The sequence below is a fragment of the Dyadobacter jiangsuensis genome (assembly GCF_003014695.1).
GTDB lineage: Bacteria > Bacteroidota > Bacteroidia > Cytophagales > Spirosomataceae > Dyadobacter > Dyadobacter jiangsuensis.
This window is the reverse complement of the sequence record NZ_PYAS01000014.1, coordinates 57,672-115,342: the sequence shown is the minus strand read 5'-3', so window position 1 is coordinate 115,342 and position 57,671 is coordinate 57,672. Positions and strand designations below refer to the sequence as shown.

Genomic DNA, 57,671 nt, shown 5'->3' with positions numbered 1-57,671 from the left:
TGCTGCTGCGGGTACCATCGGTAGTGGTCCAGGCCGAGCCGAACTACCTCGTTAATCCGATGCATCCCGACGTTCTTTCGCTCCGGATTACCGACATAGCGCCGCTGAATTTCGATAAAAGGCTCTTCAAAAAGATTTAGAATCCACACAACGGCAGCCGCCGTAATTTTTCAGAGTATGAGTAATACCTTCGATTTAAACAAAATCCTTTGCCCGCACATTCTCACGCTGGCTCCGTATTCATCCGCAAGAGACGAGTATACCGGCCATGTGGGTATTTTCCTGGATGCGAACGAAAACCCTTACGGTTCGGTAACCGGCGAAAACTACAACCGCTACCCCGATCCGTACCAGGCCGAAATCAAGCAGAAACTGAGCCCGATCAAGCAGGTGAGCCCCGACCGTATTTTCCTCGGAAACGGCAGTGACGAGCCGATCGATTTGCTCACGCGGGCTACGTGTACGCCCGGGCATGACCACGTGATCATCCTGCCGCCTACGTATGGCATGTACGAGGTGAGCGCGTCGATCCACGATGTGAAAATAGACAAGGTATCGCTCACGAATGATTACCATATCGATACGGAAGCCGTTTTGAATGCGGTAACGCCACAGACGAAGATCATCTGGATCTGCTCGCCGAACAACCCGACGGGCAATGTCATGGAGGCGGACGCGATACAGACCATTCTGGAAAATTTCAGCGGTTTTGTGGTCGTGGATGAAGCATATATTGACTTTACCGACGAGCCTTCCTGGATCCAGCACCTGGACAAATATCCTAATCTGGTGGTATTGCAGACGTTCTCCAAAGCCTGGGGCCTCGCGGGTATCCGGGTAGGGATGTGTTTCGCTTCACCCGAACTGATCCGCATTCTGAACAAAATCAAGCCGCCTTACAATATCAGTCTGCCCGCTCAGCAGGCATTGCTGGAAGGCCTGAACGGCATTGAGAAAAAGGACAAAATGGTTGCCGATATTCTCGAACAGCGCGATGTGCTGACCAGGCGGCTGCAAAATCTGCCGATTGTCGTGAAAATACACCCTACGGACGCCAACTTCCTGCTTGTACAGTTCGAAGATGCGAAGGGGGTGATGGACTATCTGATCCGCGAGACGATCATCGTGCGTGACCGTTCGCGCGTGCATTTGTGCGAAGGATGCCTGCGGATTACGGTTGGTACAAAAGAAGAAAACGAAGTTTTGATAGAATCATTAAAGAAATTCCAGCCTCAGAACGTTATTGTATAGCTGTTGTTTCAGCGTTCCAGGAATATTTTCCCCGATTTAATTAACTATGAAGAAATTAGCCTTAACTTTTATTTGCGCACTTTGCTTCGGAATGGCACACGCCCAATACGACAACTGGGCGGTAGGTTTCAAGCTCGGTGAGCCCACCGGTGTCAACATCCGGAAGTACTTCAACAACATCCACGCGATCGACGTTACCATCGGTACTTTTGGTGGTGTCCTTGGTAACGACCGCAAGTATCGCGGTGACAACGGAATTTACAAAAACACCGGTATTTCGCTTCAAATGCATTATTTGTGGCACACACCATTGTTCAACTCGGAGGCTGTGCACGTGTATTACGGCATTGGCGGGCAACTCAACAACCGTCGCGCGTACCCGAAACGTCTGAATGGCGATTATGAAAAAAACCTTACCCTGGGAGGTTCTGCGCTGGGCGGTTTTGAATATTACATCCCCGACAACCGGATCTCGGTGTTCCTGGAAGGGGGTACCTACGTGGAGCTGCTGAGAAAGCCGTTCTTCCTGAGTCCCAATATCTCTGCCGGGCTTCGCTTCAATCTTTAAGCGATACTTCTTTCAAAAGCATACGAAAAGCAGGCGCAAGCCTGCTTTTTTGTTTAATTTGATCTGCGGTTCTCATTCGCTTCACTCATACATCAGCGCAAAGTGTTTAAAGTTTACAGTTCATCAGCAGGGTCGGGGAAAACTTATACCCTCACCAAAGAATACCTCAAACTGGCCTTGCATTCCAATTCGGAGTTGTATTTCAGGCATATTCTGGCGGTGACGTTTACCAATGCGGCTGCCAACGAAATGAAGGACCGCATTCTGCTGATGCTGCGCACATTTTCGGCCTACACCGAAAACGATGCGAAACCGCACCCTATGATGCGCGATGTGGTGATCGAAATGTATCCGGATACGGAACATGACGCGGCGCTTTTCGCAGGTGCGTGCCAGCTCATCGCCGCCCGTGCACAAATGGTTTTCGGGCAAATCCTGCACCGCTATTCCGATTTTTCGGTGATGACGATCGATAAGTTTACGCAGCGGCTGATCAGCAGTTTTACCGATGAACTGGGTATTCCCTTTGTATTTGAAACCCAACTCGACAGCGATTTGCTGGATGACGCGGTAGACCGTCTGCTGGCGCGCATCGGGCAGGAGGGCGAAGAAGTGCTCACCGACATTGTCGAAAAGTACTATCGCGAGAACGCCGAGGAGGGGAAAAACTGGGGTGCATTACCGATGCAGATCCGCGATACGGCGCGGACTTTGCTCAGCGAGCAAAGCTACATGCAGATGAAACGGGTAGAAGACCTCAAAATGGAGGACTGGATCGCGGTACGCAAGCAAATGCGCGACTTCGTACGCGGGCGCGAGGAAATGATGACCAAAGACGCGAAGAATGCATTTGAACTGATCCAGTCGACTTATTTGAGTGAAAAAGACTTCCATCAAAGCGGCAGGGGCATTTACGGCTATTTCCGTGACCGTGCCGAAGGCAAGAAGCTCTGGATGGAGCCCAATTCCTACGTTTACAAAACCATCGGCGAAGGGGTCTGGTATGGGGCCAAAACACCCGCGCCGATCCGCGACGAAATAGAACGCCTCCGCACCGATCTGGAAAACTATTATCACCAGATCGAAAACATACGCTCGGCGGAAACCGGGAAAATCACATTGTACAACCAGCTCGACAGGCATATTTACAACCTCTCGCTGTTGGGCGAGATCAGGAAGGAGTTCGATGCATTGCTGAAACAGAACAACCAGGTCCATATCTCGGATTTTAACCGGAAGATCGTCGATATCGTGGCCCGGGAGCCGGTACCGTTCATTTTTGAGCGGCTGGGGGAAAAATACAACCACATCCTGGTCGACGAGTTCCAGGATACTTCCAAACTGCAATTCGCGAACCTGCTGCCGCTGATCGAGAATGCATTGTCCAGTGGCTATTTCAACCTGATCGTGGGTGACGCGAAGCAATCGATTTACCGGTTCAGGGGCGGGGATATGGATTTGATACTGCATCTGGCGCAAAACCAGGTGATGCGGTTGGGCAGTATCCTGGGAAACAGCCCGTTCCATGACGAGCGGCTGTTTGCATTGGATAATTACCTGCATATCAACCATCTCAAAACCAACCGACGCAGCTTTCGGGAGGTTACCGAGTTCAACAATCAATTCTTTGGCTTCATCGCCGACTCGCTGGGCGACGAATACCCGCTCATCCGCGAGGTATACGACGAGCATTTCAGCCAGGAAATACCGGAAGGCGTGAGCGAGGGCGGTCATGTGGAAATCGAGTTTCTGGAAATGAGCGAAACTGCGGAGGAAGGCGGCGAAGAATCGTCCTCCGATCCGATTTCCCGCAGGGCGCTGGGACTCGTGCAAGCGCTCCGTGAGGAAGGCTACCACTGGCGTGATATCGCCATATTGTGCCGGAAGAAAAAAGAGGCCACAACGCTGGCCAACACCCTGAAAGAGGCCGGTTTTCCGCTCATTTCCGACGACGCATTGTCGCTGGCCTATTCGCGTTCGGTGCATTTCATTATTTCGTTTATGAAAGTGCTGCATAGTTCAGACCACCGGCTGGCTCGGTACGAGGCCGCTTACCTGTTCCACCAGGTGATCCGCCGGCAGAACCCGGCACCGCACGAGTACGAGGAGATCAGGGTGCTTTGCGAGGAACGCGGGCTCGATAGTTTTCTCGAATATTTCAGGAAATGGGACATTACCATTACCTCCTTCAAAATGCGGCAGGTTTCGGTATTTGAGCTTACAGAACTGCTGATGCAGCAATTCGGACTTTTCAAACAGCAGCTCGAAAGCGAATATCTGTTCCGCTTCCTGGATGTGGTGCTGGAATTCGGCAACCGGAAGAGTAATCACCTTGGCGATTTTCTGAACTATTGGGAAACAGCTAAATACAAGTTCTCGATTACGGTGCCGGACGGCACGGATGCCATCCGCATTACCACCATTCACAAGTCGAAAGGCCTGGAATATCCCGTTGTAATTATTCCGTATGCGCAATGGAAAGTAACACCGAATGCCCGCCTCGACCGGCTTTGGGTTGATATGGATGAGGTTGACTATGAAGAAATTAAGCTTCAAGACAAACCACATTATGCCGATGCCAAGCTAAGGAGCTCGATGGTATCGGTCGTGAAAGAGCTTGAAAACACGGTGGTAGGCGAGCAATACCGTGAAGAGCGGATGCGGACGCTGATCGAGAACCTGAACTTACTTTATGTGGCATTCACGCGCCCTGTGCAGCGCCTGTATGTGCTGGCGAAGCGGGAGCGCAGGTGGGAGTCGGGGCAGCAGATCAACCACTGGCTGCGTGACTATCTGAACCGGGAAGGTTTTAGACCCGCCTGGGATGAAGCCATTTCTCAATATGTAATTTCCGAGGCGTCGGGCGGCCTCAGGCACGCGCACGTAAGCGCAGGTACGAGCCCTTTTGTATTAAAAAACATACTAAGCAACGACCGCACCGAATCGCTGCGCCTCCGCCGCATGGCCGACCGCATTTTCGACGTGCAGACTTTCGAGCCGAGGCACGACCGTCTGCAAAAAATGCGGTATTTGCTCACCAGGCTGAAAACCATTTCGGATCTTCCGGAAGCGTTGGAGAAGCTCGTAGGCGAGGGGATATTTACCCGGAAAGAGACACACGAAATCGAAAAACTGACGATTTCTCTTTTGCAAGATCCTTCATTACAAGTGCTTTACCAGGACGAGAACCATATTCAAATCAACAAAGAGCTGCTGGTGCCCGGCGGGAAAATGCTGCACATAGACAGGGTCGTTCAACGGCCCGGCGGGGACTACATTTTCATGTCGTTTGTCGGCGGTAACAGCGCCGATGAACCGCGCAGGCATTTGAAGAAACTGATCAGGACTTTTTCGAAAAATGGTAAGAGTTCCCGCGGCGTGTTGATCACCCTCGAGGACGAACTGGCAGAATGGGTAGATCCGTAGAAATAGTTTATAGTTTTTTGAATGGCTGTCCAGTTTAAAAACTGTGAAGAAAGGCCGAAATGCGGCCAAAAAGCATTATTTTTCCGAAATATCCTTCAAATCGTTATTTAGTAGTACTTCTACTTGATATTCAGCGTTTATGCAACTTACATTTCAGCGCCAGGTTTTACTGGGAATCTCATTTTCAATTCTTTTAGTACTCGTAGTAGGATATGTGTCTTACAATGCTATTGTCCTGCAACAGGAAAATGCCGGCTGGGTGGATCATACGCGGGAGGTTATGCGTGTGTCAACTTCGGTTAAAAACCGGTTGCTGACCGCCGAAGCGAACGTCCGTGGATTTGCGTTAACGAGTAACCGTGCATTCGAAGCGAATTATCTGCAGGCCTCCAGTGACATCTGGAAGGATGTCGAAGCATTGCAAAAACTGGTGAGAGACAATAAGATACAAAGCGCCCGGGTGGATTCGCTGTCCGATCTTCTCGAAACGAGGGTGGAATTGATGAATCACCAGTACGAAATCCTTAAAACCGGCAAATACAGTATCGACACCATTCAGCGCATTGTTTTGCAGGGAAGAGAAGTTTCTTCCAGAATCGAATTCAGCTTCCGCAGGATAGAAAATGTGGAGGAAGCCTTGCTGTCAGAGCGGGAACAAGTAGCATCCACAAGCTCGACGCGTGCCAAGCAATACATCGTGATCGGTTCGTCGCTGTTTTTCATGGTGATCCTTTTACTCTATTATTTTATCCGTAAAACTTACCTTGCCCAACGTGCCAGTGAAGAAGCGATGCAATTGGCTAACAAGAAGTTGGAGCAGCTCGGATTGGAAGACCAGGAGAAAAACTGGATATTGAATGCGGCCATGGAGGTATCCAGCGCGGTAAGAGGCGAACCTACTTTAACCCAACTTTCGGAGCGGCTGCTGGGCAAATTGGCCCAGGTGACGGAATCGCAGGTTTCGGCCATGTACCTTGTTACGCGCTCGGGAGATGTGCTCGAACGGTCGGCCATTTATGGGATTTCGGCACCCGATGCGGCGCCTTCGTTCATACCATTCGGAGAGGGGATATTGGGGCAGTTCGCGGCGGACCATGGCAATATCAAACGCCTGGATGTGGCAGCGGGCTATTTGCAGGTCCGGACGGCTACCGGCAGCTCCGAGCCGGGATTGGTGTTGATGAAAAATATCAGTTTCGACGGCACTACCGCCGGGGTGATCGAAATAGGCTATCTGAGAGACCCCGGCACTAAGGTTATCAAGCTGCTTGATATGGTCTCGGACAACGTTGCGGTGGCGATTATGGCTGCCCGTGCCCGCGAAACGGCCAACGAATTGCTCGAAAAAACGCAGTTGCAGGCAGAAGAGCTCGAAAGTCAGCAGGAAGAGCTGCGGGTTACCAATGAAGAGCTCACACGGCAAACTTCTCTTTTGCAGGTTTCGGAAGAAGAATTGCGGGTCCAGCAGGAAGAATTGAAGCAAATCAACACCGAGCTGGAAGAAAAAGCATTCATGCTCGAAGAACAGAAAAGTACAATCGAAGAGGCACGCGATCAGATCCAGATCAAAGCCGACGAGCTGGAAAGGAGCGGGCGTTTCAAAAGCGAGTTCCTGGCCAATATGAGCCACGAATTGCGTACCCCGCTGAACAGCATCCTGATTTTGTCACGCATTCTAGGCGAAAATAAGGGATCGCGGTTGAACGAAGAGGAGGAGCGCTATGCCTCGGTGATTTATAATTCCGGGAACGATCTGCTGACGCTGATCAACGATATCCTCGATCTGGCCAAGGTGGAAGCCGGAAAAATAGAGCTCATACATGAAAATATCAGCACGGAATCTATCCTGACGGAGGTAAGAAGTACTTTCCAGAAAGTGGCTGAAAACAAAGGCCTGGCATTGCAGGTGGAAAAGACGGCTTCGTGCCCGGCGACCCTGTTTACCGATCACACCCGCCTGTTACAAATCCTCCGCAACCTGATTTCGAATGCGGTGAAATTTACGTCGGCACCAGGTAAGGTTTCTCTCCTGATTTCGCAGGAAGAAGGCCAGTTGTATTTCGAAGTGACCGATACCGGCATTGGAATACCATTGGACAAGCAGGCGTCGATTTTCGAAGCGTTCCAGCAAGCCGATGGCTCTACCAGCCGAAAATATGGAGGGACCGGTCTCGGATTATCGATTAGCCGCGAACTGGCGGGCCTGTTCAACGGGTCGATTTCGCTGAAAAGCGTTCCGGGCGAAGGGTCTGTATTTACATTAAAAATCCCTTATCTGACCAAAGCAGATGTGCAAACCGCCGAGATCGTGGAGCAGCCTGCGGTTGAACCCGCTAGGTCGCAACCAAAAGAATTTAAAACACAGGCGTTGGAAAATGGCCAGTCGCGCCGTTTGCTGCTGATCGAGGATGACGACATTTTCGCGGCCGATATGGCTGCAAAAGCGCAGGCAAGCGGATTTGCAGTACAGATCGCAACCAATGGCCGCGAAGCGCTGGATATGGTTGGCACATTCAATCCGACCGCCATTATTCTGGACATGCATTTACCGGATATGCCGGGTGAAGCGGTTTTGAAGGAATTGAAAAGTGATACCCGTACACGCCTGATTCCGGTCCATACGGTATCTTCGGGAGATTACTTCCAGGATGAAATGCTCAAAAACGGAGCGATCGGTTTCATGCAGAAGCCGGTGGACGAGCGATCGGCTCAACAGATATTCACTGCTTTGAAGCTGGAAGGAAAAGACCTCGACCAGCAGCGTATCCTGCTCATCGAGGACGACGCCTATCAGAGCCAATACCTCGGCGATTTCCTGGTGAGCAATAACATTTTTGTGCTCTATGCCTATTCGGCTGCCGAAGCGTTGTCGATACTCGAATCGGATCGGGTGGATGGCATTATCCTCGATGTGCGGCTTGCCGATATGAACGGGTTGGATCTTTTGGATAAAATCAAGGAAAACCGGCGATGGAATGAGCTGCCGGTGGTGGTGAATACAGCCGAAGATCTTACCCAGGCAGATTTGGGGCGTGTGATGAAATATGCACACCCGGTGGTGATCAAAACGAAGAAATCCAACGAGCGGCTCCTCGACGAGGTGAAGCTCTTCCTCAAAAAGATCCAGCCGAAAACGCAGGAGCCGGAAGTACCGAAGGAGTCGTTTAGTAATGCGGTTGTGAATGCAGGGCAGCTCTTCAACGGCAAGAAATTGCTGCTGGCCGACGACGATATGCGCAATATTTTCGCATTGAGTGCCGTGCTGGAAGACGCCGGTTTCAGTATTGAAATCGCCACCAATGGCAAGGAGGCGATTTACAAGCTGGAAGATAATCCGGATATAGAGCTGATATTGATGGACGTAATGATGCCCGAAATGGACGGTATCGAAGCCACGCGCCGGATCAGGCAGGTACCCAGGTGGGCTAATATCCCCATCATTGCCGTGACCGCCAAGGCCATGCAGGGCGACCGTGAGCAATGCCTCGAAGCCGGTGCCAACGATTATATTTCGAAACCCGTGGATGTTGACAAGCTGCTTTCGCTGATCAAGGTCTGGTTACAAGCTGCGTAATTATGGTGCTGATGGAATACTCCGAGCTGGAAATACTCATTGTGCGGATCAGGGAGATATCGGGGTTCGATTTTTCGGGTTACGCTAGACCGTCGCTGTTGCGCCGTGCAAGCAGGTATCTGACCACCCACAAGATGGATTTCCCACAACTGCTCGTGCACATCGAGCAGGGCGGCAACGTGGTATACGGCCTTATCCAGGAGCTGACGGTCAACTATTCGGAGATGTTCCGCGACGCGGACTTCTTCATGAAAGTGAAAACCGAGGTATTTACCTACCTTGAATCGTACCCGACGCTGCGTTTCTGGGTGGCCGGCTGCGCGACGGGCGAGGAGGCCTATTCGCTGGCCATTTTTCTCAAAGAAGCCGGTTTTTTGAACCGCTCGCTGATTTATGCCACCGACCTGAGCAACAAGGCGCTCACGGCTGCGCGCGAGGGTATATTCACGCTGGGGAATGTGCGGACGTTCTCGGAGAATTATCTGGCGGCGGGCGGCAAACATTCGCTGTCGGATTACTACCATGTGGCTTACAACAAGGCCGCTATGCTGCCCGAGCTGCGGCGTAACATTGTTTTTTCGATGCATGATCTCACGGGCGACGGCGTGTTCAACGAGTTTCAGTTTATCAGTTGCCGGAACGTGATGATCTACTTCACGCTGGAATTGAGGCAAAAAGTATTCAGGCTTTTGTATGACAGTCTCAGCATGTTGGGTTTTCTTTGCCTGGGAAAGCGGGAAACGCTGCGTTACTCAGGCCTGGAAGACAACTTCAAAGTGATTGACACTACGTTAAACATTTATCAGAAGATCAAATGAGTACGGCAAAGGACAATGATTCACTCAGGTTGGTGCTGGTCGGCGGGTCGTCGGGCAGCTTTGCGATCTTTGAGGAGATTATCCGGCTGGTGAGAAACCCATTGTCTGTCGCATTGATTTTCGTGCTGCACCGAGGTAAATCCAGTACTGCTGTTTTACCTGAAATATTCAAGAACAAGACCAACGTAGCTATGAGCGAGCCTTACCATTTGGATCCGATAGAGGCTAATTCCATTTATTTCGCCTATCCCGATTACCACTTGCTGATAGGGTCCGATCGGCGGTTCTACTACGATTGCACCGACAAGGATTTTTTTTCACGGCCCTCTATTGACGCTACTTTCATTTCCGCCGCGGTTTCGGGTATTCCCGTAAAAGCGGCCATGCTATTTTCCGGTTCCAGTGCCGATGGCGCATTGGGTATGAAAACATTGGCTGAGAAAGGTTTCCCGACGTACGTCCAGAATCCGGCCGAGGCAGAATCCCCGCGCATGCCGGAACAGGCTCTTTTGGCCTGTGAAAAACATCAGGTGCTGGCCGGCGGAAACCTTTTTTCGATAATCAACGATATCCTTCAATAGCTACTCGACGAATAACCCATGGAGAATACAAAGATTTTGCTGCTGGACGACAGGGAGGAAAACCTGATCTCACTCAAAGCAATCCTGAACCGGGACGACATTGAAATATATGCCACAACCTCGCCTAACGAGGCGCTGCGGATGGTCTGGGAAAACGAGATCGCCGTGGCTTTGGTGGATGTTCAAATGCCCGGAATGGATGGTTTCGAATTTGCCGAGACACTTTTTTCCAATCCCAAAACCCGCGAGATCCTGATCGTTTTCGTAACGGCTATTTCAAAGGAAACCACCTACGCTGTTAGGGGCCTTAAAACGGGTGCTATTGATTACCTCTACAAGCCGCTCGATCCTTACATTACCAATGCGAAGGTAGATTCACTCATCAAACTGGCGCGCAGCCAGCGTGAAATACGGGAGAAAAACAAGCTGCTCGAAAACTACGCGACGATCGTGCTGAACTCGCCGGATATCATTGCCACGGTAGAGCCCGATACGGGCTCGATATTGTCGATCAATCCATCGGTGGAGACGATCCTGGGCATTGCACCCGGTTCGCTGATCAGGACATCCATGCTCGATTTGCTGGTAGACCCGTTGAAATCGGGCTTGCGTGAGGTGCTCGTGAAGCGGAGTTTCGTGGGCGGGGAGACCATCGTCGTGGAGGATCAGTTTTATGGCCGGTTAAGGCAACCTGTTTGGCTGGAATTGAGGATTATGTATAAAAACAGGCTGCTGTTTGTAAACCTGCACGATGTGGAGAAGCGGAAAGCGCACGAACTGGCGCTGATCGACGCGCAAACTCAGGCGGAAAAGGCACGTAAAACGAAGGAGTCGTTTCTGGCCAATATGAGCCACGAGATCAGAACCCCACTGAATGGTATTATCGGCCTGGGGAACCTGCTGTCGGCGACCGAGCTCAGCGATGGCCAGGAAGAGCTCGTGAACATGCTCCGGCAGTCGTCCGGGTCGCTACTGAATATCCTGAACGACATTCTGGATATATCCAAAATCGACGAAGGTAAATTCTCGATCATCCCTACGTCTACTGACCTACGGATGCTTGGTAAACAAATCATCGATCTAATGCAGTTTAAAGCCGATGAAAAGAAGCTGGAACTGCGTCTGGAAATCGGGAAACAGATCCCCGAATGCGTTACGGTGGATGGCATGCGCCTGAACCAGATTTTGCTGAACCTGATCGGTAATGCGCTGAAATTCACCGAAAAAGGCAATGTGTCGGTAAAAATGGAGCACCTGGCCGAAACACCGGCGGGGCACAGGATACGGTTCGCGGTGGAAGATACGGGTATAGGGATGTCGGATGAGCATTTGTCCAACATTTTTTCGGAGTACGGCCAGGCCTCGGAAAATACTTCCCACCAATATGGCGGTACCGGCCTCGGACTGACCATTTCCCAGAAGCTGGTACGCCTCATGGGAAGCGAGCTGGAAGTGAACAGCCGTTTTCATCAGGGCAGCCAGTTTTTCTTCACATTGATCGTCCCGGACGCCAATGAGAAGTCGGGGGATAGCAAACCGGTTGTCTCATTCCAGAACCTGCCTTCATTTGATGGCAAGAAGGTACTTGTGGCGGAAGACAATCCGATCAACGCATTGCTTTTGAAGAAATACCTCAAAGCCTGGCAGCTCAATGCCGTGATCGTGGGCAATGGAAAAGAGGCTGTGGATCAGTTGCGCGAAGAGCTTTTCGACCTGATTATCATGGATACGCGCATGCCCGAAATGGACGGTTTTCAGGCCGCCCGCGTGGCGCGCGAGGAGCTGCATATCACCACGCCCATTCTCTCGCTTTCGGCTACGGTATTGCCCGAAGAGGTGTCGCAAGCATTGGAGGCGGGCATGAACGATACGCTTTCGAAGCCGTTCGAACCGGAGAAGCTGCACCAGAAAATAGACTTGCTGCTTTCAACCATCGTACCCGCAAACGTGTCCGAGGTTTAACGTGCAACGATTTGCGGCAACTTTTCGTAATGTTTGATTGCCGGATTACGTTGTAGAAAGAGTAATTCTAATTGATAAAATAACCAATGAAAACGATCAGAAACAGTTGGTCATTGCTGCTGTTAATAGCCCTGGGCGGTTGCAGCTCTTCCAAAACGATGCCTTATGCGTCCAAATGGAATGCGCCGTTCTCGTATGTGGACGAAATCAAACCCGACCAGCAAGACCAGCGGTCGCGCCTCAGATACGGAATCATCAACGACGACCAGTACGTGTACATTACGCTCAAAACAAAAGATCCCAACACGATCCAGAACATATTGAGCAGCGGCCTGAAAATCGCTTTCAGTCCCGAAGGCCAGAAGAAGGAAGCCTATGCACTGACCTTTCCCGTGGTAATGAAAGAAGACCGCAAAGCATTGCGACGTGTTGAAACCGATTTGCCCAACAGCCTGGGCCTCGGGTTGCTCCTCGATTCCTACAATAAGGAGGCTGTTTGGAAGGACCGTGACGGCCAGCATCTGATCGACCTCGTGCGGCCGGATGGCAGCATCAAATCGCATATTGCTATGGACCGCGACGGCGAGCTCACCGAGCAGATTGCGATTCCTTTCGCGCTCATGAATGTGAATGCGCGGGAGACGGGAATGATGGGAATGAGCATTAAAGTGGACGGACAATCGTCGTCCAATTCAGGATTCAGCCCGCGCATTGGTATCGGCGTTGGAGGCGGTATCGGAATGGGTGGCGGTATGGGAGTGGGCATCGGCACCGGCGGATATAACTCGCGCTACAATGGCAACGATCGCAATGTAGACATTCGCCTGGAAGTACAATTGGCAAGAGCTAATTAAACCAGTCTTTATCAGGATTTCAGCCCGCGGCATTTTGTGTCGCGGGCTTTTTTGTGGGGTTTTGCGCGATCGGTTTGAAATGCCCTTAGGCATGTAATATCGGTAGCACGTTAATATCTCCACAACTTCCGGGCGTGCCGTAGGTACGCGACAACAACGACCCAGTGAATGGTCAAGGCATCTCCTTATGTTTGATAGTCAATCAGATACGTGTCCGCCAATTTTTAAATCCAGTGAAACGTCAATCAATTGTTTTTCAAATACTTATTATTGATATATATTTGTATAATACTTGACTAATCAAGTATATATCAACTATAAATCAAATATATTTCAAGTTTATGTCAACTATTTCCCAGGAACTGAAACTGTTTTTAAACCTTGCCATTATTCAGACAATCGTCACGAAACGGTTCGATGCGAAGCTTCAAAATCATGGAATCAGCCTGAATGAATTCATGATTTTGCATCATCTGGCGAATGCCGACGACGAGAAATTGCGGCGTACCGACGTGGCTGAAAAGGTGGGATTGACGGCCTCGGGTATTACAAGAATGCTATCGCCTTTGGAGAAGCTGGGGTATGTGAAAAGGGAGGCGAACAGCCGCGATGCGCGGGTCTCGTATGTGAAGCTGGCCAATGCCGGAAAGAAGGTATACCTCGAAGCGATCGCCACTGCCGAAGCGACTACCGGACAGATTATGGCTTCGGTGAAGACCAAAAAGCTGGATGATTTGCAGAAAATGCTTTCGGAGCTCGGCGCGACAATTGAATAGGCGCGCTAGTTGTTCAGATAAGCCTCAAAAAAACGCCTCTGGCAGACGATCTGCCAGAGGCGTCGGTAACGGCCCAGGAAATGCTATTTCGCTTTCCTGACGTAAATATTTCCGTTCATGTTCTTCATCATGATCTCGCTGCCGCCACCGTTGACTTTGCCTTTTACCCAGTCTTCGATGCTGACCTTGTACATGCCGTCCTTGGCTGTTTTGGTGGCCTGCTGTACGGCCTTGTCGACGTCCACATCGAAGTCGCTGTAAATTTCGCCCCGATCGGATTTAGCCTTGATGTCGAACTTGGCTGTTGGCGGCAAGGTAATGTCGACATTGCCATTCAGCGTGGAGAATGCCATCGGTGATTTCGCGGACACGGTTTTGAAGTTTGCTTTCAGCAGGCCGTTGACCGTGTTGGCCACAGCCGAACCCGATATGTTGGTGAGACGGATGTCGCCATTGACGTTGGTGATCTCCATTTCGCCGTCCACGTTTTCGATCAGAATGTCACCATCGTTGATCGTGCCTACATTCAGCGAGAACTTCGCCGGTACCTTGATCACCAGTTCCATTTTGGTATTGAACAGCTTCGAGCTCACGTTCACGACATTGTTTTCCTCGGTAGCAGAAATGTCGAGGCCGCCGTTTTTGGAAATGCGTTTCATGCCGTCCACTTCCTTCGGCTTTTCCGCTTTGTCGGGTTGTTTCGTAGTTGCGTCGATCACCACCTGGTTGCCTGCGTAACCCGTTACACGGATCGAGCCGGTAATGAGGTGTACTTTCAGCGATCCGGGCTTGGCGGGGTCGCTCAGGGGGATCGTCAGTTGTTCTTTCAAATCACCCTGGGCAATCAGTGGTGCCGAAATGGCCGTAAATGCTGTGAATGCTGCGAGGGCAAGAATGCGCGGGGTCTTCATTTTGCTATGATTGTTTTTTAAGATAGATATTGCCATTGAATGTTTCGAATTTGTAGGTGGGACCGCCGCTGCCGATGCGGATAAACGTTTCGGTGCTTAGCTTGTAGACGGTCTTGTTTTCGCGGTTTTCCGCATTTTTCACCACCCTCACCGGAAGCCTTTCGACATTGGGGAAATCGGTGTAAAAATCGCCGTTGAAAGTCTTGAACTGGCAATCCACAGCCAATGCAGCCGGGTAACTGATTTTGACATCGCCATTGAGTGTTTTGAAATCGGATTCGCCCGGTGGTAATGCCAGGTAATTGACTTCCACATTGCCGTTGATCGTGTGCATATCGGCCTTTCCTTTGGCATTCACGACTTTAATTGCCCCGTTGACATTGCGGATGCCCAGCGAGCCGGTCACGTCGTTCACGTTGATATCACCGCCGTTCACCGTCGAAACGTGTAAATTGAGCGAGTAGGGGACTTTTACTGTGAAATCCAGCTCAAAATCGTACTTGATTTTCGGTCCGTCCCAGTTGCGGCGACTATGGTTGGGACGCGAGTCGAACGGATTGGCGATATAGGCGATAATGCTGTCGGCCTCCTGTTCGATTTCCAGTTTAAACTCGGCCTTCCCTTCGTCGAGTCCTTCCTGCGTTTTAGCCCGGATATTTTTATCGATTTCGAGCACCACTTTATCGCCGTTGTAGCCTTCCACCTTGATAAACCCGTTGATGTTATAGATCGCGAGCACATTTTTGGCGGCCTGTCCGGCGCTGACGGTAAATTCTTTGCTGACGTGTTCTTTGTGTTCCAGCTTCTGCGCCGGGGCCTGGGTACAGCAGAGCACTGCTCCCGCCAGCAGGGGGATTGCAAAATACTTCATGGCTAATAGTTGATTTTAGGTTTATGAAAGGTCTTTGATAGTCTGTTCGATCTTGACTTTGACGAGGTCGTTGAGGTCTTCTTTTTGCAGCAAGGTTTTCAATGCCTTCACCGAGCGTTTTTCCTGCAATTTGACCATCACATCTGCAAGTGCCACCTGCACCATCGGCGAATCCTGCAATGCGAGGGATTTTACCAGTCCCTCCCGCACCGACGCGTCGCCCGCATATTGTGTGAGCGCTTCGAGTGTGACGAGCCGCACATTGACGTTAGGATCGTTGTTTAAGGTGGCAAAAAGCGCTTCTAAGACGCGATCGTCGGCATGCGTGATCTCGCTAGTGTAACCCACTGCCCGGAGCCGCTCGGTGGCCGAAGGATTTTCAAGCAGCGAAAGCATCATCGTGCTTTTCATATCCTGCACCTGGCTCGCCAGAGTTTCGATGCGCTGCTGATACGCGACGGCGTCGACCTTAGTGCGGCTCGTCCGGTTGCCGATAACCCAGCCTAACCCAACCAATAGCAGGCTGAATCCGACTTGTACCGTCCATTGCGGCAATACAAACTCCCGGATACTTTCCATCATGCTCTGAAACGAGAACCTCGCCGCGGCTTTTTCTGCCTCCTTGAACTCGTCGAGCATCGTGTAAAAGTTGGCACGCATTGCTTCTTTGGGCTCAGGAATCCTGATTTTCGCCATGCTATCCCAGATCTGCTTGTCGGCTGCGAACTCTTCCTGGCAGCTCACGCACTCGGCGAGGTGGCGATTCACCTCCATTTGCTCGCTTTTTTCGAGGTTGTTATTGAGCCATTCGGTCAGCTTGCCTCTGGTATATTCGCAGTTCATTTCCTTACCGTCTTTCATTTGTAAAAAACCTTTTCTTCAATTCTCCTAATGCCCTGTGTACCCGAACCTTCACTGTTCCTTCGTTGATATTCAGCACTTTGGCAATTTCGTCGTATTTCATTTCCTGAAACCTGCTTAGTATCAGCACCTCGCGGTATTCCGGGCTTAACGCCCCCATGGCTTCGTGCAGGATGGCGTTTTCCTGCTGCCTTTCCAGGCTTTCGTCGGCGCGGATTCCGCCTTCGAGCCGGTCGGCGACCTCGTTCACATCGTAAAAATTAAACGACCGGTTCTGCTTCACCGAGTCGTTGAGGACGTTTCGAGCCAGGTGGTACATCCATGTCCTGAACTCGCCGTCGCCGGTAAATGTGTGCCGGTATTTGAGCATTCGGTAAAACACATTCTGGACAAGGTCCTCACTGAGGTCGGCCTTGTGCGTCATGTGGTAAAAGAATCCGAAAAGCGGCCGGTTGTACCGTTCGAAGAGCAAGCCCATCTTATCCAGGTCCCCGGTTTTGACCCGGAGCATCAGCGAGTTGTCGGTTAGGGTATTCAAGGCTCTGCGCTTTGTTTTCGTGATTTTGATGTGGTAACTCCGGGGAATGGAAAAGGTTACAGGAATTTAGGAAAAAAGTTGAAAAAAATTTTAAGTTGCTGATTATCTGTTAACTAAAAAGCCCCTTCCGGGGCTTCTTTAAGTTGTCAGCGGATATTTAGAGACGTCTCGCTGGCGGTCGCGTTCGGCTTTGATGCTGTCGTGGGCCGCGAGTATAGCGTTATATTGGTGTTGGATCAGCTGGTAGATTTCCTCGGAAAGCTCGTTGGATTGCAATGCTTCCTCGTAGGCTTTTTTCGCCGCGTCCTCACCGGCCTCGGCGTTTTCGAGAACGGCGCGACGGTTGTCGGAAGTGAATGTCGCCCGGATATCCATCCAAATACGGTACAACTTGCCCGAAAGCATGGTGCCGCTTGCCGGCTCTCCGCCAAGTTGCGTGATGCGTGATTTCAATTCGCCCGCATACGTGCGGCTTTCTTCGGCGAGGCCGCTGAACATCGCCCGCAGATCATTTTCAAGATCGCCGGCTTCGGCTTCGGCTTTTTCATATCCGGCGATCCGGTCGTTGTTGATCAGGACCAGGTCGTTCAGGATTTCGATGGTTTCTGAATTTTGTACCATGGTGGTTATTGGTTTGATGAAGGCCTATTTACATCAATAACCATTCCAAAGACTCAGCGCAGAATGCTGATCGAATTCTCGTAGATCTTGTATGTGCAGCCCGGCGCCTGATCGCGGATTACTTGTTCGCAGAGGAATTTCAGGATTTCATCTCTGCGTGAAAGTGGCGTCCCGGTTTGCGCTTCCCAGTATTTTGTTTCCGGAATAAACAGAATGACCACCGCGTTGCCTCCGCCAAATTCCCAGCCGAACTGGATTTTAATCGCGCCCTCGGTGTAGTAAATACTGCCACCGCGGCCATCCTGCGTGTATTCCAGCTTGGGAAAAAAGCGGCTCATAATTTCTTTTTTGAATTTATCCACATCAATACCGCCGTCCCGGCTGAGGCCATTGTAATCGCGCGACCGCTCGTCGTCGCGGTCGTACATCATGTGCAGGCTACACGCAGGTGACGTATACCCGGAATCCCGGTCGGCGCGATATTCCGGGGTTCTGCCATGGTTTGCCGCAAGTTCAGGGTAGGGTTGTTCTTCCGGCAATGGCAGCAAATGCACCTCCTCGTTCCGAATAGCATGGAAGATATTGGCAGGCGCTTTGCCGTAGGGCGCATTGGGAAAACCTTCGGTGAACTTGATGAATTGAATGCGATGTGTCCAGCCATCGGGCCAACCGGCTTCGATGGTGTAAAACCCTGGCGGATAGGGTAGTGTATTGGTTAAAATCATGGTGCCACCGTTGAGGCGCTCCCGAACGGGCTTTTCTTCGATCACTTCCTGCGAGCAGGAGTTGGTAAGGCGGAAGGCACCCGCATCCCAGGCGTACTGGGGCATATGGAACACGAGCTGCTGGCAGTCGGGATAATGGACCACCCGCACATTTACCGGTTTGATGCTGCCTGCCTGGCCCTCGCCGGTTCTTTCCGGATTATCTGCCCAGAAATTCGAGACGCTTGTCAATACGCATTTGCCGTAATGGGCGTCTTCCGTTGGCGCCGGATCGGTTACTGGGTCGGCGGCGTCCAGAGGGATAATCCCCGGGGTGCCATCGCCGATATCAGGAATGGAATAACCAGATTGTGACTGATTTTCAGACTTTTCTAAAATGCGCCGCCGCACCTCGACGATATTACCTGGCTGGAAAACGTAAACATGCCGGGTGATTTTGCAGCGGATAGTGGCTTCCATGGGCACTCAACGATTTGGATTAAAACAGTAAACCCGGGCCGGATGCAAACCTGCACACGACCCGGGTTCGAATGTAATAACTATTTGCTATTCAAATGGTTTAAATCGATCCACCGGCTACTCCGAACGAAGCGACTCAACGGGGTTCATCAATGCCGCCTTGATAGACTGGTAGGAAATCGTGCACAATGCAACCAGCACCGATAGTACGCCTGCCAGTGCAAACATCCACCAGGCAACATCGATTTTATAGGCGAAAGCCTGCAACCAGCGGTCCGTCAGCCACCAGGCTGCGGGCGTGGCGATGAGCAATGCGACAATCACCAGTTTAAGGAAATCTTTTGAAAGTAACGCGATAATACCTGCCACCGATGCGCCCAATACTTTTCGTACACCTATTTCCTTGGTACGCTGCTCGGCGGTGAACGTAGCCAGACCGAACAGGCCCAGGCATGCCACGAAGATCGTCAGCCCGGCAAATGTGCCCAGTATCTGGCCGGTTTTCTGCTCGGCTTTATATGTTTCGTTGAAACGTTCGTCGAGGAAGGTGTAGCTGAATGGCATATCGGAATGGAAACTGTCCCAGCTCTTTTTCATTGAGGTCAATAGCCCCGAAACCTCCGCGCTGCGGGTTTTGACCATCATCCAGCCCCAGCCGTTGTTCAACGTCATCACGAGCGGGCCTATCTTTTCGTGCATGGAACGGAAATGGAAGTCTTTCACAATGCCAATGACGTGGTAGGTTGCCTTGTTTCCCTGGTTGTCGCTGCGGGTAATGGTCCGGTCCATCGCATTCTCCGGCGTCCAGCCGAAGGTTTTGACGGTCGTTTCATTGATGATAATGGCGGTTGAATCCGTACCGTAATCCTTCGAGAAATTACGTCCGCGGGCCATTTCCATACCCAGAGTGGCCAGGTAATTATAGTCCACCTCGTAGCGGAGTGTTTTCACCATCCGGTCGGTGTTTCCATCAGGGTTAACCGTGAAATTGTTGTTGTCGGAAGGTCCGGCAGGCACATAGCCCGACAGGCTGACGTTTTCAATGCGCGAATCGTGCATGAGTCCCTCGCGGAATGCCTCCATATTTTTGCCTAGCGACCAGGTCGGGATCACGATCACCTGGTCTTTGTTATAACCCAGCTTTTTATTGCGGATAAATTGCAATTGCTGAAAAACGACCGTCGTGCCTACGATGAGAATGATCGACATAAAGAATTGAAATACAACCAGCCCACTGCGCAGATTGAAACTTTTGCCCGAAGAAGAGAGCTTGATGACGGAGGAGCCGCCTTTCAGCACGGTAATAGGTTTGAACGACGACAGGAAAAACGCAGGGTAGCTGCCGGCGAAGATCCCCACAAAAAGGCCAAAACCGATCAGAGCGGGAATCAGGCCCGGGACGGCATCCCATTTCAGCGTCAGGTTTTTACCGGACATTTCATTGAAAACAGGTAATGCTACGATGCTCAGCAGGACTGCCAGTACCAATGCAAGCGATGTGAGTAAAATGGACTCAGTGAGAAACTGGCCCACCAGTTCACTTTTTTCGGAACCCATTACCTTGCGTACGCCCACCTCTCGTGCACGCTTGGAAGAGCCCGCGGTAGAAAGGTTCATGAAATTGATGCAGGCAATGAGGAGCATCATTACGGCCACCGCGCCGAAGATGTAGACGTAGGTAACGTCGCCGTTTACATCGAGGTCATATTGGAAGTCCGAATGCAAATGGATTTCCGTCAGCGGTTGCAGGCGGAGTTCGAGGTTGTTACCCTGCTTGCGGAATTCAGCCGTTGTTACACCCATCGATTGTTTGAGCTGGGGGCTTATGTACTTATCGACAGTGGCAGGGAGTTTTGCTTCCAGCTTCTTGTAATCGTAGCCTTCCGGCAAAACCAGGTAGGTGAAAAACTCGGAAGTCATCCAGGAATTGGCTTTTGCCTCGTCCACAGACGCCATGGAGCCCAGCAAATCGAAGCGGAAATGCGAATTGGAGGGAATGTCCTTCATTACCCCGGTCACGCGCAAGGTTTTGTTCCAGTCTTTGAAAGTGATGATTTTGCCAAGCACATCGGTTTTTCCGAAGTATTTCCGCGCTGCTGTTTCGGACAACACAATGGTGTTCGGTTCCAGCAGCGCGTTTTGGGGATTACCGGCAACGAAAGGCAATGTAAACACCGAGAAGAAGTTGGAATCGACGAAGGCCAGTTTTTCATCGCTGTAAAGCTGGTTGTTGAGCAACACCAAAGGCTTGCCGCCTTGCCGGAGCCTCGTGGATTCCTGTACCTCGGGGTAATCGGCCTTCAGTGCGGCGGCGGTGGGAGGCATGACGTGCGATTCGTTGATGATCCCGCCCTGCATTGTTCCCTTGAAAGTGGTCCGCACAATGCGGCCGGCTTTTTCATGGAAGCGATCGAAGCTCAGCTCATCGATCACATACAGGCTGATCAGCATACAGGATGCGAGACCGATAGCCAGCCCGACGATATTGATGGCAGAGAAAACCCGGTTACGGACCAGATTTCGCCAGGCGATCTTGAAATAGTTTTTTAACATAGGAATGGGGCTGACTGGGAGTTTTTCAAAAATTCAATTTTCATGGCTAATAGACGGTACATTGTATTGCATAGTACATTGTATAAAATATATGCCAAAATTATAATTTATTGTTTTACAGCGCATTGGATTTGCCTTAGGGAAATCACCCGTTCGCATTCGGACACTTTTGTACGATAACGACCGTGCTCGGAGGCCGTTCTTTGCTACATTTACGACCGATTTCAGCGCATTATGACGGATCTTGAACACTACCTGCAAACCTACTTCGATTTCGACCAGACCGAGCTGGTGAAAGTTTCGTCTTTTTTCAAACCCGAAATACTGAAAAAAGGCGACTACTACCTCAAAACTGGGAAACTTTGCAATAAGCTAAGCTTTATCAAATCGGGCCTGCTGCGGGTTTATGTGGATTTGGAGGACAGGGAGGTCACGCAGTGGATCTGCACGCAGGGCTACTTTGTGACGGACTTGTCGAGCCTGGTGTTTGCCAACCCTGCCCGCTGGAACATCCAGGCGCTGACCGATACGGCCGTGTACACCATCGAAAAACAGGATTATGATCGTCTGGGCGATTATGTGCCCAAATGGCCCGTCACGGAGAAGCTTTTCATCGCGCATTGCTTCACCACCCTCGAAGACCGGGTGTTTTCTTTCCTGTCCATGACCGCCGAGCAGCGCTACAACCTCCTTTTTGAAAGTCACCGTGATATTTTCACGCAGGTACCATTGCAATACATTGCCTCGATGCTCGGCATGACGCCCGAAACCATCAGCCGCATTCGCCGGAAGCAGCTCAACTGATTTCTTGATCTAGGTCAAGTGCGTTCGGAAATGGCCCAAATACCTTTGTAGGGTCATTTATCAACCACTTGTATTATGTTTTTAGGTCATTATGGTTTAGCATTCGGAGCGAAAAAAGTTGCTCCCAAAGTTTCGCTCCTGACGCTTTTCGTGGCAGTTGAGTTTGTCGATATTCTCTGGCCGTTTCTGCTTATGCTGGACGTCGAGCAGGTGAAGATTCGTCCGGGTTTTACGGAAGTTACGCCATTTGAGTTTGTACATTATCCTTACACGCACAGCCTTGTCATGGGGATTGTGTGGGGGCTTGTCTGCGGGGGTATTTACTGGTTGTTCCAAAAAGATACACGCAGTGCAATCGTCGTAGGTCTGGCAGTACTGAGCCACTGGTTTCTAGACCTGATCGTCCACGTCCCAGACCTTCCGTTGACGCCTTTTGGTACTGAGAAATTCGGATTGGGTATGTGGAACTCGTTGCCGCTGACGGTTTTAACGGAATCCGTGATTTTCATCGCCGGGGTGTGGGTTTACATGAAAAATACCCGGGCAAGCAACGGAAAAGGAAAATGGGGCCTTGTCTCCCTGATCGCCTTCTTCGTTATCGCGGAGCTCTTCAATATGTTCGGCCCGCCGCCCGAGGATTCTATTCCTGCATTGCTCGGCTCATTTATGGTTTTGCAGGTGATTGTGCTGGGGCTGGCTTATCTAACGGATAGGAACAGGACGTGGAAGTAAGGTTTAGTGACCGCAGGATCATTGGTGGTGGAAGTTACTGTTTTTCAGTTGACCTTTCCATCCCAAAAGCCTAACTTTAAGTTTTACACACTATAAAATATGAGGAAAAAAAGCCGACAGGTCGAATTGGCTGAAAGACTCAGAAGTCGACTAGATTTTCTTGAAAACCTGATGTCGTCCTCGTCGACGGAAATAAGTGACGCCAAATTCGAAGAAGTCCGCGCAGAAGCGGTGAGGCTGAGAGAGATGTTGAAAATATTGGAGCATTTTCGTTAAAAGCACATGAGAATAGAACTTAGGAATCGCGTTGATGCATACATGGCGCAAATCAGGACGGCTGATACCTCTGAAATTCCGGAAATCAAATCAACATTTTTCGAGTGGTATAACTCAGTCTCGGACGAAGATAGAGCCGAAATGGAGCCATTTTGGGACGAAGTCAAAAAAGAAGCCTGGGAAGTAATAGCCGAGATAAAGGAGCTGATGAAAGAACTCATCACGCTCAAGGAGGAGGAGCTTGCCGAGGCACGCAAGTTGATCGATGCTACAAATTAGCCGACGGCCGACGGCTGATTCGAATCAGCCGTCGGCCGTCAAAATCACTTCCGCTGAAATCCCTTATAATGAGTAACAATATCCTTGTCGCTGAACTTGTGGTCCAAATCCTTCCGTCCCAGGAAATACACACCGCTCGCGGTATCTACATTAAATGAATCGGGTACGAGGTGGTCGAAGAACCTGATCCAACCAAACGCCATGGCGATCACAATAGCCGCTTTTTTGCTGCGGGTGAGTCCCCAGGCCGCGTACCGCACATTCCAGAGCAGTACGGTGCCGATACCGGTCAGGAAGCCGGAATCTACTAATTTGAAATCTTTGAAAAGCAAACGATGACCGCTCTCGGTAAAGCGGGTGAAATCGTATGGGCCTTCGTGTACATGCTGTTGGAAAGGCGTTTCCGCGTAGACGATGCCGCCCGGTTTGAGCACGCGGTGGATCTCCGCGACCACACGTTGCGGGTACATCACGTGTTCGAGTACTGCCTGGATCCAGATGCCGTCGATACTGTTATCGGCAATGGGCAGGGAATGGCCGTCGGCAATAAAATCGGTGTTGGCAGAAGCGTAAATATCGAACGACAGGATGTTGATGTCTTTGGCATCGTACATACCCGCTGCGCCGTTCCCTACGGCCCCTCCGCCAATGATCAGTACAGTAGGCTTTTTGCCAGGCTGTTTCGGAATGACTTCAAGGAAACGCGCCAGGTTTCGCTTCGTTTTTCCGTCGCTTCCCCAGAAAATCCTTTTGATGGTGTCGTATTTGTTGCCGCTGCGGGGGATGAGACTTTCCCCGCCGGTTGCTAGTAAAGCATCTTTACTCAGGATGGTTTCGTCGAAATTGACGAGTATGGGTATCTTCTTCTGAATCAGGGGTATTTCGGTGACCGAATGCGAGCACGCGGTGTTGGTGCAGTAAATGCTTTCGTCAACGATTTTTAAGGGGGACAAACATAAAGGACAAACTAGTGTGCCGTTTTCAAGATGCTCGGTAAGCAATGGACTGAAAGATTTCATTGAAGAAAATGTGTATGGATTGGAGTGTGGTGTGTGAATGGTTTCAGGTAAAAGGTTTTGTTCAAAAATCTAAATTAGGGAAAAGTACTGTTTTACAAACCTGGAATGCGGGAATTAATCGATGGCGTGAAATGGACCACCGACCGCCGACGGCCGACCATGGTCTATGGTTTATAGTCTTTTCTATTTGATTTTCGTAACTTTGTTTTATGGAAAAAACGGAGTCACTCGAAGAATTCTATCAATACAAGTTTAACTGGCTGCCGGGAAATTTGCAGCAGGATATCGGGCATTTCAATGTGTTTCCGATGGGCGAAAACCTGGCTGCGAACCCGGTTCCCGCGCGGTACAGTCGAAGGGACTTTTACAAGATCGCGCTGATACGAGGCAAAAACCTTTATCACTACGCCGACAAAAGCCTCGAACTCGACGGAACCGCGCTCATGTTCTTCAATCCGACGGTACCCTATACCTGGGAAGCGGCTTGCGACACGGTGACGGGGTATTTTTGTATTTTCAAAGAAGGGTTTTTCTCTGAGAAACTGCGCGGCAATGTAGCGGATCTGCCTATGTTTGCGGTGGGCGGCAAGCCGTCCTATATTCTCAACGACGTTCAGGATGCCCACGTAAGCCAGATTTTCGAGAAAATGCTGGAAGAAATCGCCTCCGATTATCCTTTTAAATACGACTTGTTGAGAAATTATGTGACCGAACTGGCGCATTATGCCCTAAAAATGCAGCCCAGCGAGGCATTGTACCAACACCCCAATGCAAACTCCCGCATTACCGCCGTATTTACCGAGTTGCTCGAACGCCAGTTCCCGATTGAGGCACCGTCGCAACGGTTCGCCCTGCGTTCCGCCAACGATTTTGCACAGCATCTCTCTGTGCATGTCAACCATTTGAACCGCGCCATTCGCGAAACTACGGGTAAAACGACGACCACGCACATTGCCGAGCGCCTTGCTTCGGAAGCGAAAGCGCTGTTACGGCACACCAATTGGAACATTTCCGAGATCAGCTATTGTCTGGGCTTCGAAGAGCCTTCCCATTTCAACAATTTTTTCAAAAAGCAGACCAGTTATACCCCTTCCGCGTTTCGGATTGTTTGAATTTCGCAAGTATCTGTTTGAACCGCGCAATACCCGGGCGTGGCCGCCATTCTACCTTTGTCCTATTAAAACAATCAACAAAGAACAATGGAAAACAGAAAAGTATGGTTTGTTACCGGTGCCTCCAAAGGCCTGGGACTGGCACTTGTGCAAAAATTATTGGCAAATGGCTTCGCCGTAGCCGCGACATCACGCTCCATCGATGAACTGAAAACCGCAGTAGGGAGTACAGAAGCCCAGTTTTTACCGCTCAGCGTTTCGTTGACGGACGAGCAGAGCGTAGGCAAGGCGATCGCCGATACGTTGGCGGCATTCGGTCGTATAGACGTGGTCGTGAACAATGCGGGCTATGGGCTGGCCGGAAGCCTGGAAGAGCTGTCGGATGCCGAATCGCGGGGTAATTTCGACGTGAATGTCTTTGGTACATTGAATGTGATCCGTGCCGTAATGCCGCACTTGCGTGCCCAGGGATCGGGGCATATTCTCAATATTTCGTCGATCGCCGGTATTACGGGCGCATTTCCGGGCTTTGGAATCTATTGTGCTACCAAATTTGCCGTTAACGGTTTATCAGAATCACTGGCAGCCGAAGTGGCGGATTTCGGTGTGAAGGTGACCATCGTTGAACCGGGATACTTCCGCACCGATTTCCTCACCGCCGGATCATTCGTAACCCCAAAAAGCAGCATTACGGCTTATCAGAAAGTACGTGACTCGGAGGCACTGCACCAGGAGCAGATCAACGGCCAGCAGCCCGGTGATCCAGCCAAAGCCGCCGACGCGATGATCCGCATTGCGGAGGAAGCGAATCCGCCATTGCATTTGATACTGGGCGAGGATGCGTTCGGTTTGGCCAATGCAAAGATCAATGCATTTTCGAGCGAGCTGGAAAATTGGAAATCTGTGTCGGTTTCAACGAATTTCGACGCTTAGTTGACTTTAAAATATCCTTATCTTGCGGCAGTAAGACCATTTCAAATCAAAACAAACTATGGCCGTTGAAGGAAAAATAAGAGCAATCGTTACCGGAACGACCGGTATGGTAGGTGAGGGAGTACTGCTGGAATGTCTGGAAAACCCGGACGTCGAATCAGTACTCATCATCAACCGGCGGCCTCTGGAGATGAGCCATCCAAAGCTCAAAGAAATTGTTCACAAGGACTTCTATGATATTTTGCCGATCGAGAGTCAGTTGAAGGGCTATAATGCCTGCTATTTCTGCCTGGGAACCTCTTCGGTAGGGATGAAGGAGCCTGAATACCGGCGTATTACCTACGACCTGACGATGCATGTGGCTGAGGTACTTAGCCGTTTGAATCCTGATATGACGTTTTGTTACGTTTCGGGGGCCAGCACCGATAGTACCGAAAAAGGCAGCCTGATGTGGGCAAGGGTGAAAGGCAAAACCGAGAATGATTTGCGCAAACTTCCTTTCGATCAGGTTTTTGCGTTTCGCCCGGGCTTCATGAAGGCAACCGAAGGTCAGAAAAACCTGTTGAGTCTGTATAAGTATATCGGCTGGATGTACCCCATCATAAAGGCGATTTTCCCAAACGGGGTTTCTACGCTCACGCAGGTGGCTAAGGCGATGATCAATGTCACGAAATACGGTTACGAAAAGAATATCCTTGAAGTGAAAGACATCAATCTGGTTGGGGACAGGCAATACGTGTGATTACTTCATTTTCTCGTAGGAGAATGCATCGCCTTTGAGAAGCGGATGTTCACCAACTAAGCCGTCTTTCTCGGGTCTGAGGACGATATTTTCAACAAAAATCTCGATGATCCAGGGTTCAATTCGGAATTCGAAATAATTATCGTCCGACTGCACGGGGAAGGAAGTATAACGTTCAGGCGCCAGCGAGAAGAAAAGATCGATGCCCGTCGTTTTGATTTTGGGAATTTGAAATATGCCCTCCTGGCTCATTTTCCCATATTTTTCACCTCCGTCGGTTTTGATCAGGGTTTCGAAGAATGGCAGGATCTGGGCGTTGCTATCTACGATTTTCACGGTCGTGAAGTCATCGGAAGCTGTTTTACTCGTCACCAGCGCGAAGTCACGTTCAGGCCTTTGGCGGCTGTTAAGTATGATCTTCCCATCCTGAAACTGCCATTTCCCATTCCCCTGGCGATCCATGGCACCGTAAGAAAAGTAGAGCTCGAAGGTACTGTCCGGTTTGAGAAGGATAGCAGAGGCAGTTTCCATTACGCCTTGCAAGTGGTATTCTCCCGGAATGGATTTAGGCACCTGCGCAGCAGCGGCAGAGCCAGTGAGGAGTAGCACAGAGAGGAGGTAGAGTGTTTGCTTCATTGACGGATAGTTTAAAGTGTATAGTTGAGTATGTCGTGTTCCGATAAGGACATACGACTTAGGAAATTTAACTAAAAACAGCCATTTTATCCATCGGATAATTATTATAAGGCGCAAATACTGAGCGTGTAGAACAACGAAGCCGGACCCATCGCTGGATCCGGCTTCACTTTTTTATCGGTAATCGACCAATTAGCAAGTGGCGGTACGCTGTTCCACCCATTGGATGATTTCGTCGGCGCGTTCGAGGCCTCTTCGGGCAACAACAACGTCTTGTGTACCGTCATAACCCATGTACAAATGAAGGAGTTCGTAAGCATTCACAAAGTTACCCAGCACTTTTTTGTCTATCGAGGCGAGCTGCTCTTTATACCAGCTAGCGTCCTTGCGTTTCTTGGTTTTGATTCCAAAAAAGCCGTCTAAGGCCACAAGTATACCGGTGTAAGCGGCATGCCCAGCTAGTTTCACGTACTTTCGATCGGTGTATAGATCATTTTCTTTGCTTGCTTTTTCCCTCAAAATAGTACGGGCATTTTCAACGTAACGTTTCGCTTCGAGAACCGGATTTTTGTCTGCCATAGTGATGTGTTTTAAAATGTTAATTATCCATTGGTAATGGATTACTTAGCAAGTGGCTGTTCGTTGTTCCACCCATTGGATGATTGCATCGGCGCGTTTGAGGCCAGATTGAGCAGTGGATACTTCCCGGTTACCGTCGTAGCTCATGGACAGATGAAGTAACTCATAAGCGCTCATAAAGTTGGTAAGCAGCTTTTTGTCTGTCTTGGCAACCTGGTCGCGATACCAGTTAATGTCCTTTCTACCCTTGCTTTTTATTCCGAACAAACCGTCCAGAGCTAGCAGCACGCCGGTATAAGCGGCATGGCCTGCTAATTTCACATACTTTCGATCGGAATAAAGATCATCTTCCTTGATTGCCTTTTCTCTCAAAATAGTACGCGCATTCTCAACATAGCGTTTCGCTTCCAAAATAGGGTCTTTTGCTGCCATAGTGATGTGTTTTTAGTTTTAGCCAAAACAAAAATACATCTTTCAATACCCTATTCCAATTCGAGAACCTCCCTCGGTTTCTGCGGTTTGCGGCGTTTTTCGCTCCACAAATACAGGGGTGGAATAAGGATCGGTGCGAAGAGCAATGTGCTCGTCAACCCGCCAATAATTACCGTTGCAAGCGGCCGCTGCACGTCCGAACCGATACCGGAGGAAATGGCAGCCGGCACAAGGCCGATAATCGCAACGACGAGGATAGACAACATCGCGCGGAGCTGTTCCGACGACGCTTCCAGCACATGGCTTGCCAGATCGTTTTCGTGCGCCTGGGCGGTCCGGTTCAATGCGGATACGAGTAGTACCCCGGCCATGACCGAAATACCGAATATGCTCACAAAACCAACCCCGGCGGACACGTTGAAGTAGTATCCGCGCATTAGCAATGCCACAATACCGCCGCCGAGCGCAAAGAGAATGCAACTCATCGTCACCATGGTATGCGGAAGATTTTTGAAAAGCATAAAAAGGAACAGGAATACCATCACGATGGTGAGTGGAATGGTGAATGCAAGCTGCTTACCAGCGCGTTCGAGGTTTTCGTACTGGCCGCCGTAAATGATACTGTAACCTTTCGGCACGTGAACCTGAGCGTTGAGTTTTCGCTGCAACTCTTTCACAAAACCGCCCTGATCGCGTCCACGGATGTTGGTACGGACGGTAACCATCCGTTTGCTGCCGTAACGATAGATGTTGGTCTGCCCTTCAATGAAATGGATGTCTGCCAGCTGGCTCATGGGGATGAGTGCGCCCGTGAGTGAGGGTACCTGCACGCTCTTGATCGCGTCGATCGAGTTGCGGTATTTCGGCAGGAAGCGGATCACGATATCGTACCGTTTCGTACCGTCGTAAAGCGTCGAAATGGTCTTGCCGCCGATGGCCGCTTCGATCATGTTCTGAATGTCGGCCACATTGATCCCGAAACGTGCTGCTGCCTGGCGGTTGATATTGATAGCGAGCTGTTCCTGAGGGCCTTCCTGTTCGATATTGACGTTGTCGGCACCAGGCGTAGCTTTCACGATTTTGGCAATGGCTTCGGCTTTTTTCCGCATCATATTCAAATCATCGCCTACCACCGAAACGGCCAGATCTGCCGCACTGCCGGTCACGATCTCCATCACCTGGTCGATAATCGGCTGACCGGACGAGAATGCCACGGCCGGTAGCTGGGCTTGCAGGTCGGCTTTGATCTTTTCAACGAGTTCTTTTTTGGTGATGGTGTGGCTCCAAAGTTCATAATCCTTTAATCCAACGAGGATTTCGTTCCGGTTGGCGGGGAATGGGTCGGTACCATCGTCGTTACGACCGGTTTGCGTGATCACGAATGATATTTGCGGGTATTTAGCAATGATCTTCCGGATTTTAGGCGCATAGCTCGCATTTTCCTGGATGGTAATGCCCGCCGGGAAGTTTCCGCGAAGGAATATCGAGCCCTCGTCGAGCGTAGGCAAGAACTCGGTTCCCAGTTTAATACCGAACAAAACCAGTATGGTAACGATGCTGAAACCAACGAGCACCGTGGTTTTGTAGTTTTTCAAAAAGCCTCCCAATGCTTTGGAATAGGAGTTGGTGAGGAAATCCAGTACAAAGTTCTTGTGCTCTTTCATCGGCTTCTCGGGATCGGCCAATGCTTTTTTGTAAGCAAACGAAATGAGTACGGGAATGAACGTCAGCGCGGCAAGCATAGAGCCGATTACGGCGAATGCGAGCGTCAATGCCATAGGGGAGAAGAGCTTGCCTTCCACACGCGTCATAAGCAGGATAGGCATGTACGCGAGGATGATGATGGTTACCGAGAAGAAGATCTCCCGGCCCACTTCCTGCGCCGACAGCAATGTGATTTTCACAATTCCCTGCTGCTTTTCTTCCGGGCTGGCGGTCCGGTACTTGCGGATCAAATGCTCGGCCATCACACACGCTCCGTCGACGATGATACCGAAGTCGATCGCACCCAGGGAGAGCAGGTTAGCGGGAATGCCTGTCAGGCGCATTAATATAAACGCAAACAGCAATGAGAAAGGAATGGTAAGCGCCACCACCAGCGCGCTGCGGATGCTTCCAAGGAAGAATATCAGCAGGATAACGACGATTGAAATACCTTCGAACAGCGTATGCGCCACGGTTTCCAGTGAGTGATCGATCAGGAAGCTGCGGTCGTAAAGTGGTTTCAGGTGTACGCCTTCGGGCAGTTCGCTGGCTTCGAGGTCGGCGATCCTTTCCTTCAATACTTTCAACACCTCGCTCGGGTTTTCGTAGCGGCGGAGCAGGATAATACCCTCGACACCGCTGCTAACGTCCACTTTATCGGCCGTAATGGTGTAGCCCATCACCCCGCTTGGCGGCGGAGGAGTGATTTCGACAGTGGCGACATCCCGTACAAATACAGGTACGCCATTGTCTGATTTCAATACAATATTCTGGATATCCTGCTCATTCTTAATGGCTCCGAGCCCGCGGATCGCAAAGCCCTGGCCGCCGCGGGCGATCACGTTGCCACCGGTATTCTGGTTGTTGGCATTGATGGCGTCGATCACGTTCTGCATCGACAAGCCGTATTTCACCAGCTTTTCGGGCGAGGTAATGATGTGGAATTGCTTCAAAGGACCGCCGAAAGTGGTCACATCGGCAATGCCCGGTACTTGGAGCAACGCGGGTTTGATTACCCAATCCTGCAAATCGCGCAGCTGGGTAGGGCTGTAACTCGGCGGTGCTTCCACCACGTAGCGCAGGATTTCACCCACCGCGGTCGAAAGTGGCGCAAGTTCCGGCGCAACACCGTCCGGAAGCTCAGCGGAAGCGAGCCTTTCGGTAACTTGCTGACGGGCGAAATAATCGTCTGTGCCGTCTTTAAATGTCAGCTGGACTACCGATAGCCCAAAGATCGTCCGGCTGCGTCTGTCGAGCACATTCGGGGTATTTTGAAGGGCCCTTTCAATGGGAACGGTAACCTGTTGTTCCACTTCCTCGGCGGCACGGCCCGGATATTGGGCGACAACGATTACGTTGGTATCGGCGATATCAGGGTAAGCCTCTATTTTGAGCTGTGTGAAGCACCAGTAACCGGCGCCCATCAGCACTACGCTCACAGCGATCACGACCCACCGGTTGCGAAGGCTGAAAAAAAGCAGGTTCTTGATCATTTTAAATCCACTTGTCTACATGGTTGGTGACTATAAACCCGCTTTTCACTTCTTTCCGAAGCAATGTCAATGCGGATTTAACTTTTTCTTCCTCGTCTATGAAGGAAATGACCATGGGCGTTTCGTCGAAACTGAACAGGTCGTTGGGGCGGCTCAGGTGCTTGCCGTCGAAGCCGAGGCGACCACGGTACACGGTCGCTCCCTGCACTTTTTGTTTGACCAAAAACTGCATAATGTATTCAAACAGCGGAATTTCGTCCTTCCAGTGATCGGCACTGATGAAGATCTGGGCTTGAAGCATATCGGGGAGGGGTTAGTAGCCGAACGATAAACCTTTGAGTTGCATAACGCCTTTCGTCACCACGTCGTCGCCGTCTTTCAGGCCGCTGAACGCAACAATGCGGTCGCCGATCTGGTCGCCTATATTGACCTCACGGCGCTCGAAAACCTGTGGCGCCGTTTTCAGGAAAACATAGTTGCGGCCCTGTACGGTTACTAATGCATCCTTGCTGATGCTGAGTTTCTTACCTTCGCTCAAACCAAATGCTACTGTTCCGAACATCCCGGCTTTCAGCTTGCCGGTGGAGTTATTGATGTTCACGCGCAGCTTGATCATCCGGGTAGTCTGGTCCACGAGATCTGCGATATCGTCGATGGTTCCGGTGAAGTCTTCGTTCGGAAAGGCGGTGAACTGGATGGTGCATTTGCCGCCTTTTTTCACCTGACTGATGTCGCTCTCGGGCACGTCGCATATGATATACGCGGTGCCAGCGGGCGCGGTGCGGAGCTGTTTCGGCTCGAAACCGCCGGCTTTCAGCTTGGTTTCATGTTCGATAATGGCCGCACGTTCGTTGATCAGGTTGGTTTCCTCCATCGACAACGCGGTTTGTGATTCGAGGAGGTCCTTGCCGGTAGCGGCACCGTGTTCCTGCAAGTCTTTAATGCGGGAAAGCTCGGTTTTACGCTGACGGATATTGATATTCTGGATCTGGTTGATCATCGTCAGGTGCTGCAAAAGCTGGGTATAGTTACCCGCGAGCTCGGGGTTATCGAACAGGACGATATTGCCTGACGCGCCCTCATTGGAGCGGAGAACGGTCGCGGATACTTTCGCCGGCGCCGTCACATTCGCCATGAGCGAGGAGCTGGAAATCTTCTCGGTTTGGAAAAAATTCGCGCTTTCGGCCAGCGGAAAGGATATTTTGGTGCCCGACGCATTCACCACCGGCGAAGAATTGTCCGGTACGGGCTTGTTGGCAGCTTTATTCTTGCAGCCTGCAATGAAAGTCATGGCCAGGCAGGTGCAAATGAGTATGTTCTTCATGATTATTGCGCGATTTGATTGATCATTCCGGATGCGTAAAGGAGATCGATGTAGCTCTGGCGGTATTGGCCAAGTACATCATAATACTGCTGCTGCGTGTCGAGCCAGCTGCGCTGGGCTTCCAGGAAGTCGATAATCGTCGTACCGCCACGGAGGTAAGAATATTTAACACTGTTAAGAATTGTTTGGGATTGAGTTAGTAACTGATTGAAATTCTGTAAGTTTTGCTTGTGTGTGACATAGCTTTTATAGGCGGTGAGGATTTCGGTCTGTGCTTGCGTCTCCGTGGCGCGTAGGGCTTGCTCCGCTTGTTGTTTCAATACCTGCGACTTTTTGATCTCGCCCTGGTTCCTCGAAAAAATGGGTATTTCGATGGTTCCGTAGACGCCCATATAATGCGCCTTGTTCTGCGGGTTGTAAATGAGTCCCAGCTCGGGCACGGGTAACGCATTCGACTTTTGTAACTTGATATTGGCATCCGCCACATCCATCGTCGATTTGATGGCCTGGATATCGGTGCGGTTCTGCAATGCCTGCTCCACAATGGCATCCATGCGGTCGGGGAATGCGAATGCGAACTGATCGGTCGTATCGATCTGGATCGAGTCCTGCACGCCGATCAGGAATTTCAAATTCGAAAGCTCGTTGCGGTATTCCTGCGACGCGGATTTGAGCTGAATATCGTACTGGTTCGCGAGCAGTTCGGTGCGGGCGAGGTCCGTGGTGGTGATCACCTGGTTTTTCAGTCGGAGGCGGTTGATATTGGCCAGCGAATCGACATTTGCCTTGGCAGTACCCAATAAATCGAGTTGCTTACGGGCAGCCCACACATCCAGCCATTTCTGCGCAACTGACTGAAACAGATGGCGTTCCGTGTCGGCATATTGCTTTTGGGTAAGCCTGACGTTTTGCTGTGCGAAATTAATCTTGTTCTCTCTCTGTACAGGCAACTGAAAAGGCTTGGTTACCTGCCACCAGATCTGCCGGTTGGCACCGTTAAGCCACCCGGTGTTTTCAGGGAACTTGGAAGATTGCACCAGCTGCAACGACTGGTTGTTGAGGATCAGATTGGGGCGGAGCTGCGCCGTGGTGATGTCGGCCTGCGAGACGTCGACATTGAATTGCTCACGTTTCAGAATGGGGTTATTGGACTTTGCCGTTTGCAGGGCTTGCTGCAAATTGTAGGTTGTCTGGGCCCTTGCCGACGCCATTCCCACCAGAACCAGGATGAGAACCCGCTTTAAAACTGGATAGCACATGTTCGTTTAGTTTGAATTACCTGCGGGCAAAGGTTCTCAGTCGTGCTAAAAATGGTATTAAAACTGTTTTATAAAATCATTAAAATTCGATTATAAATAAATTAGAGCGGACGGTAAAAGCGGTATTCGGGCACTGGACTGAATTTTGAGAGAAAATAAGTACTTTGCCAACCAATAGGGAATAATAGTAAAATAGAACTACTATTACAAAATTTCTACATGCATTTCATCGTAGCCTTCTTTCTGATCCAATTCGCCCATTCGGCCATGCAGCATACCGACAAGCTGCCTAAGTGGGACAACTTCTTTAAATACGCTCGCTATTACACGTTTGCGCTGCTGGCGATTTACTATATAGCCAGGCAGCCCGATATGTTCACCTGGGTGTGGAATCTATCGTTATTGGGGTTATTGTGGGTTTTTTATAAAGAGGACGATTTCCTGACGATACGCTCTACCGTCCAGTCGATTGTGCCGTTTGTGGGGGTATCCATGCTGAGTGATCTGGTGGAATTGCTCTTCCCGAAATTTCATAAAAGCTATGACGACATTTTCGGTATGGCGATCCTTTTTGCCTGGATTTTCTGCTTCGTCATTTGGTTTTATGCTCGGAAACAGCAGAAAGTACTCTCGCAGGAACGCCGCGACCGCCTGCGCGACGAGGAGATTGCCCGAGAACAGAAGCAATCATTGGAATACCTCGTGGCGGAACGTACCCAGGAACTGACCCAGCAAAAAGAAGAGCTGCAAAAGGCGATTGAAGAGTTGAAAGCGACACAGAACCAGCTGATACAGAGCGAGAAAATGGCTTCGCTGGGTGAGCTCACTGCCGGTATCGCGCACGAGATACAGAACCCGCTGAACTTCGTAAACAACTTCTCGGAAGTGTCGGTGGAGCTTTGCCAGGAACTGGAAGAAGAGATCGACAAAACCGGCATCGATGATAATGATAAGGACTATATCAAAGGCATTATCAGCGACCTGAGCCAGAACCAGCAGAAGATCACGCACCACGGTAAACGTGCCGATTCGATCGTGAAGGGAATGCTGCAACACTCGCGCGCATCGTCGGGCGAGAAGGAGCCTGTGGAGGTGAATGCGCTCGCGGACGAGTACATGCGCCTCGCATACCACGGTCTGCGCGCGAAGGACAAGGAGTTTAATGCAGCCCTGGTGACCGATTTCGACACCACGATCGGGACAGTTAATGTGCTGCCGCAAGACCTCGGCCGCGTTTTTCTCAACCTGTTTACGAATGCATTCTACGCAGTGGCCGAGAAAAAACGGAAACTGACCGAGGCTGGCCAGCTGGGTGACTACAAGCCCGAGGTAAAGATTAGTACCAAGAAATTTGATAACAAACTATATATCAGGGTTTCAGATAATGGAACAGGGATGCCGGAGCACGTGAAAGCGAAGATATTCCAGCCTTTTTTCACGACCAAGCCGACCGGGCAAGGTACCGGCCTGGGCCTTTCGATGAGCTATGATATCATCACCAACGGCCATGCCGGCGTGCTCGAAGTGGATACGGTGGAAGGGGAGAAGACCGAGTTCCGCATTACCATACCCATTGCCTGAATAGCCCTAAATGAATATGAAAATACTGGTTGTAGACGACGAGGAAGACGTCAAATCGCTTTTTGAGCAGAAATTCCGCCGGGAAATCCGGGGCGGGCAATTCGAGTTTTCGTTCGCTTTTTCGGGTGAAGAAGCGCTCGAATACATGCAAAACCATCCCTCGGAAGTGGTTATGATCCTTTCCGACATTAATATGCCCGGTATGAGCGGGATCGAATTGCTGAAAAGGATCCGGAGCGAACACCCTTCGGCACCGCCGCAAGTGATGATGATCACCGCGTATGGCGACGCCGCGAACCACGACCAGGCCATGCAGCTCGGCGCCGACGATTTCCTGACTAAACCCGTCAATTTTAACGAACTGAAAGAGAAACTGCTCCTGTTATGAAAGCCAAAATACTCGTAGTGGACGACGAGGCCGACCTGCAACTGCTGATCAAGCAGAAGTTCAGGCGGCAGATCCGCGAACAGCAATATGAATTTGTTTTTGCTGAAAACGGCCTGCAAGCGCTCGAAATGCTGGCAGAGCATCCCGACGTCGACATGGTATTGAGCGACATCAATATGCCCGAAATGGACGGTCTGACGCTCCTCGTGCGCCTCGGCGAACTGAGTCCGATCCTGAAATCGGTGATCGTTTCGGCCTATGGGGATATGGATAATATCCGCACTGCTATGAACCGAGGCGCATTCGATTTTCTCACGAAACCGATCGATTTCCGCGATTTGGAGGTCACGATGGAGAAAACGCTGCAATATGTGGCGCAGCTGAAAGACACGCTGAAAGCGGTTCGCGAAAATGATATCCTTCGAATGTATGTCGATGCCTCGGTATTGCAATTCATGACGCAGGAGACGTTCGAAAAGTCGTTAATGACCAGCGAAAACATCGAAGGAACAGTCGTTTTCATGGATATGTGCGGCTTTACCGCCATTTCGGAGAAAGAGCAGCCCGACCGGGTCGTGAAGCTCATCAACAAGTATTTTGATGTCATGGTGAAGGAAATCATCGCCCAGGGCGGGCATGTCGACAAGTTTATGGGTGACGCCGTGATGGCTGTTTTCCGGGGCGAATATCATCTAGATCGTGCGGTGGAATCCTCGCTTGCTGTTCGCAATCATATCAACGGTTTTAAAGAGGAGCTGTCGGACCAATCGGGCTATTTTCCGAAGGTTTCGATTGGCATTAATTCGGGAGAAATGGTATCCGGGAATATTGGCTCGGCCGCATTGAAGCGGCTGGATTACACCGTCATCGGCGACGTGGTGAATGTCGCCCAGCGCCTGCAATCCATTGCCAAACCAGGGCAGGTTGTTGTGCCGGATTCGGCCTACGAGAAGTTGAAAGAGGCATTTCAATGCAGCCTGGTAGGCGAGGTGAACCTCAAAAACAAGTCGAACCCGGTATTGATCTACGAAGTGCTCGAATAGCCATGCAAATCGATAAGGCTGAACAATATGTGCTCGAACGGCTCGAAAAGCGGCTGGATCGCACGCTTTTTTACCACGGCATCCATCATACGCTCGACGTCGTGCAAGCATCCGCAGAAATAGCGGCGTTGGAGGGTATTACCGACACAGAATCGCTTACATTGCTCCGCACAGCCGCTTTTTACCACGACAGCGGCTTTATGAAGACGTACCAGGGCCATGAGGAGGCGGGTTGCGCGCTCGCACGCGAGGTGCTACCCGGATTTGGATACACGGAGAGCCAAATCGAGCTAATATGCGGGATGATAATGGCTACAAAGATCCCCCAAAGCCCCAAAAATGCCCTGGAAAGGATTATTTGTGACGCCGACCTGGACTACCTCGGCCGTGACGATTTTGAGGGCATTGCAGCCACTTTATTCGAAGAATTGAAAGTTCGGGATATGGTGGAAGACATTCCTGCGTGGGATGCGGTGCAGGTCAGGTTCCTGGAAGCGCATTCGTATTGGACGGCTTCGGAGCGGAAGCGTCGGGATGCCGCCAAGCAACGGCATCTCCAACACCTCAAAAATACGGCTCGCGCCTTATAATCGGCGCATTTTCTCGTTCTGCACGCGGATGCGCTGGCATAGGATACGCAGCACGTTGCGCAAGATTTCGTCGCGTTCTTCCATCAGTTCAAAGAAATCTTCCTGGTCGATGCGGAACACCAGTATGTCGGTTTCTGCTACGGTTGTGGCCGAACGCGGCTCGGTATCGAGCAATGCAAGCTCTCCGAAAATCTCGCCCTTATCGAACAACGCAAGCTGTTTCGGACCGTCGTAAATGCCGACCTGGCCGGTGTAAATGATGTACATCGAATCGCCGAGGTCGCCTTTTGCAAATATCTCCTGGCCGTCGCTGTAAGTCACTTCCTTCATGATCGGAGCGATGGAACTGAGCACATTCTCGGGCGTCTGCGCGAAAAGCTGGGTGTTTTTAAGGACGATCACCCTTTCCATTTCGGAAATCTGCTGGGTAGGTTCGGCGTGTTTCATAGGGATTCTAAGCGAGAATTTAAGATCGGGGCGCAGGGCAAGGGCGGCGTATCGTTCGTGTACGGCCTCGCGTATCAGGCGCGATGAATGGTTAGCGAGCTTTTCAAGATGGTTCAGGTCGGCCTCGGTAATGTCGCATTGTGCGACGGCGAGCGCGATGGTCCAGGTCGTGAACGACCGCTCCTCCTGCGAAAGAATGGTGGTGATCAGCGACAGCCCCGGATCGACATTCCCCATGTACTGGCGCAGTGCGTCGCGCTTTTTCTGGATGGAAATATTTTCAAACAATGCATGCAGCGACGGGTACAGCATACGCGGTAAAAGGCTCTCGATCAGTTCGAGCGAGTTGGCGCGTTTCTCCTTGCTCGCATGCCTGATTCCCTTCCATGCACTCTGCACAGCTTCCTTGTCATACTGCATCATGAACAGATAGAACAGCCTTTGAGCAGTGAGTTCGAGCTCGTATTCCAATGCATTGTTCCAGGTAATATCGCTTTCGGATGCATCCATTCCATTGAGCAGCTGCCCGGCATGGATTAACTCTTTCTCTACAAATTCAGGAATAACTTCTTTATAATCAGATATTAAAGTATAGTGGCTCAGGGCTTTCAATGCCGCTATATGGGTGAAACTATCAATATTTTCGATATGAATACCACTTTCTTTTCTTTTAGTATTGTCTATATTTTTAGTATTAATTAAAAATTTATGCTGGTAAATATTTTTAATAAGGTTAAAAAGTATTTGAAGTATAAATTCGTGCCGACCTTTTTCAGCCGTTTTAATGAACGTCCGGATGCGGTCTCCGGAGGTATCCTGCTGCAACCATTCCTCGATAATGCGGATGCCGAGGTCGCCGGAACGGATCATTGCGTGGATGGTTGCAGGCGTTAGTGTACCCGTGAGCACGAGGCGCAAATCGCGCAGCAGGGCAGGGGAGCCCACCGTCGCAGCCACCTCGATCGCGTAGTTGCGGACGCGTTGCGAGCCGTTGTGGATGCAGCTTTTGAGGAGGTTTTCGTAGGAGTTGATACCCGTTACTTTCAGGCAGTCGAGCGCTGCAAGCTGGTCGCTTTCCTGTTCCGAGCCGAACAGCCGTTGCAATGTGCCGTGGATTAACGGCAGGGCCTTCCCGGCTTCCCAGCAACCGATAATAGTCCCCTTCACAATGTCGAGGTCGTGGTGGGCGAGGAAGCGGGCAGTTTGCTCTTCGTTCAGGCGGGCGTTCGCGCAGGCAAGGCGTACGGCCAGGACCTGGCAGGCTGCATCGGGCTCGTCTTCGATGTACTGGATGAACGAGGCTGAAAGCTCGGGTTTGTCCAGCGCCGAGAGCGTTTGCAATGTCTTTAAGCGGACCTGCACGAACGGGTTTTTCAGTAGTTCGTCGGCATGTTTGCGGAAGAGCGAGACTTTATTGCGTGCGAGCCAGTCGATCGCATTCAAAACCTCTTCCTTGCGGTCGCTTTGTAGGTTTTCGGTGATGATCGGCAATGCCTCTGCAGGGGCGGCCATTTCGCCGCTGCGGATAAACCGCTTGCTGATCGCCGATTTCAGCTCCTGCATGTAATGGCGGTAGGTTTTGCGGAACACGACTAATGCGCCCAGCGCAAACAGCAGCGACAAGTCGAAAGTAAGGCTGATATCGCTCCAATGCTGTGTGTAGATGATCCAGAGCATTATGCCGGCAATCAGCATCCCCAGGGGTTCAAAAAGGCCCTTTGCCAGCGTGTGGCCTTTCAAACGGGTTTTGGTGGAAAGCGGCTGGAACAAAACGAGGAATACCGGATCGAAAATAGTACGCCTCACGAGCTCGAAAAGCAGGTAGGCAATGCAATAGTACACCAGCAGCGAAGGCTCGTCCTTGCGGAAGTACGATGAAATGAGCAATCCGAGCGAAATGGCGATGGTCGTGAGCGGCAGGAGATACAACGTAAGTTTGATGCCGAAACGCTCCACGGTTTTGCTCGAAAACAGCATTTTGACAAATGTCGAAATCACATAGGTGGCCGTCAGCAACGAACCCACAAAGAAGATTACATCGTGCTGGCTGTGGAATTTGTACTTCACATTCACGAAGAAATGGTACTCGATCCACGTGGCGGTAGCCGCAATGGCGACCATACCGATGCACAATGAAGTAAGCAGCTTGTTGCCGCCAAAGTACTTCTGGATAATGCGGGAGTCGGATTCCGTCGTGCGGGTGCGGGCGTGATGCGGGTTCGGAATGTCGGTATGCCGGAACGTCAGGATCTGCGTGTAAAACGCCAATGCGAAGAAAACCAGTGAGATAGCCAGTAAAATAGCCAGTACCGACGGCGAGTGGATCAATACAGCCAACACGGCACCCAATGCTTTGGCGGGCATATCACCCGAGCCGATCACGCTGAACAGCCGTTTGCTTTGGCGCACATCGAAAACCAATGCGGATAGCCCCCAGAATTCCAGGTTAATCATTAAGTAAATAATGCGGTAACCTACCATCACGGCAATGGCCGTGGCTACACCGTGTCCGACCAGCAGCAGGCCCATCACGATCACCACCATGAACAGCGATGAAAGCATGGTGCCGAGGCTCAGCTTTTTCAGTAGCAGATGGTGTTCGAAGTACTCATAAATCTTCCCCGAGGCCATCACGGCAAGCGCAGCAGCGATATAGGCAAGCGGCAGCGAGTACTCTGGATGGTTTTCGAGCAGGAGCACGTTGGCAGAGACATATACCAGCGTGGTACCTACATTCGTGAAGAAGTTATGAAAGAAAAAAAGGATTGTTTGCGGGTTAATGGACTTCGTGAAGCGGTTTTGGCTTAAAAATGGGATCATAGAAGTGGAATGCTAGCGTCGCTACTGTAAAGTAAACACTTATTATTCCTTTTAAAAACCTGCAACGGTGACTTTCCGGCCCACGAAGAGCCGGAAAGTCTGGTCCTCAGCTCCGTATGATCAGCACGGACGGGGAGTTGGACAGCCACACACTGTGCGATTCGACGGCCTTGATCCAGCTTTCGAGGCTGATCACCATCAGGTCCTGGCCTTGCAGAAAGTCTTTTTCAAGCACATTTTCATAGAGCATCGTCACGTTTTCCGGCGATTTTTCCTGCAATGCATCCAGCGCTTCGCCTGTTTCGGCATGCTGGCTGACGGTCTGCGAGGGATCCATAATCGTCATACGAAGGCCGCTTACTGTGGAGAGGCGTTCAGCGAAGGGAAGCAGGCGGCGGTCCTCCGGGGTGAACAGCGGCATGAAAACGTTCCTGACCTGTTCCAGGTTTTTTTCAATCAGAATGCCGACAGGCACTTTTACCGACCGGATGATATGCGTCGTGCGCTCGTCGAACACGTCGGAATGGAAGAGTTTTTCCTTACCGGTAATGGTGTCGAAAAGGCGTTCACGGCTCACGAACTTGGAGGTGAAACCCAATATTTTGCCTAAAAATGTACCTTCAAAGACCGACCTGCCGATTCCGATCATAAGCATATCAAAGTCGCCCTCATTCGCTATTTCGATAATGTCGTGCTCAATGCTCTGCGAGGGTTTGAACAGAGACGTGAAAGTGGTATTGAGCTCGTGGGCTTCTTCGTTGATCGGGCGGAAAGTTTCGTATTGGTATTCTTCGGTATTGACCTGGTTGAGATAACTGCTAGGCGAGAGGTGTAACGCCGTGATCTGCTGTTCATCAGGCTGTTTGGAAACCAGCTTATCGGCCAGACGCAGCATTTTGCGGCCTCCCTGCGGGCTGGCGAATGCGATCAGAACCGAGAAGCGCGACGGCTCGTGCACCGGATGAATATCGTCCCATTTCGGGCCCGGAAGGAATTTGTCGATCAGGTCGAGGGCGGGGCCTGTCATACAGGTCGTTGCGAGGGCCATGATAACCATCATCGCAAATATTTCCGGCGACAATACTCCGATGTCATAGCCGATATTGAGCACTACCAGCTCCATCAATCCCCGGGTATTCATCAAAGACCCGATAATGAGGCTGTCGCGCCAGGATTGCTTTACGAAGCGGGCCGCCACTGTGCTGCCGATGAACTTCCCGGTTACCGCCGCGGCGATAATCAAGCCGGTGACCCACCAGAGATGAGGGTCGTTCAGGAGGCCTATCTGAGTTCTCAGACCGGTGAAAACAAAGAATAACGGCAAGAGCAGCACCAGCGAAACATCCTCTACTTTCTCGATGAAAATGTTGCGGAAGCGCTGGTTCACCGGCATGATAACCCCCGCCATAAACGCTCCGAAAAGGGCGTGGATGCCGATTATTTCGGTGCAATAGGAGGAAAGGAGCAACATTAAAAAGAACACGGCCACTACGGGCTTCGTGAGGCCTTCGCGGTAGGCGTAGTGGTCGCCGATGCGTTTGAGCAGCGGTTTTACCACTTTCAACATGACAATAACGTAACCTGCCGCAAGCAGAATAGTGTAAATCGCGCTCACAAATTCACCGGCTTTTACAATAGCGATCACCGCTGCGAGGATACACCAGGCGGTAATATCGTCGGTGGCGGCGCAGGTGATCACCATCATGCCCAGGCGTGTACGGGAGAGCCCGCGTTCCTGTACAATGCGCGCCAGCACGGGAAATGCCGTGATACTCAATGCAATACCAATGAAGAGTGAAAATGAAAGGAAGCTGATATTCTCTGGGGCAAAGTCGGTATACATGTACAACGCAAGGCCCACACCTAATGCAAATGGGAGGATAATGCTCGCGTGACTGATCACGATGGCTTCCTGTGCCTTGGTTTTCAATACATTCAAATCGAGCTCCATGCCGATGATAAACATGAAGAGTATTAAGCCCACCTGGCTGAGAAACTGCAAGTTACCAAGCGAGTTGGCAGGGAAAATCAGGGCTGATACTTCGGGATAGAACATGCCCAGCACGGAAGGCCCCAGGAAAATACCCGCCGCAATCTCTCCGATTACCGTTGGCTGGCCGATAGCCTTGCATACCCAGCCGAAGAGCCGGGCAACGATGATGATGGTGACGATTTGAAGCAGGAGCGTGGCGAGCGGATGGTGGATATTGTGCCCGAATGTATCTGTAAATTGCTCCCAGGAAGAGGTGGTTGTCTGTTTTTGGGTAATCTGGCCGGCTTTTTCGAGGAATGTGCCCTGTCGGATAAAGAAGTAAAGCAGGGCCGAGAAAATTCCGATAGTAATGCTGTAAAATAGTACGTTGCGAATGTTCTTCATCAGTACATATGAGAGTGAAGCGCGCAAAATACTGAATTAAGCCGAAAGATGGTAGGACTTCGCGCCCTACCATCTTTCAAAAAACTAGCTCCAAAGGCGGTCGTGCGAACGTTTTTCGTTCCAGTCGGGCGTAGGGGCGAAATAGGATTTGTCTTTCGGATGCAGATGTTTTTTAACCTCTTCATCCACCAGTTCGATGCCTAGGCCAGGCGCTTCCAGCGGCACAGTTGCATAGCCTTTGTCGATCAGTTTGCGGCCGTCGGTGGTTTTCACCAGGCTTTCCCACCAGGGCACGTCCACCGAGTGGTGTTCCAATGCCAGGAAGTTCTGTGTAGCGGCAGCGCAATGCACGTTGGCCATAAAGCTCACCGGCGTGCCAGCAAAGTGCATTGCCATCGCAATGCCATGATCCTCAGCATAATCCCCGATGCGTTTTGTTTCGAGCAATCCGCCCGATGATGCCAGGTCGGGGTGAACGATGTCCACCGCGCGTTGCTCGATCAATGCCTTGAAGCCTTCCTTGAGGTAAATGTCCTCGCCGGTGAGCGTCGGGGTTTCGAGTGCGTCGGAAATGGTTTTCCATTGGTCGGTGTATTCCCAGGGCACCATGTCTTCAAACCACGCCAGGCGGTATTTGTCGAGTGCCTTGCCGAGGCGGATTCCATTGTTTAAGTCAAAATGGCCATAATGGTCGGAAGAAAGCGGAATTTCGTAGCCTACCACGCCGCGCACTTCTTCTACGACTTTCGCCATTTCTTCCAGGCCCTTCGGGGTGATCTGGATTGCGGTGAAAGGGTGTTTGGTATTCGCGTAAGAATGGTAATCACCGGCCCATTGCGAGAAACCGCCGCCCCAGAACTTGTTGTTGACTACACCGCCTTCGCTATTTCTGAGCATACCGATCGAAATATCCATTTTGAGCCAGGTATAACCCTGGTCCTGCGTACGGAATTTGATTTTTTGCTTAAACTCATTGATATCGTTCGACTCCGGCGTATCCGCGTACAAACGCACTTTATCGCGGTAACGGCCGCCCAGCAGCTGCCAGCAAGGCACGCCATAAGCTTTGCCACAAAGGTCCCAAAGCGCCATTTCCACCCCGCACACGCCACCCGCCTGGCGACCGTGGTAACCAAACTGCTTGATCGACTTGAACAGCTGCTCGACATTACAAGGGTTTTGCCCAAGCAAATGGCTTTTCAGGAAGAGCGCATAACGCTCGTCGGCACCGTCGCGTACCTCGCCAAGCCCGTAAATGCCCTGGTTGGTATCAATGCGGATAATGGGCGTGCGGCCGACATTCTGCACAATGCAATAGCGCAAATCGGTGATTTTCAATTCAGAAGGCTTCGAAGCGCGGCTTACTTTGGAAGTAGCCTGTGCAATGGTGTCCTCGGTCGACATCGTCATAAAGCCTCCTAATGCAATGCCGCCTACCGCGGTTTTACGAAGGAAATTCCGGCGACTATCCTTGGTAGAAGGATTAGCAATTTCCGCCGCAGCAGCCGCTTTTTCAGCGCTTTCAACTTGCTTATTCGACTCGATGATTTGCTTGAGAATGTGTTTCATTGGGATTTGAGTTTAGTGGTTTTTGACCGCCGACGGCTGACCGCTGACCGCCGATTTCCTGACTGAGATCGGCCGTCGGCCGTCGGTGGTCGGCCGTCAATAATTTCTTTCTTTGAGATAATCGTCCAGCTCCTTCTTCGTCATCGGTAGTTTGCCGGGGTAGTTGTTCACCCAGTTGAGGAAGTCCTTCTGGATCGCGTCGGACCATTTGGTGTCGATTTCCCCGGGCGTGTACTTGCCCTCACGCAGGCGCAGGTGGCCGAACTCGTCGCGCAGGGCCGTTACTTCCGAGGTGATCACCAGGTCTTCCACCAAATGTGCCGGAATGAAGATCGTACCGTATTTTTTGGCCAGCACCACATCGCCGGGGAGCACCACCGCGCGACCAATGCGGATCGGCGTGTTGATGTTTGTGAGCATCATTTGCTGGATGTACGAAGGGTCCTGGCCTTTGATCCACGCATTGAAACCTTTGATCTCGCTCAATCCTTCCACGTCGCGTACAGAGCCGTAAAAGATCACCCCGCGTTTGGATTTGGCGTAAATAGAGTTGCCGAGGTTGTCGCCGATGAGCGTACCGTCGGCAATTTTGCCATAACCGTCGGCCACGTACACATCGCCTTCTTTGAGGACGTCGATCGGCCAGGAGTTGGTACCGCCGGTTTGCACGCGGCCTTCTTTTTTACCGGTTTCTTTTACCAAATCCTGCAAATCGGGGCGGGAGGGCATGTATTGCGCCGTTACCACGCGGCCCGTCATGGTGCTGTCGTTGTGGATCAGCTGCCATTCACCTTCGAACTGGTTATGATAGCCTTTGTTGCGGAGCACGCCCCAGGCTTCTTCCATGGAGATGTTTTTCAGGCGCGCCAGGATGGCATCCGAAACGCGCGGACGGCCATCCGGCGAGCGTTCACCTTTCCAGCCGGCGGTGTAGGCTTTGATCTGATCGGGAGTGGGGGAGATCGCTTGTGCATGGGAAGCGAGGCTTCCCAGCACAAACGCTCCCGCAAGCAAGGTTTGTTTGAGCATAAAAAAATAATTAAGGGTTGGTATTGATTGTTATTTATCCCAAAAAACGGGTGTTCCAAGCTCGTCAGGCCCCATTCTGGCGACGGCCTCCTTGTAGTTGGCCTCGTTCACCGAGTGTTCGAGAACCGGGTACACCAATCGTTTGATGAAGTCCTTCACTGACGGGTCTTTACCCGGATAATTGTTAATCGGAAGTGTCGGGAAGCCACTCCTGCGGAAGTTCGCCCATGCCTCGGAGCCGTTCAGGAATGAGGAAATCCAGTACTGGTTGTTGATCTGCTCCAATGCTTTTGCCGGCACAAAGGGGTTGGCCGTCAGGAAGGCATCCTGGCTCGTTGTCGGGATGGTTGCGAGCACATCGTAGGTGGCCATCTGGTTCATATGCGCACGCACGCCGGCTTCGTACAATGCCTTTACGTCACCCGTCGCCCATCCGCGCTGCACCGCTTCTGCGAGCAGGAGGCTGGTTTGCGAATAGGTAATGAAGAACTCCGGTGCATCGATTTTACCCAGCGTACGGCGGTTGATCTGCGAATATTTAAATGCGGAACCGATTTTGCCGGGGAAGTCAGGCGCGTTGGCGATCGTGGATTCGTTGTAGCCGTACGGCATGCCTTGCTGGCTTGCCGGGGTGGTATCCTCAGCACCGGCGGTGGCGAGCGGATTGCCCGGCGTCTCGTATTTCACGGCGATCACCCGGATGCGCGGGTCGCTGGTTTCTTTCAGGAAATCCACCAATGCTTTGCCCAGGTACACATTTCCACGCTCTGTTCCCTGGAAATAGTTGGCCAGCGGGTGGTTGAATGTGCTGTTGAATGCGATCAGCGCATTGTCGGCGTTGGAGCTTTGGAGCCCGCCATTTGCAGGGTCGACGGCTATTGCCACATATTGCTTCGCCTTCGCCGCGTCGATTTTGGAATACCGCATGGCGGCGCGGAGCAGCAGCGAGTTACCCAGCTTTTTCCATTGGGCAATATTCCCTTTAAAAAACAGATCACCCGATTCGATGGCCTTACTGGCGTCCAGCGCCTTGGTGCCCTCCTGCAACTCTTTCAGGATGTCGTCGTAAATCACTTTCTGATCGTCGTATTTGGGCAGGTTAATCCCTTCCAGAAACGCCTTCCCCGCTTCGAAATAGGGAACATCACCGTAAGTATCCACCAAAACCATAAACACGTAGGCCTTCCAGATCCGCGACATGTTGTACAGGTTGCTGCGGGCCGGATTATCCTTCGTTTGGGCAATAACCGTCGTCAGCAGGTTCACGGGGCCGTTTTGCAGATACAAAGAGTTGAAATTCGCATTGGAATTCGGATCGGAAACGGCATTGTGGTTACCGCCTTCCAGCACACCGGTATAAGGTGTGTTGATCTGCTGCACGATCTGCATCTGGTAGTTCTGCGTGGCAATGGCCGACGTGAACTCCGCATTCGAGAACAGGTAAACCGGGTCCACACTGGTGGCCAGCACCGGATTTTTGTTCACATCCTCAAACCCCTTATCGCAGGAATTAGCGCCAATGAGCATCGCGAGCGCTCCGGCATATATGAATAATCGTCTCATAGATTTCAATGACTGAATGATTGAATGATTGAATGACTGAATGTTTTTCCTTCCTTCTTTCTCCCTTTCCTCCATTCTCCTATAATTTAATGTTCAAATTAACCCCGTAACTCCGCGTGGTAGGAAGTGTATGCGTTTCAATGCCTTGCAGGTTGTCGGAGGACGATACCTGTGCTTCGGGATCGAGGTTGTCGATATACTTCTTGATCATCAGCACATTGTTGCACATGGCGGATAGCGTGAGGCCTTTGATGAAGCTCTTGTCGCGTACGAAGCGCGAGAGGTCATAACCTACGGAAAGTGTTCTCCAACGCACGAATGCGCCATTGTACACGAATGGCGATGCCAGGTTGGTGCTGCGGTAAGCGGTATAGAACTGCTCAGCTTCAACGCGTTGCGTATTCGGTTCGCCGGTGGCGGTTACGCCTTCGAGCAACACGCCGCCTTCACGGCCTACGAGCGATGGCTTCGAAAGACCTTCGCGCAGGAAGTTCAGGTTAGAGTTCGAGAGGATCTTGTTACCCGCCTTGAAATCGATCTGCGTGCCGATACGGATACCTTTTACATTGATTGTATTCACCCACGCACCGACCCATTTCGGGATCGCGCTGCCGAAGGTGGTAAGGTTACCTTGTTGCGGCAGACCACCCGAAGTAACAATGCGGCCCTGCGCATCGCGCTTGTAGTCGAACCCGCGGAGCGATGCCAGCGGTTTGCCTACCTCGTGTGATACAATCCCGAAGAATTCACCCACACCTACGTCGAAACGATCCTGCCTTTCGGCGAGCTCGATCACCTTGCTAATGTTGTAACTGCCGTTGAAGCTGGTTTCCCAAGTGAAATTATCATTGCGAACCGGCACGACTGTCAAGAGAAACTCCACGCCCTGGTTACGCAGTTTACCCACATTCACTTTGGTCTGGCTGAAACCCGAAGTGTTTGAAATGCTGACATTCAGGATCTCGTCAACGGTGTTTTTGCGGTATAATGAAAGGTCGAGGTTCAGGCGGCTGTCAAATGTCTTCAATTCCAAACCAACCTCGGTTTCCTTCACTTTAAGCGGGCGGAGATTCGCATTCGGGCTCACCGTCGATGGCAGGTTACCCAATGCCGTTCCATTGAAAGGGTTGGCATTGATGGCGTAGTACAGGTTGTTCGAATAAGGATCCGTATCGCCTCCCACCTCGGCATATGCCGCGCGAAGTTTGCCGTAAGTGAGCCAATCCGGCGCATTGTTGAATGCCTGGCTGAATACAAAGCTACCGCTCACGGATGGGTATAAGTAGCTGTTAGACTGCGGGTTCAAAGTTGAGAACCAGTCGTTGCGGCCGGTTACGTTCAGGAAAAGGAAGTTTTTGTAGGAAAATTCGGCAGATCCGTAGATGGAGTTGACCTTCTTCTTGCTGTAACTGTAATTCGGGTTCTTGACTTGTCCGTTGGCGATCGTATACAGGTCACGCACGTAGAAGTTGGTCACGGCGGTCGACACGTTGTCGCTTACCTGCAGCATCTGGTTGCCCCCCAATGTGATATCGATTCCGAAATCGCCGAACGATTTGTTCGCACCGATGAGGATGTCCATGTTACGCTCGCGGAAAGTGGCTACATCCTGGTAGTAATAGCCATTGAAACCGGTGGCAACGGCGCCAATGGAGCGTGTTCCGGTAGGGCGGTTGTAGTTGTACGGACGCGTGTAGTAATCCTGACCAATGCGGCCCTGAACGAACAGCCAGTCGGTGAAATCGTAACGCACCGAGGTGTTACCGAAAATCCGGTCGCGGCGCACGTTTTCGAAACGGTCGTAGGCTACCCAGTACGGGTTGTTGCGGTTGGTGAAACGCGCCAGGGGCATTTCGTTGCCATTGGCATCCTTCCGGTTTTTGAGCCAATCGGTATCGATGCTGGTGGCCAGGGTGTAAATGGTGGTGTTCGCATTCATGTCTTGGATACCGATCTGGGGCGGGTTCTTGTTGTACTCGTTGGAATAGTTTGCGTTCAGTTGCGCAGAAAGCTTTTTGGTAAACTTGTAGTTCAACCCGAGGTTGAAGATTTTTTTATGATAAGCCGAATTCGGCATGATCGCATTGGCATCGGTATTCGCAAAAGAGAGGCGGAAATTTCCTTTTTCATTGCCGCCTGATAATGCAACTGAATTGGTAAAACTGGTTCCTGTGCGGTAAAACTTTTTGATACGGTCCTTGTGGGCCACGTAAGGCTGGGTACTGCCGTCGAACTGCGGGGTGGGCTTGCCGTCGAGTTTCTCGCCGAATGCAAATACACCCGAGCTTTGTGCTTCGGCCACGGTGGTGGGGCGTTTTCCAAATTCTCCCTGACCGTATTCGTATTGAAAATCAGTATAATCCAATGCTTCCTGGGCCTGGAAATTCGAATTCAGCTCCACACCGATACCGGTCGTTTTGCTGCCGCTTTTGGTGGTGATAATGATCGCACCATCCTTCGCACGGAAGCCGTATAATGCCGCCGCCGCCGCACCTTTCAATACGGTCATGGATTCGATATCGTCCTGGTTAATGCTTTGTAAGCCATCTCCCGCATCGGAAGAGCCGCCTGTGGGGTTACCTGTGCCGTTTCCATTCGACCCGCCCGCCGAAACGCTGCTGTTATTGATCGGAATGCCGTTTACAATAATGAGCGGAGAGTTGTTGCCGCCAAACGACGACTGGCCGCGGATACGGATCTTGGTGGAACCACCCGGACCGCTCGCAGGCGGCGTCACATTCAAGCCGGCTACTTTCCCTTGCAGGCTGTTACCCAGGTTGGTCGTACGGTTGGTGGTCAGTTCTTCGGTATTCACGGTGGCTGTCGAATAGCCCAGTTTTTTAGCGTCACGCTTGATACCCAGTGCCGTTACCACCACCATTTCGAGGTTGCGGACGTCGGGAGTCATCGAAATATCGTAATTCGACTGGTTACCGAGCGGTATTTCCTGGGGCGTGTAGCCTACATACGAGAACACCAGCGTGCCGCCCGCATCGGGAACGCTCAGCTGGAATGCGCCCTCTGTATCGGTGGCGGTACCTGCCTTGGTGCCTTTCACCACAATGCTTACACCGGGGAGAGGGGCGCCTTTTTCGTCGGTTACCTTTCCGGTAATATTGCGGTCGATATTGCTCTCGTTACGGATCATTTCGGGCAATGCGCTGCCGGGTTCGGCGGCATTGCGGATGAGCACAACCTGCTTACCCTCAATCTTGTAGGTAATGTTCACAGGCTTGAAAAGATCGTTCAGAATGTCGCCCAGCGGCTTATCCACCGCATTGATCGATACCTTCCGCTGCGATTTGATCAACGAGGAGCTATACGTAAAACGCAACTGTGTCAGCTTGTTGAGTTTGTTCAATACAGTCTTCATTTCCAGGTTGCTGACCTGTATAGTGATCTTCTGATTCAGAATATCCTGTGCCCCAACGGTGCCTGCTGCTGACACAGTGGCGAAGATTAAGGCAATTAATAATTGGTAAAGTGATATTCTCATAGCCCTGTAAAGTAGCCGGGATAGATGTCGGTGTTTTTTCATACTTTTGAAAGTTTTGTTCAGGATTGAAATGACGGGACAAAATGCTCCTGTATCGCCACAGATTCCAGTCCGGGCGAGGGGAGGCGCAGGGCCGGTGATGGCGCAATCATCACTGGCTCTTTATCATTCAAAATGGAGGCAGAGTCAATAATATGTCATAGGCAAAACGGGGGATTAATGGTAGTTGATTTTAGTCCTGAAAAGGGTTTAGAGACATTAGAATGGCTACGTTACAGCCGGCAAAACCTTTAAGAGATCCTGACAATCAATGACAATTCCTGACCATCAATGACTTCGTGACTTTTTGAGTCAATTACAACCTTTTGAACGGATCACAACCTGACCATCCTCCATATCATAGCCGGCACCAATCGCCTGGCATATTGCATTCAATCGTTGTTTCAGATTTTCCTCATTGAACTGCGCGCTGATCATGCAGTTGGAAAGTGTTTCGGCCTGGTACATAATGCTGATCCCGTATGCTTTTGCCAGCGCGTCGAATGCCTCGGTAACGGGCCTGTCGTCGAACACGAGGTCTTTCACCACAGCCGATTCGGCCAGCAGCACCGGATTGGCCGTAACGGCTTTTTCCAGCTTATTTTCCTTGCGGTTGAATACTACCTGCTGGTTGGGGTTCAGGATCACACCCGCCGGTTTGGTCCCTTGCGAGGTTTCATATTCCTTCTTGGCATAAACCGACACCCGCCCGGTCTTAACAGCCACCATTTCGGTGTTATCGGCCTCAAATGCCTTAATACGGAAACTCGTGCCGAGTACTTTGGTCACAGTTTCGTTCGTGTAAACCAGGAACGGCTGCGCGGGATTTTTGGCCACGTCAAAAAATGCCTCACCGGTGAGATACACGCGCCGCTCATGCGCTGAGAAGCTCCTGGGGTAGCGAATGCTGCTGCCTTTGGCCAGGGTAGCCACGCTGTTGTCGCTCAGAAGCACGGTCATCTCCACTTCCGTGTGGTTGGTTTTGACGAGCATTTCACTCTCCAAAGCAATTTCCTGACCCGTTTTTGACGTAGGTACAGCATTGTGCGTCGTGTAATAAAGCCAGCTCAGCCCTCCGGTGAGCAGCAGTACCGCCGCTGCTTTCCAAACCGCCCGCTGGTAGAACGGCACACGGCCCTCGGCTTTACGCTCTTCTGCCAATCGCGTAATCTCCGCGATTTCATGGCGGAGCGTTTCTTCGGAAAGATCGTCTTTGTAGATGTCGTGCACCGCGAGCACCAGCTCCCGTGCACGCGCGGCAATGCCCGCACGATCGGGGTTTTGTTGCAGCCATTGCTGCCAGTAATGGTCGAGTTCCGGTGTGGGCGTCATTACCCAGCGCCGGAACGATTCGTCCGTCGCCAGTTCCTCCACGGTAAATATTCGGTGTAAGCTCATCGGCAAAACAAAAACATACGATTCAGAGCATTTGCGGGCTCTTTAAAATGGTATGTCTGCTTTGAGGGCCGGGATAACCAAAAAAGTCAAAAAAAATTTTGAAAAGTGATAGAAGGGGGGAAAGGAGGAGGGAGGAAGGGGAGAAAGGTTTGGATGTTTTAAATGTTATATAATTACAAAGAGTATTATATATTTAAATAATTTAAAATGTATAATATGTATATTAAATATAAAAAGTATTGTGCTACGATGCCGAACCGCTCGCGCAAATCTCTTGATTTGTGTGTACTATTCGCAGGCCTCCGGCCGGTCATGAAAGTAATATCGTGATCAGGTATGGTCTGTGCGGTATCGCCCGGCCGGAGGCCTGCGAATAGTCGGCACGAAGGAGACCTTCGCGCCATTGCGCGATATGCATGAATGGAAGAAAACAATTGAGCGAGAATCGCGTAGCGATGTAATATTGGTAGCTTTTGGATATTGAGCGCATCGCAAATCCCGTCAGGGATGTAACGTCAGAGCGGGAGCAAATGCGTTGTCGTTACATGCCCAAGGGCATTGACGGACGCGTAAGGGTGCCCGGACTACCCATGTTGTATGCCTAGCGGCATTGTTTGTTCGCAGCGATTCTGATCGGGATGTTTTGTTTGGCGGAACAGCACCGGGGGCTCCGACGGAGCCGAGCCTCCTCCATCCTCCCTCTCCTCCCTTATTCCCGCCTACGCCAACAATACCACCAACAGCCAAAAAAACTCGGCAGGCGCCCAGATTTCTTTGATCTCTTTCAACGTGCGATAAAGCAGGTTGGAAACGCTCTGGCGGCCGAGACCCATCACGCTAGCGATGTCTTCGTTGTCGAGGTTTTGGTAGAAGCGGAGGTAGATAATCTCCTGCTGGCGTTTAGAGAGCAGCGAAATGATGCGTTTGAGGTGGCCGTTCTGGAAGCGGATGTGCTCGGCTTCGATGATATTCGTTTCGATGGACGGGTCCGATGGGTCGGTATCGAAAATGGCTACCTGCGGTTCGTGGAAGCGTTTGAGGCGTATGCTTTCCTTAATGAGTTTATGACGGAGTGCTTTGAGCAGGTAAGACTTGACGAATGCGGTTTCGGAGAGAAAGGTTCGGCGTTCCCAGAGTTCGAGGTAAAGCTCCTGGATGGAATCGCGGATGAAATCGGGGTCGGACGAAAACTTGGTCGCATAGTTGTACAGCGCCCGGTAATGCGTTTGGGCGAGCTGCCCGAGCGCCTCCGCGTCGCCGGCTTTGAACCGCTGCCAGAGCCTGATATTCAGCTCGCTGGCATCCGATATGTGTTCTTCCTGATTCAAATCTTTAATGTAACGGCAATGTTGTATTAAATCAGTGAATTATACCAATCAAAGCGGCCAATAGTAGCATTCTCCTTGTGAAATGATGGTAATTATTCAGTTTCGAAAATGTCAGGGGGAATCAAAGGCGGGGCGACGAAACGCCGCCCCGCCGGAAGGCCAACCGGGTTGGCTATTTAACAACTTTCAGTTTCCCCTGCATCAGCGAATAATGGCCTGGGAAAGTGCAGACATATTGGTAGGTGCCGGCCTGTTTCGGAGCTGTGAAATAAATCGCTTCCGATTTTTCGGGCTCCACGATATTGGTATGGAAAAGGACATCACTGGTTTTGGGAACATAGTTCAGTTCTGACCCTTTCAGACCAAGGTTCAGACCCGCTTCACCCACTGCATTCGCAGCTCCCGGCTTGGTAATGACGAGGTTATGCAGCATATCGTCGTTGTTGTTGAACACGACTTTGATTTTGCTTCCCGCCTTCACCTGAATTTCCGAAATATCGAATTTCAAACCCGGTACTGTACCGATAGTTACGACCTGATCCGGCCCGTTGGTCCAGCTGGCGGGCATTTCAGTCACACGCTTGGCCGATGCCGATGTGCTGGCGGCTGTTTCAGTCGCAGGCATGGTGTGGGCGCTGTGATCCATTGCAGCTGCACTCGCTGCCTTCACGGTGGTGGTGAACTGTGAAGGATTGGCAGCTTGGCCGCCAGCGATCTCGTTCAGCGTGTAATAGGCCGTGGTATGGAGCAGGTTGTTGCCGTCCGGTGATTTTACACCTTCGGTTTTGATTTCGTGAATGTAACCTTTGCGCAAAGAGGCAGGATCAACCACCAGACGTACCCGGAGGCCGTCTTCCGACACGATAATGCCTTTGATGGGCACTTCCTCCGTATTGATAATCGGGCTGCCGTAGGTGCGGTGGTAGCGGTAGGTGAAGCTGTTCATTTTGTACGAATCCTGGTCCGCTGCCGCTTTTTTGTCAACCGGGCTGGTGAAGGTGATTTCAAAACCGTCCGGTGTAGAGCGTACCGTTTTCATTTCGAAAGGCATTTTGCCGGTCCACACAAGTCTTTGAATACCAAATTCTTCCTTACCTGTGGCCGACCACCCGCGGCTCGTCTGGCCTACGAACATCGAACCGTCCAGGCCCCATTCCAGGCGCAGGATCCCCGACATGAATCCTTCACGGAAAGGGAAAACGGCTCCCTGCCACACGCCATTCACTTTTTCGAGGTCCACACGGGTAATGATGCTATGCCCCTGGTCGCCCACGAACATTTGCCCCGCAAACGGCCCGAATGCGCCGTTGGTGACGTCTTCTTTGAAATCCGAGGTGGAAATACCCACCAATGTATGCGGGAACCAGACAGCCGGTGGTTTCAGGCCGGGTACCTTCTTGGCAACGTCATAAAGCGGTTCGCCGGTGCTCGGAACGTCTTCGGGAGTCAGTTTCACAGGCGATCCTTCCTCTTTGCTCCAACGCAGACCTGCCGGGTTACCCGCGAAATCGCCTTTTTCAAGGTGCGTCATGCGGCCGGAGCCTACCCAGTCGCCCTGGTTTTCGGTATAGAAAATATCGCCTTTATACGAGCCGAAGCCGGAAGGGGAGCGCAAACCCGTTGCCCAGGGCGTCAGCTTGCCGTCCTGGCCCAGTTTCAACATCCATCCACGCCATTTCGACTGGCTTGCGCCGCGCCCTACCCAGTCGAGGTTGAGCGTAACGAGCATTTCACCGTTCGGCATCGGCACGGGGCCGTAGGAGTATTGGTGGTAGTTGCCGGACAGTGGCCAGCGCGAGAACGAATCGTAAACATCCGCTACGCCATCGTTGTCGGTGTCTTCGAGGCGGGTAACCTCGCCGCGTTGCGATACGAGGAAGTCTTTGCCGCGGTAATATAATCCCAGCGGCTCGTGCAGACCCGATGCGAAACGGTGGAACGAGGGCTTGCCGTCGCCTTTCAGATATGGATTGCCGATCATCCAAACCTCGCCGCGGCGGGTGGATGTGGCAAGGCGGCCGTCGGGCAGCACCTGCATACCGCCGATTTCCATTTTGATGTTTTCAGGAATGGGAATGGTGATAATGCGGTAGTAATCGTCGATTTTACTGGGCTTCGACTGCGCAAATGCACTGGTGCAGCCGACGGTAATCAGGGTAGTTAAAAAAATATTTTTCATCGATACAAATCAGATAATGAGGTTTTTACCAAAACATTGAATAGCTCGTGGCGTTGGAAACGGGAAGGATCAGCTCCTTCACTTCGCCAGCCGGGCGCACTACCGCTTTGGCTTTTTTATCGACCTGCACAAAGAAGCGGTCGTCGATCTGGTAAAGTCCTTTTTCTATTTCGGTAATCTGCTTTCCGCTCGCGAGCAGCGAGTATAACTGTCCCGCGGGCGCCCCGTCTACGCGGAACGTGCGTGAGAGGCTGTTGCCGCCCGAAACCAGTTCGTCGCTTACAGTCGCCGAGCCGATCGCGTAGCGAAACACAGGATAACCTTTCTGATCGATTTTATAACCCAGGAAATTGATATTGGAAGAATCCGGCCATGCCGCATTGGCATTATCGAGTAAAGCCACGCTGCTTCGACCCGAAACGTGAACTTTCAAACCGGCTGGGAAGAGGAGTTGCGGCTCGCCGCGTTCGTACCACATTTCGGTTACGTCGGCAAACTGTCCGCGCCATGCTTGTACGAGCGCGCCACGGTTCAAATCAACGGTGTAATTCCAGCCGTCGGGGCTTCCTACCGAGATACAATGCGTGCGTTTCGATTTTTCACCTTCTAGCTGAATGAACGAGCGCACCATTTCGGGACGCATTTCGGGCGTTACGCTGATGTATGGTTTTGGCTCAGGCTCGGGGAGGGACGAGAGCGTATGCAGGTCGTAAGGACGCACGCCCGATTTCTCCACGCGCAACCCTAATGCAGGCTGGCGCCACGGGAAGCGTGAATAGTGGATCTTGAACTTGTGTTTGCCTTGTGTGAGGGTGATGGCGCCTGTGTGGGTTTCCTGTGATGTCGCTTCGCCGGACGTTACCACGCTTTTGCCGTCGATATCCACTGAAAGAACAGGGCCTGAGTAAATAGTTGTAAAAATGTAATCACCACCCTCAGTTACGTCGATGTCGCCTTCGTATACGAGGTGAAATTCGCGCATGCCGTTGGTCACTTCCTGCGTTAGCACGGGCGACTGGCCTTCATGATCGAGCTTGCTATATTCTTTGGCATCCCATTTGTCGGCGTATACTTTGTAGTTCAGATTATTGATGGTCAGTGGCTTACGATTAGCAAGGAGTTGGTAACCCACGTTGCGGAACGCGATACTG

The 57,671-nt window shown here is 51.3% G+C and carries 46 protein-coding genes (2 of these 46 cut by a window edge); 20 read left to right on the top strand and 26 right to left on the bottom strand.

Going from position 1 to position 57,671, the window contains the following annotated elements; all coding sequences use genetic code 11:
- From CLV60_RS25620 to CLV60_RS25575, 10 genes are all read left to right on the top strand, one after another.
- Positions 1–140, top strand: partial view of an RES family NAD+ phosphorylase gene (locus tag CLV60_RS25620; RefSeq protein WP_106598247.1) — the end only. The gene continues 313 nt to the left of window position 1, outside the view; only the last 140 of its 453 coding nucleotides appear in the window; its start codon lies off the left edge, out of view; it ends in the stop codon at positions 138–140.
- 37 nt (positions 141–177) lie between these two features.
- Positions 178–1,251, top strand: coding sequence for a histidinol-phosphate transaminase (gene hisC / locus CLV60_RS25615; protein ID WP_106598246.1), 1,074 nt, complete (start codon positions 178–180; stop codon positions 1,249–1,251).
- Positions 1,252–1,297: 46 nt separating this feature from the next.
- A complete protein-coding gene (locus tag CLV60_RS25610) occupies positions 1,298–1,819 on the top strand; it encodes a hypothetical protein (RefSeq protein ID WP_106598245.1) in 522 nt (173 codons plus the stop codon).
- 102 nt (positions 1,820–1,921) lie between these two features.
- Positions 1,922–5,245, top strand: a complete 3,324-nt coding sequence (locus CLV60_RS25605; RefSeq protein WP_106598244.1) for a UvrD-helicase domain-containing protein — start codon at positions 1,922–1,924, stop codon at positions 5,243–5,245.
- Positions 5,246–5,384: 139 nt separating this feature from the next.
- Positions 5,385–8,819, top strand: a complete 3,435-nt coding sequence (locus tag CLV60_RS25600) for a response regulator (RefSeq protein WP_106598243.1) — start codon at positions 5,385–5,387, stop codon at positions 8,817–8,819.
- An 11-nt stretch (positions 8,820–8,830) separates the two neighbouring features.
- Complete coding sequence (locus CLV60_RS25595) at positions 8,831–9,637, top strand: CheR family methyltransferase (protein WP_229211130.1); 807 nt, start codon at positions 8,831–8,833, stop codon at positions 9,635–9,637.
- Entirely contained in the window at positions 9,634–10,218 is a 585-nt protein-coding gene (locus CLV60_RS25590) for a chemotaxis protein CheB (protein ID WP_106598241.1), read from the top strand. Before CLV60_RS25595 ends, CLV60_RS25590 begins: the two co-directional genes overlap by 4 nt.
- A gap of 18 nt (positions 10,219–10,236) precedes the next feature.
- Positions 10,237–12,180, top strand: a complete 1,944-nt coding sequence (locus tag CLV60_RS25585) for a response regulator (protein WP_106598240.1) — start codon at positions 10,237–10,239, stop codon at positions 12,178–12,180.
- 86 nt (positions 12,181–12,266) lie between these two features.
- Positions 12,267–13,034 carry a hypothetical protein gene (locus tag CLV60_RS25580; protein WP_106598239.1) on the top strand — a complete coding sequence of 256 codons (768 nt, stop codon included), beginning with the start codon at positions 12,267–12,269 and terminating at the stop codon, positions 13,032–13,034.
- 341 nt (positions 13,035–13,375) lie between these two features.
- Positions 13,376–13,810, top strand: a complete 435-nt coding sequence (locus CLV60_RS25575; protein ID WP_106598238.1) for a MarR family winged helix-turn-helix transcriptional regulator — start codon at positions 13,376–13,378, stop codon at positions 13,808–13,810.
- Between the two features lie 83 nt (positions 13,811–13,893).
- Here the strand turns inward: CLV60_RS25575 and CLV60_RS25570 are convergent, their stop codons facing one another.
- The 7 genes from CLV60_RS25570 to CLV60_RS25540 form a co-directional block, all read right to left on the bottom strand.
- Complete coding sequence (locus CLV60_RS25570) at positions 13,894–14,721, bottom strand: DUF4097 family beta strand repeat-containing protein (protein WP_106598237.1); 828 nt, start codon at positions 14,719–14,721, stop codon at positions 13,894–13,896.
- A gap of 4 nt (positions 14,722–14,725) precedes the next feature.
- Positions 14,726–15,592 carry a DUF4097 family beta strand repeat-containing protein gene (locus CLV60_RS25565; RefSeq protein ID WP_106598236.1) on the bottom strand — a complete coding sequence of 289 codons (867 nt, stop codon included), beginning with the start codon at positions 15,590–15,592 and terminating at the stop codon, positions 14,726–14,728.
- Positions 15,593–15,613: 21 nt separating this feature from the next.
- Positions 15,614–16,453: a HEAT repeat domain-containing protein gene (locus tag CLV60_RS25560; RefSeq protein ID WP_106598235.1), complete on the bottom strand. Its 840-nt coding sequence runs from the start codon at positions 16,451–16,453 to the stop codon at positions 15,614–15,616.
- Positions 16,440–16,964, bottom strand: coding sequence for an RNA polymerase sigma factor (locus tag CLV60_RS25555; protein WP_106598373.1), 525 nt, complete (start codon positions 16,962–16,964; stop codon positions 16,440–16,442). Before CLV60_RS25555 ends, CLV60_RS25560 begins: the two co-directional genes overlap by 14 nt.
- 165 nt (positions 16,965–17,129) lie before the next feature.
- Entirely contained in the window at positions 17,130–17,612 is a 483-nt protein-coding gene (locus tag CLV60_RS25550; RefSeq protein WP_106598234.1) for a PA2169 family four-helix-bundle protein, read from the bottom strand.
- 53 nt (positions 17,613–17,665) lie between these two features.
- Entirely contained in the window at positions 17,666–18,796 is a 1,131-nt protein-coding gene (locus tag CLV60_RS25545; RefSeq protein ID WP_106598233.1) for a hypothetical protein, read from the bottom strand.
- Positions 18,797–18,913: 117 nt separating this feature from the next.
- Entirely contained in the window at positions 18,914–21,349 is a 2,436-nt protein-coding gene (locus CLV60_RS25540; protein WP_106598232.1) for an ABC transporter permease, read from the bottom strand.
- A 234-nt stretch (positions 21,350–21,583) separates the two neighbouring features.
- Between CLV60_RS25540 and CLV60_RS25535 the strand changes: the two genes are divergently transcribed.
- The 3 genes from CLV60_RS25535 (at position 21,584) to CLV60_RS25525 (ending at position 23,440) form a co-directional block, all read left to right on the top strand.
- Positions 21,584–22,153, top strand: coding sequence for a Crp/Fnr family transcriptional regulator (locus tag CLV60_RS25535; protein ID WP_106598231.1), 570 nt, complete (start codon positions 21,584–21,586; stop codon positions 22,151–22,153).
- A 75-nt stretch (positions 22,154–22,228) separates the two neighbouring features.
- Positions 22,229–22,885 carry a metal-dependent hydrolase gene (locus tag CLV60_RS25530; protein ID WP_106598230.1) on the top strand — a complete coding sequence of 219 codons (657 nt, stop codon included), beginning with the start codon at positions 22,229–22,231 and terminating at the stop codon, positions 22,883–22,885.
- A gap of 282 nt (positions 22,886–23,167) precedes the next feature.
- A complete protein-coding gene (locus CLV60_RS25525) occupies positions 23,168–23,440 on the top strand; it encodes a hypothetical protein (protein ID WP_106598229.1) in 273 nt (90 codons plus the stop codon).
- A gap of 44 nt (positions 23,441–23,484) precedes the next feature.
- Here the strand turns inward: CLV60_RS25525 and CLV60_RS25520 are convergent, their stop codons facing one another.
- Positions 23,485–24,393: a class I SAM-dependent methyltransferase gene (locus tag CLV60_RS25520; RefSeq protein ID WP_229211129.1), complete on the bottom strand. Its 909-nt coding sequence runs from the start codon at positions 24,391–24,393 to the stop codon at positions 23,485–23,487.
- A gap of 275 nt (positions 24,394–24,668) precedes the next feature.
- On the opposite strand from CLV60_RS25520, the gene CLV60_RS25515 reads away from it, so the two are divergent.
- The 3 genes from CLV60_RS25515 to CLV60_RS25505 all read left to right on the top strand — a co-directional run bounded on the left by CLV60_RS25515 (position 24,669) and on the right by CLV60_RS25505 (position 27,246).
- Positions 24,669–25,571: a helix-turn-helix domain-containing protein gene (locus tag CLV60_RS25515; protein ID WP_106598227.1), complete on the top strand. Its 903-nt coding sequence runs from the start codon at positions 24,669–24,671 to the stop codon at positions 25,569–25,571.
- An 87-nt stretch (positions 25,572–25,658) separates the two neighbouring features.
- Entirely contained in the window at positions 25,659–26,504 is an 846-nt protein-coding gene (locus CLV60_RS25510) for an oxidoreductase (protein WP_106598226.1), read from the top strand.
- A 58-nt stretch (positions 26,505–26,562) separates the two neighbouring features.
- Positions 26,563–27,246: a Rossmann-fold NAD(P)-binding domain-containing protein gene (locus tag CLV60_RS25505; protein WP_106598225.1), complete on the top strand. Its 684-nt coding sequence runs from the start codon at positions 26,563–26,565 to the stop codon at positions 27,244–27,246.
- Here CLV60_RS25505 and CLV60_RS25500 read toward each other — a convergent pair whose 3' ends face one another.
- The 7 genes from CLV60_RS25500 to CLV60_RS35040 all read right to left on the bottom strand — a co-directional run bounded on the left by CLV60_RS25500 (position 27,247) and on the right by CLV60_RS35040 (position 33,968).
- Positions 27,247–27,882: a hypothetical protein gene (locus CLV60_RS25500; protein WP_106598224.1), complete on the bottom strand. Its 636-nt coding sequence runs from the start codon at positions 27,880–27,882 to the stop codon at positions 27,247–27,249.
- 192 nt (positions 27,883–28,074) lie between these two features.
- Positions 28,075–28,461, bottom strand: coding sequence for a DUF5618 family protein (locus tag CLV60_RS25495; RefSeq protein ID WP_106598223.1), 387 nt, complete (start codon positions 28,459–28,461; stop codon positions 28,075–28,077).
- Positions 28,462–28,506: 45 nt separating this feature from the next.
- On the bottom strand, positions 28,507–28,893 hold the full coding sequence (locus tag CLV60_RS25490; protein ID WP_106598222.1) for a DUF5618 family protein: 387 nt from the start codon (positions 28,891–28,893) through the stop codon (positions 28,507–28,509).
- 50 nt (positions 28,894–28,943) lie between these two features.
- Positions 28,944–32,090 (bottom strand): efflux RND transporter permease subunit, encoded by a 3,147-nt coding sequence (locus tag CLV60_RS25485; RefSeq protein WP_106598221.1) that lies wholly within the window; start codon positions 32,088–32,090, stop codon positions 28,944–28,946.
- Position 32,091: 1 nt separating this feature from the next.
- Positions 32,092–32,391: a DUF190 domain-containing protein gene (locus tag CLV60_RS25480; protein ID WP_106598220.1), complete on the bottom strand. Its 300-nt coding sequence runs from the start codon at positions 32,389–32,391 to the stop codon at positions 32,092–32,094.
- Positions 32,392–32,403: 12 nt separating this feature from the next.
- Positions 32,404–33,414: an efflux RND transporter periplasmic adaptor subunit gene (locus CLV60_RS25475; RefSeq protein WP_229211128.1), complete on the bottom strand. Its 1,011-nt coding sequence runs from the start codon at positions 33,412–33,414 to the stop codon at positions 32,404–32,406.
- 2 nt (positions 33,415–33,416) lie between these two features.
- Positions 33,417–33,968: a TolC family protein gene (locus tag CLV60_RS35040; RefSeq protein ID WP_374755657.1), complete on the bottom strand. Its 552-nt coding sequence runs from the start codon at positions 33,966–33,968 to the stop codon at positions 33,417–33,419.
- 924 nt (positions 33,969–34,892) lie between these two features.
- On the opposite strand from CLV60_RS35040, the gene CLV60_RS25465 reads away from it, so the two are divergent.
- The 4 genes from CLV60_RS25465 to CLV60_RS25450 are packed head-to-tail and all read left to right on the top strand — an operon-like array spanning position 34,893 to position 38,275.
- The gene (locus CLV60_RS25465; RefSeq protein WP_106598218.1) at positions 34,893–36,254 is read left to right on the top strand and encodes a sensor histidine kinase; all 1,362 of its coding nucleotides are present in this window, start codon (positions 34,893–34,895) and stop codon (positions 36,252–36,254) included.
- 16 nt (positions 36,255–36,270) lie between these two features.
- Positions 36,271–36,642 carry a response regulator gene (locus CLV60_RS25460; RefSeq protein WP_106598217.1) on the top strand — a complete coding sequence of 124 codons (372 nt, stop codon included), beginning with the start codon at positions 36,271–36,273 and terminating at the stop codon, positions 36,640–36,642.
- Positions 36,639–37,685: an adenylate/guanylate cyclase domain-containing protein gene (locus tag CLV60_RS25455; protein WP_106598216.1), complete on the top strand. Its 1,047-nt coding sequence runs from the start codon at positions 36,639–36,641 to the stop codon at positions 37,683–37,685. Before CLV60_RS25460 ends, CLV60_RS25455 begins: the two co-directional genes overlap by 4 nt.
- A gap of 2 nt (positions 37,686–37,687) precedes the next feature.
- Positions 37,688–38,275: an HD domain-containing protein gene (locus CLV60_RS25450; protein WP_106598215.1), complete on the top strand. Its 588-nt coding sequence runs from the start codon at positions 37,688–37,690 to the stop codon at positions 38,273–38,275.
- Here CLV60_RS25450 and CLV60_RS25445 read toward each other — a convergent pair.
- From CLV60_RS25445 to CLV60_RS25400, 11 genes are all read right to left on the bottom strand, one after another.
- Positions 38,270–41,542, bottom strand: coding sequence for a cyclic nucleotide-binding domain-containing protein (locus CLV60_RS25445; protein WP_106598214.1), 3,273 nt, complete (start codon positions 41,540–41,542; stop codon positions 38,270–38,272). The two genes, CLV60_RS25450 and CLV60_RS25445, sit on opposite strands and share 6 nt — an antisense overlap.
- Positions 41,543–41,648: 106 nt before the next feature.
- Complete coding sequence (locus tag CLV60_RS25440; protein WP_106598213.1) at positions 41,649–43,919, bottom strand: cation:proton antiporter; 2,271 nt, start codon at positions 43,917–43,919, stop codon at positions 41,649–41,651.
- Positions 43,920–44,003: 84 nt separating this feature from the next.
- Entirely contained in the window at positions 44,004–45,488 is a 1,485-nt protein-coding gene (locus CLV60_RS25435; protein WP_106598212.1) for a mandelate racemase/muconate lactonizing enzyme family protein, read from the bottom strand.
- Positions 45,489–45,584: 96 nt separating this feature from the next.
- Entirely contained in the window at positions 45,585–46,517 is a 933-nt protein-coding gene (locus CLV60_RS25430) for an RraA family protein (protein ID WP_106598211.1), read from the bottom strand.
- A gap of 30 nt (positions 46,518–46,547) precedes the next feature.
- Positions 46,548–48,080, bottom strand: coding sequence for a SusD/RagB family nutrient-binding outer membrane lipoprotein (locus tag CLV60_RS25425; protein WP_106598371.1), 1,533 nt, complete (start codon positions 48,078–48,080; stop codon positions 46,548–46,550).
- 79 nt (positions 48,081–48,159) lie between these two features.
- Positions 48,160–51,528, bottom strand: coding sequence for a SusC/RagA family TonB-linked outer membrane protein (locus CLV60_RS25420; RefSeq protein ID WP_229211127.1), 3,369 nt, complete (start codon positions 51,526–51,528; stop codon positions 48,160–48,162).
- Positions 51,529–51,927: 399 nt separating this feature from the next.
- The gene (locus CLV60_RS25415; RefSeq protein WP_106598209.1) at positions 51,928–53,013 is read right to left on the bottom strand and encodes a FecR family protein; all 1,086 of its coding nucleotides are present in this window, start codon (positions 53,011–53,013) and stop codon (positions 51,928–51,930) included.
- A gap of 310 nt (positions 53,014–53,323) precedes the next feature.
- Positions 53,324–53,503 (bottom strand): hypothetical protein, encoded by a 180-nt coding sequence (locus tag CLV60_RS34150; protein WP_146151590.1) that lies wholly within the window; start codon positions 53,501–53,503, stop codon positions 53,324–53,326.
- 229 nt (positions 53,504–53,732) lie between these two features.
- A complete protein-coding gene (locus CLV60_RS25410; protein WP_106598208.1) occupies positions 53,733–54,341 on the bottom strand; it encodes an RNA polymerase sigma factor in 609 nt (202 codons plus the stop codon).
- A gap of 172 nt (positions 54,342–54,513) precedes the next feature.
- Entirely contained in the window at positions 54,514–56,520 is a 2,007-nt protein-coding gene (locus CLV60_RS25405) for a plastocyanin/azurin family copper-binding protein (RefSeq protein ID WP_106598207.1), read from the bottom strand.
- A gap of 25 nt (positions 56,521–56,545) precedes the next feature.
- A protein-coding gene (locus CLV60_RS25400) for a 3-keto-alpha-glucoside-1,2-lyase-like domain-containing protein (protein WP_106598206.1) crosses the window boundary here: on the bottom strand, positions 56,546–57,671 show its 3' portion. Its footprint extends 602 nt past the window's final position; only the last 1,126 of its 1,728 coding nucleotides appear in the window; its start codon lies beyond the right edge, outside the window; the stop codon is at positions 56,546–56,548.

What these genes read in the sequence shown, in the direction of transcription:
- CLV60_RS35040 (WP_374755657.1), bottom strand. Translation starts at nt 33,968, where the DNA reads ATGGATGCCATTGTGGAGCAGGCATTGCAGAACCGCACCGATATCCAG.
- CLV60_RS25610 (WP_106598245.1), top strand. Translation starts at nt 1,298, where the DNA reads ATGAAGAAATTAGCCTTAACTTTTATTTGCGCACTTTGCTTCGGAATG.
- CLV60_RS25555 (WP_106598373.1), bottom strand. Translation starts at nt 16,964, where the DNA reads ATGCTCCGGGTCAAAACCGGGGACCTGGATAAGATGGGCTTGCTCTTC.
- CLV60_RS25465 (WP_106598218.1), top strand. Translation starts at nt 34,893, where the DNA reads ATGCATTTCATCGTAGCCTTCTTTCTGATCCAATTCGCCCATTCGGCC.
- CLV60_RS25495 (WP_106598223.1), bottom strand. Translation starts at nt 28,461, where the DNA reads ATGGCAGACAAAAATCCGGTTCTCGAAGCGAAACGTTACGTTGAAAAT.
- CLV60_RS25440 (WP_106598213.1), bottom strand. Translation starts at nt 43,919, where the DNA reads ATGAAGAACATTCGCAACGTACTATTTTACAGCATTACTATCGGAATT.
- CLV60_RS25580 (WP_106598239.1), top strand. Translation starts at nt 12,267, where the DNA reads ATGAAAACGATCAGAAACAGTTGGTCATTGCTGCTGTTAATAGCCCTG.
- CLV60_RS25545 (WP_106598233.1), bottom strand. Translation starts at nt 18,796, where the DNA reads ATGGAAGCCACTATCCGCTGCAAAATCACCCGGCATGTTTACGTTTTC.
- CLV60_RS25445 (WP_106598214.1), bottom strand. Translation starts at nt 41,542, where the DNA reads ATGATCCCATTTTTAAGCCAAAACCGCTTCACGAAGTCCATTAACCCG.
- CLV60_RS25590 (WP_106598241.1), top strand. Translation starts at nt 9,634, where the DNA reads ATGAGTACGGCAAAGGACAATGATTCACTCAGGTTGGTGCTGGTCGGC.
- CLV60_RS25490 (WP_106598222.1), bottom strand. Translation starts at nt 28,893, where the DNA reads ATGGCAGCAAAAGACCCTATTTTGGAAGCGAAACGCTATGTTGAGAAT.
- CLV60_RS25535 (WP_106598231.1), top strand. Translation starts at nt 21,584, where the DNA reads ATGACGGATCTTGAACACTACCTGCAAACCTACTTCGATTTCGACCAG.
- hisC (WP_106598246.1), top strand. Translation starts at nt 178, where the DNA reads ATGAGTAATACCTTCGATTTAAACAAAATCCTTTGCCCGCACATTCTC.
- CLV60_RS25475 (WP_229211128.1), bottom strand. Translation starts at nt 33,414, where the DNA reads ATGAAGAACATACTCATTTGCACCTGCCTGGCCATGACTTTCATTGCA.
- CLV60_RS25415 (WP_106598209.1), bottom strand. Translation starts at nt 53,013, where the DNA reads ATGAGCTTACACCGAATATTTACCGTGGAGGAACTGGCGACGGACGAA.
- CLV60_RS25515 (WP_106598227.1), top strand. Translation starts at nt 24,669, where the DNA reads ATGGAAAAAACGGAGTCACTCGAAGAATTCTATCAATACAAGTTTAAC.
- CLV60_RS25430 (WP_106598211.1), bottom strand. Translation starts at nt 46,517, where the DNA reads ATGCTCAAACAAACCTTGCTTGCGGGAGCGTTTGTGCTGGGAAGCCTC.
- CLV60_RS25510 (WP_106598226.1), top strand. Translation starts at nt 25,659, where the DNA reads ATGGAAAACAGAAAAGTATGGTTTGTTACCGGTGCCTCCAAAGGCCTG.
- CLV60_RS25405 (WP_106598207.1), bottom strand. Translation starts at nt 56,520, where the DNA reads ATGAAAAATATTTTTTTAACTACCCTGATTACCGTCGGCTGCACCAGT.
- CLV60_RS25435 (WP_106598212.1), bottom strand. Translation starts at nt 45,488, where the DNA reads ATGAAACACATTCTCAAGCAAATCATCGAGTCGAATAAGCAAGTTGAA.
- CLV60_RS25560 (WP_106598235.1), bottom strand. Translation starts at nt 16,453, where the DNA reads ATGAAAGACGGTAAGGAAATGAACTGCGAATATACCAGAGGCAAGCTG.
- CLV60_RS25565 (WP_106598236.1), bottom strand. Translation starts at nt 15,592, where the DNA reads ATGAAGTATTTTGCAATCCCCCTGCTGGCGGGAGCAGTGCTCTGCTGT.
- CLV60_RS25525 (WP_106598229.1), top strand. Translation starts at nt 23,168, where the DNA reads ATGAGAATAGAACTTAGGAATCGCGTTGATGCATACATGGCGCAAATC.
- CLV60_RS25455 (WP_106598216.1), top strand. Translation starts at nt 36,639, where the DNA reads ATGAAAGCCAAAATACTCGTAGTGGACGACGAGGCCGACCTGCAACTG.
- CLV60_RS25425 (WP_106598371.1), bottom strand. Translation starts at nt 48,080, where the DNA reads ATGAGACGATTATTCATATATGCCGGAGCGCTCGCGATGCTCATTGGC.
- CLV60_RS25570 (WP_106598237.1), bottom strand. Translation starts at nt 14,721, where the DNA reads ATGAAGACCCCGCGCATTCTTGCCCTCGCAGCATTCACAGCATTTACG.
- CLV60_RS25460 (WP_106598217.1), top strand. Translation starts at nt 36,271, where the DNA reads ATGAAAATACTGGTTGTAGACGACGAGGAAGACGTCAAATCGCTTTTT.
- CLV60_RS25480 (WP_106598220.1), bottom strand. Translation starts at nt 32,391, where the DNA reads ATGCTTCAAGCCCAGATCTTCATCAGTGCCGATCACTGGAAGGACGAA.
- CLV60_RS25550 (WP_106598234.1), bottom strand. Translation starts at nt 17,612, where the DNA reads ATGGTACAAAATTCAGAAACCATCGAAATCCTGAACGACCTGGTCCTG.
- CLV60_RS25595 (WP_229211130.1), top strand. Translation starts at nt 8,831, where the DNA reads ATGGAATACTCCGAGCTGGAAATACTCATTGTGCGGATCAGGGAGATA.
- CLV60_RS25450 (WP_106598215.1), top strand. Translation starts at nt 37,688, where the DNA reads ATGCAAATCGATAAGGCTGAACAATATGTGCTCGAACGGCTCGAAAAG.
- CLV60_RS25575 (WP_106598238.1), top strand. Translation starts at nt 13,376, where the DNA reads ATGTCAACTATTTCCCAGGAACTGAAACTGTTTTTAAACCTTGCCATT.
- CLV60_RS25505 (WP_106598225.1), top strand. Translation starts at nt 26,563, where the DNA reads ATGGCCGTTGAAGGAAAAATAAGAGCAATCGTTACCGGAACGACCGGT.
- CLV60_RS25585 (WP_106598240.1), top strand. Translation starts at nt 10,237, where the DNA reads ATGGAGAATACAAAGATTTTGCTGCTGGACGACAGGGAGGAAAACCTG.
- CLV60_RS25500 (WP_106598224.1), bottom strand. Translation starts at nt 27,882, where the DNA reads ATGAAGCAAACACTCTACCTCCTCTCTGTGCTACTCCTCACTGGCTCT.
- CLV60_RS25600 (WP_106598243.1), top strand. Translation starts at nt 5,385, where the DNA reads ATGCAACTTACATTTCAGCGCCAGGTTTTACTGGGAATCTCATTTTCA.
- CLV60_RS34150 (WP_146151590.1), bottom strand. Translation starts at nt 53,503, where the DNA reads ATGCGCTCAATATCCAAAAGCTACCAATATTACATCGCTACGCGATTC.
- CLV60_RS25530 (WP_106598230.1), top strand. Translation starts at nt 22,229, where the DNA reads ATGTTTTTAGGTCATTATGGTTTAGCATTCGGAGCGAAAAAAGTTGCT.
- CLV60_RS25540 (WP_106598232.1), bottom strand. Translation starts at nt 21,349, where the DNA reads ATGTTAAAAAACTATTTCAAGATCGCCTGGCGAAATCTGGTCCGTAAC.
- CLV60_RS25485 (WP_106598221.1), bottom strand. Translation starts at nt 32,090, where the DNA reads ATGATCAAGAACCTGCTTTTTTTCAGCCTTCGCAACCGGTGGGTCGTG.